43 protein-coding genes and 1 tRNA gene (1 of these 44 running past the window's edge) are annotated in these 57,671 nt (G+C 68.5%); 19 read left to right on the forward strand and 25 right to left on the reverse strand.

Going from position 1 to position 57,671, the window contains the following annotated elements; translation table 11 throughout:
- Positions 1–42: 42 nt before the first annotated feature.
- The 4 genes from rsmA to GPA22_RS13990 are packed head-to-tail and all read right to left on the reverse strand — an operon-like array spanning position 43 to position 5,641.
- Positions 43–831 carry a 16S rRNA (adenine(1518)-N(6)/adenine(1519)-N(6))-dimethyltransferase RsmA gene (gene rsmA / locus GPA22_RS13975; protein ID WP_169256679.1) on the reverse strand — a complete coding sequence of 263 codons (789 nt, stop codon included), beginning with the start codon at positions 829–831 and terminating at the stop codon, positions 43–45.
- 14 nt (positions 832–845) lie between these two features.
- Complete coding sequence (gene pdxA / locus GPA22_RS13980; RefSeq protein WP_343036054.1) at positions 846–1,829, reverse strand: 4-hydroxythreonine-4-phosphate dehydrogenase PdxA; 984 nt, start codon at positions 1,827–1,829, stop codon at positions 846–848.
- A 6-nt stretch (positions 1,830–1,835) separates the two neighbouring features.
- Positions 1,836–3,155: a peptidylprolyl isomerase gene (locus GPA22_RS13985; protein ID WP_169256680.1), complete on the reverse strand. Its 1,320-nt coding sequence runs from the start codon at positions 3,153–3,155 to the stop codon at positions 1,836–1,838.
- 35 nt (positions 3,156–3,190) lie between these two features.
- Positions 3,191–5,641 carry an LPS-assembly protein LptD gene (locus GPA22_RS13990; RefSeq protein WP_211169126.1) on the reverse strand — a complete coding sequence of 817 codons (2,451 nt, stop codon included), beginning with the start codon at positions 5,639–5,641 and terminating at the stop codon, positions 3,191–3,193.
- A gap of 114 nt (positions 5,642–5,755) precedes the next feature.
- Here GPA22_RS13990 and GPA22_RS13995 point away from each other — a divergent pair, with 114 nt between their 5' ends.
- From GPA22_RS13995 to hemF, 9 genes are all read left to right on the forward strand, one after another.
- Positions 5,756–6,760, forward strand: coding sequence for a phosphotransferase (locus tag GPA22_RS13995; RefSeq protein ID WP_169256681.1), 1,005 nt, complete (start codon positions 5,756–5,758; stop codon positions 6,758–6,760).
- A gap of 8 nt (positions 6,761–6,768) precedes the next feature.
- Entirely contained in the window at positions 6,769–7,449 is a 681-nt protein-coding gene (gene murU, locus GPA22_RS14000) for an N-acetylmuramate alpha-1-phosphate uridylyltransferase MurU (RefSeq protein WP_169256735.1), read from the forward strand.
- A 57-nt stretch (positions 7,450–7,506) separates the two neighbouring features.
- On the forward strand, positions 7,507–8,859 hold the full coding sequence (locus GPA22_RS14005) for an aminopeptidase P N-terminal domain-containing protein (protein WP_169256682.1): 1,353 nt from the start codon (positions 7,507–7,509) through the stop codon (positions 8,857–8,859).
- A complete protein-coding gene (locus tag GPA22_RS14010; protein ID WP_169256683.1) occupies positions 8,846–10,003 on the forward strand; it encodes an FAD-dependent monooxygenase in 1,158 nt (385 codons plus the stop codon). Before GPA22_RS14005 ends, GPA22_RS14010 begins: the two co-directional genes overlap by 14 nt.
- A gap of 202 nt (positions 10,004–10,205) precedes the next feature.
- Entirely contained in the window at positions 10,206–11,228 is a 1,023-nt protein-coding gene (gene dusB, locus GPA22_RS14015) for a tRNA dihydrouridine synthase DusB (protein WP_169256684.1), read from the forward strand.
- Positions 11,225–11,461 (forward strand): helix-turn-helix domain-containing protein, encoded by a 237-nt coding sequence (locus GPA22_RS14020; RefSeq protein ID WP_169256685.1) that lies wholly within the window; start codon positions 11,225–11,227, stop codon positions 11,459–11,461. Before dusB ends, GPA22_RS14020 begins: the two co-directional genes overlap by 4 nt.
- A 73-nt stretch (positions 11,462–11,534) precedes the next feature.
- Positions 11,535–13,124: a bifunctional phosphoribosylaminoimidazolecarboxamide formyltransferase/IMP cyclohydrolase gene (gene purH / locus GPA22_RS14025; protein WP_169256686.1), complete on the forward strand. Its 1,590-nt coding sequence runs from the start codon at positions 11,535–11,537 to the stop codon at positions 13,122–13,124.
- A 20-nt stretch (positions 13,125–13,144) separates the two neighbouring features.
- Entirely contained in the window at positions 13,145–14,437 is a 1,293-nt protein-coding gene (gene purD, locus GPA22_RS14030; RefSeq protein ID WP_169256687.1) for a phosphoribosylamine--glycine ligase, read from the forward strand.
- 10 nt (positions 14,438–14,447) lie between these two features.
- Entirely contained in the window at positions 14,448–15,377 is a 930-nt protein-coding gene (gene hemF / locus GPA22_RS14035) for an oxygen-dependent coproporphyrinogen oxidase (protein ID WP_169256688.1), read from the forward strand.
- Between the two features lie 156 nt (positions 15,378–15,533).
- Here hemF and GPA22_RS14040 read toward each other — a convergent pair whose 3' ends face one another.
- Genes GPA22_RS14040 through hemC form a run of 4 tightly spaced genes read right to left on the reverse strand, consistent with a single transcriptional unit; the run spans position 15,534 to position 19,731 of the window.
- Positions 15,534–16,712, reverse strand: a complete 1,179-nt coding sequence (locus tag GPA22_RS14040; RefSeq protein ID WP_169256689.1) for a heme biosynthesis HemY N-terminal domain-containing protein — start codon at positions 16,710–16,712, stop codon at positions 15,534–15,536.
- Positions 16,713–16,722: 10 nt separating this feature from the next.
- Positions 16,723–17,967 carry a uroporphyrinogen-III C-methyltransferase gene (locus tag GPA22_RS14045; RefSeq protein WP_169256690.1) on the reverse strand — a complete coding sequence of 415 codons (1,245 nt, stop codon included), beginning with the start codon at positions 17,965–17,967 and terminating at the stop codon, positions 16,723–16,725.
- Positions 17,964–18,761: a uroporphyrinogen-III synthase gene (locus GPA22_RS14050; protein ID WP_169256691.1), complete on the reverse strand. Its 798-nt coding sequence runs from the start codon at positions 18,759–18,761 to the stop codon at positions 17,964–17,966. The genes GPA22_RS14045 and GPA22_RS14050 overlap by 4 nt, the downstream gene beginning before the upstream one ends.
- 22 nt (positions 18,762–18,783) lie before the next feature.
- Complete coding sequence (gene hemC / locus GPA22_RS14055) at positions 18,784–19,731, reverse strand: hydroxymethylbilane synthase (protein ID WP_169256692.1); 948 nt, start codon at positions 19,729–19,731, stop codon at positions 18,784–18,786.
- A gap of 183 nt (positions 19,732–19,914) precedes the next feature.
- On the opposite strand from hemC, the gene ppc reads away from it, so the two are divergent.
- Positions 19,915–22,662 carry a phosphoenolpyruvate carboxylase gene (ppc, locus tag GPA22_RS14060; protein WP_169256693.1) on the forward strand — a complete coding sequence of 916 codons (2,748 nt, stop codon included), beginning with the start codon at positions 19,915–19,917 and terminating at the stop codon, positions 22,660–22,662.
- A 13-nt stretch (positions 22,663–22,675) separates the two neighbouring features.
- Here ppc and GPA22_RS14065 read toward each other — a convergent pair whose 3' ends face one another.
- Entirely contained in the window at positions 22,676–23,437 is a 762-nt protein-coding gene (locus tag GPA22_RS14065; RefSeq protein WP_169256694.1) for a LytR/AlgR family response regulator transcription factor, read from the reverse strand.
- Positions 23,438–23,610: 173 nt separating this feature from the next.
- Between GPA22_RS14065 and argH the strand changes: the two genes are divergently transcribed.
- Positions 23,611–25,029, forward strand: coding sequence for an argininosuccinate lyase (argH, locus tag GPA22_RS14070; RefSeq protein WP_169256695.1), 1,419 nt, complete (start codon positions 23,611–23,613; stop codon positions 25,027–25,029).
- A gap of 13 nt (positions 25,030–25,042) precedes the next feature.
- Positions 25,043–26,323: a serine/threonine protein kinase gene (locus tag GPA22_RS14075; RefSeq protein WP_169256696.1), complete on the forward strand. Its 1,281-nt coding sequence runs from the start codon at positions 25,043–25,045 to the stop codon at positions 26,321–26,323.
- Positions 26,324–26,450: 127 nt separating this feature from the next.
- On the opposite strand, the gene grxD is transcribed toward GPA22_RS14075, so the two are convergent.
- The 5 genes from grxD to GPA22_RS14100 form a co-directional block, all read right to left on the reverse strand.
- Positions 26,451–26,771, reverse strand: a complete 321-nt coding sequence (gene grxD / locus GPA22_RS14080; RefSeq protein WP_169256697.1) for a Grx4 family monothiol glutaredoxin — start codon at positions 26,769–26,771, stop codon at positions 26,451–26,453.
- A gap of 88 nt (positions 26,772–26,859) precedes the next feature.
- Positions 26,860–27,717: a peptide chain release factor N(5)-glutamine methyltransferase gene (gene prmC, locus GPA22_RS14085; protein WP_169256698.1), complete on the reverse strand. Its 858-nt coding sequence runs from the start codon at positions 27,715–27,717 to the stop codon at positions 26,860–26,862.
- Between the two features lie 81 nt (positions 27,718–27,798).
- Entirely contained in the window at positions 27,799–28,878 is a 1,080-nt protein-coding gene (prfA, locus tag GPA22_RS14090; protein WP_169256699.1) for a peptide chain release factor 1, read from the reverse strand.
- A gap of 59 nt (positions 28,879–28,937) precedes the next feature.
- Positions 28,938–30,191, reverse strand: coding sequence for a glutamyl-tRNA reductase (gene hemA / locus GPA22_RS14095; RefSeq protein WP_169256700.1), 1,254 nt, complete (start codon positions 30,189–30,191; stop codon positions 28,938–28,940).
- Positions 30,192–30,351: 160 nt separating this feature from the next.
- Positions 30,352–31,131: a sulfite exporter TauE/SafE family protein gene (locus GPA22_RS14100; RefSeq protein WP_169256701.1), complete on the reverse strand. Its 780-nt coding sequence runs from the start codon at positions 31,129–31,131 to the stop codon at positions 30,352–30,354.
- Positions 31,132–31,773: 642 nt separating this feature from the next.
- On the opposite strand from GPA22_RS14100, the gene cysD reads away from it, so the two are divergent.
- Both cysD and cysN read left to right on the forward strand, forming a co-directional pair.
- Positions 31,774–32,766, forward strand: a complete 993-nt coding sequence (gene cysD, locus GPA22_RS14105) for a sulfate adenylyltransferase subunit CysD (protein ID WP_211169131.1) — start codon at positions 31,774–31,776, stop codon at positions 32,764–32,766.
- Positions 32,766–34,679, forward strand: coding sequence for a sulfate adenylyltransferase subunit CysN (cysN, locus tag GPA22_RS14110; RefSeq protein WP_169256702.1), 1,914 nt, complete (start codon positions 32,766–32,768; stop codon positions 34,677–34,679). Before cysD ends, cysN begins: the two co-directional genes overlap by 1 nt.
- Positions 34,680–34,879: 200 nt before the next feature.
- On the opposite strand, the gene GPA22_RS14115 is transcribed toward cysN, so the two are convergent.
- The 8 genes from GPA22_RS14115 to GPA22_RS14150 all read right to left on the reverse strand — a co-directional run bounded on the left by GPA22_RS14115 (position 34,880) and on the right by GPA22_RS14150 (position 43,184).
- A tRNA-Phe gene (locus GPA22_RS14115) sits at positions 34,880–34,955 on the reverse strand.
- Between the two features lie 161 nt (positions 34,956–35,116).
- A complete protein-coding gene (locus GPA22_RS14120; protein WP_169256703.1) occupies positions 35,117–36,835 on the reverse strand; it encodes a cation acetate symporter in 1,719 nt (572 codons plus the stop codon).
- Entirely contained in the window at positions 36,832–37,140 is a 309-nt protein-coding gene (locus GPA22_RS14125) for a DUF485 domain-containing protein (RefSeq protein WP_169256704.1), read from the reverse strand. Before GPA22_RS14125 ends, GPA22_RS14120 begins: the two co-directional genes overlap by 4 nt.
- 135 nt (positions 37,141–37,275) lie before the next feature.
- Complete coding sequence (locus GPA22_RS14130; RefSeq protein WP_169256705.1) at positions 37,276–38,760, reverse strand: sensor histidine kinase; 1,485 nt, start codon at positions 38,758–38,760, stop codon at positions 37,276–37,278.
- Complete coding sequence (locus tag GPA22_RS14135; RefSeq protein WP_169256706.1) at positions 38,735–39,421, reverse strand: response regulator transcription factor; 687 nt, start codon at positions 39,419–39,421, stop codon at positions 38,735–38,737. Before GPA22_RS14135 ends, GPA22_RS14130 begins: the two co-directional genes overlap by 26 nt.
- Positions 39,422–39,730: 309 nt before the next feature.
- Entirely contained in the window at positions 39,731–41,383 is a 1,653-nt protein-coding gene (gene groL, locus GPA22_RS14140; protein WP_169256707.1) for a chaperonin GroEL, read from the reverse strand.
- A 45-nt stretch (positions 41,384–41,428) separates the two neighbouring features.
- Positions 41,429–41,719 carry a co-chaperone GroES gene (gene groES / locus GPA22_RS14145; protein ID WP_004311482.1) on the reverse strand — a complete coding sequence of 97 codons (291 nt, stop codon included), beginning with the start codon at positions 41,717–41,719 and terminating at the stop codon, positions 41,429–41,431.
- Positions 41,720–41,987: 268 nt separating this feature from the next.
- On the reverse strand, positions 41,988–43,184 hold the full coding sequence (locus tag GPA22_RS14150) for an amino acid aminotransferase (protein ID WP_169256708.1): 1,197 nt from the start codon (positions 43,182–43,184) through the stop codon (positions 41,988–41,990).
- A gap of 274 nt (positions 43,185–43,458) precedes the next feature.
- On the opposite strand from GPA22_RS14150, the gene GPA22_RS14155 reads away from it, so the two are divergent.
- The 4 genes from GPA22_RS14155 (at position 43,459) to GPA22_RS14170 (ending at position 50,644) form a co-directional block, all read left to right on the forward strand.
- A complete protein-coding gene (locus GPA22_RS14155; RefSeq protein WP_169256709.1) occupies positions 43,459–44,919 on the forward strand; it encodes an ABC transporter substrate-binding protein in 1,461 nt (486 codons plus the stop codon).
- Positions 44,916–47,492, forward strand: a complete 2,577-nt coding sequence (locus GPA22_RS14160; protein WP_169256710.1) for an EAL domain-containing protein — start codon at positions 44,916–44,918, stop codon at positions 47,490–47,492. The genes GPA22_RS14155 and GPA22_RS14160 overlap by 4 nt, the downstream gene beginning before the upstream one ends.
- 6 nt (positions 47,493–47,498) lie before the next feature.
- Positions 47,499–48,896, forward strand: coding sequence for a cyclic di-GMP phosphodiesterase (locus GPA22_RS14165; protein ID WP_246264379.1), 1,398 nt, complete (start codon positions 47,499–47,501; stop codon positions 48,894–48,896).
- An 80-nt stretch (positions 48,897–48,976) separates the two neighbouring features.
- Positions 48,977–50,644, forward strand: coding sequence for a putative bifunctional diguanylate cyclase/phosphodiesterase (locus GPA22_RS14170; RefSeq protein WP_246264381.1), 1,668 nt, complete (start codon positions 48,977–48,979; stop codon positions 50,642–50,644).
- A 7-nt stretch (positions 50,645–50,651) separates the two neighbouring features.
- Here the strand turns inward: GPA22_RS14170 and GPA22_RS14175 are convergent, their stop codons facing one another.
- Positions 50,652–52,421: an autotransporter assembly complex protein TamA gene (locus GPA22_RS14175; RefSeq protein ID WP_169256711.1), complete on the reverse strand. Its 1,770-nt coding sequence runs from the start codon at positions 52,419–52,421 to the stop codon at positions 50,652–50,654.
- 77 nt (positions 52,422–52,498) lie between these two features.
- Complete coding sequence (putA, locus tag GPA22_RS14180) at positions 52,499–56,158, reverse strand: trifunctional transcriptional regulator/proline dehydrogenase/L-glutamate gamma-semialdehyde dehydrogenase (RefSeq protein WP_211169127.1); 3,660 nt, start codon at positions 56,156–56,158, stop codon at positions 52,499–52,501.
- Between the two features lie 186 nt (positions 56,159–56,344).
- On the opposite strand from putA, the gene GPA22_RS14185 reads away from it, so the two are divergent.
- On the forward strand, positions 56,345–56,824 hold the full coding sequence (locus GPA22_RS14185) for a winged helix-turn-helix transcriptional regulator (RefSeq protein WP_169256712.1): 480 nt from the start codon (positions 56,345–56,347) through the stop codon (positions 56,822–56,824).
- 121 nt (positions 56,825–56,945) lie between these two features.
- Here GPA22_RS14185 and GPA22_RS14190 read toward each other — a convergent pair whose 3' ends face one another.
- Positions 56,946–57,671 carry the 3' portion of a class 1 fructose-bisphosphatase gene (locus GPA22_RS14190; RefSeq protein WP_169256713.1) on the reverse strand. It continues 276 nt past the right edge of the window, so only the last 726 of its 1,002 coding nucleotides appear in the window; the start codon falls outside the window, past its right edge; its stop codon occupies positions 56,946–56,948.

The following is a 57,671-nucleotide window of genomic DNA, read 5'->3' on the forward strand; positions in this document are numbered from 1 at the left end:
CCCCAACCCTCCCCTTGAAGGGGAGGGAGTGACTGCGCCAGTTCAGACGGGCGACGCACCCTTCCTCGCGACGTGGTTCGCGATAGCGACGTAGTCCGCGACCCCCAGCCGTTCGCCGCGCAGGCCTGGATCGAGCTCCAGCGCCGCGAAATCCGGCTCGTCGAGGAAGTCGCGCAGCGTGTTGCGCAGCGTCTTGCGCCGCTGGCCGAACGCGGCCGCGACGATGCGCCCGAGCAGCGCCTCGTCCTGCGCGCCCAGCTTGTCGGGCGGCAGCGGCAGCATGCGCACGATGCTGGACGTCACCTTCGGCGCCGGCCGGAAGGCCCCCGGCGGCACGTCGAAGAGCCGCGCCATGCGGAAGCGGTACTGCAGCATCACCGACAGCCGGCCGTACTCCTCGGTGCCCGGCTCCGCCACCATGCGCATCACGACCTCCTTCTGCAGCATGAAGGTCATGTCCGTGACGCTGTCGGCGAAGGACGCGAGGTGGAACAGCAGCGGCGTCGAGATGTTGTACGGCAGGTTGCCCACCACGCGCAGCGGCGCCCCGAGACGGCCGAAGTCGAACTTCAGCGCATCGCCCTCGTGGATCGTCAGCCGTTCCGGCGCGTAGCGCTCCTTCAGCCGCGCGATCAGATCGCGGTCGATCTCGACCACGTGCATGTGGCCGAGGCGCTCCACCAGCGGATCGGTCATCGCCGCCAGGCCCGGCCCGATCTCGACGATCGTGTCGCCTGCGGCCGGGCGGATCGCGTCGACGATCTTGCGGATGATGTTGGGGTCAGACAGGAAGTTCTGCCCGAAGCGCTTGCGCGCGTGATGCTCGGTCATCGGAATCTCTCGAATCAGGCGCGCGCGGCCGCCATCGCAATCGCCAGTTCCACTGCGGCAAACAGGCTCCCGGGATCGGCCCTGCCCGTCCCCGCGAGATCCAGCGCCGTGCCGTGATCCACCGAGGTACGGATGATCGGCAGCCCCAGCGTCACATTCACGCCGCCGCCGAAGCTCGCATGCTTCAACACCGGCAAGCCCTGGTCGTGGTACATCGCCAGCACCGCGTCGCCCTGTTCCAGCGTGTGCGGCACGAACAGCGTGTCGGCCGGCAGCGGACCGGCGAGCCGCATGCCTTCGGCACGCAGCCTCTCCAGCACCGGCGTGATCACCTCGATCTCCTCGCGCCCCATGTGGCCGCCCTCGCCCGCATGCGGATTCAGCCCGGCGACGAGGATGCGCGGCGCCGCCAGACCGAAGTGCCGCACGAGATCGCCGTGCAGGATGCGCAGCGTCGCCTCCAGCAGCTCGCGTGTGATCGCTCCCGGCACCGCGGCGAGCGGCAGGTGCGTCGTCGCGAGCGCAACGCGCATGCCACCGCCGACCAGCATCATCACCACCAGCGGCGTGCCGGTGTGCTCGGCGAGATATTCGGTATGGCCGCTGAACGGCACGCCCGCGTCGTTGATCACGCCCTTGTGCACGGGGGCCGTCACCATGCCGGCGAATTCCCCCCTACGGCAGCCCGCCAGCGCGCGATCGAGCAGCGCCAGCACGTAGGGCGCATTTGCCTTGTCGAGCACGCCTGCCTGCGCCGGCACGGCCAGGGGCAGATGCAGCACTTCCAGCGCGCCGTCTGGCGCCGTATCGCGCGCGGGATCGAAGGGCACGACTGCGACGTCGCCGGCGCGCGCGCGGATCAGCCCGATGTCGCTCAGAATGACCGTGCGCGCGGGCCAGTTGCGCCCCGCCAGGTGCGCGCACAGCTCAGGCCCCACGCCGGCCGGCTCGCCGCTCGTGACGGCGAGGACAGGCAAGCTCGCAGGCAACCCCGGCACGCGGGCTTACTCCTTCTCCAGACGGTATTCGACGTAGGTCCGGTCGCGCAGCTGGCGCAGCCATTCCTCGAAGGCCTCGTCGGCCTTGCGCTCGCGCAGGGCGTTGCGCGCCGCGGCGCGCTTGCGCTCGTCGGTGACGTCCTGCATGCGGCGCTCCTCGACCTTGATCAGGTGCCAGCCGAACGGCGACTTGACCGGCGCGCTCACCTCGCCGGGCTTCAGCGCGTCCATCGCGTGCTCGAACTCGGGCACCGTGTCGCCCGGATTGACCCAGCCGAGGTCGCCGCCCTTGGCGGCCGACAGGTCGGCGGAGTTCACCTTAGCCAGCTCGGCGAAGTTGCCACCGTTGACGATGCGCTCGCGCAGGCCGTTCAGGCGGCTCTCGGCGTCGGCGTCCGACACGATCTCGGAGGTGCGGATCAGGATGTGGCGCGCATGGGTCTGCTGCATCTGCTGCGCGCCCGCGGCTGCGCCGCCGCGCTTCTCGACGAGCTTGACGATGTGCAGGCCGGCGGGGCTGCGCATGATCTTCGACACTTCGCCCGGCTGCATCTGGCGCACCGTATCGGCGAACAGCGTGGGTAGCCGGTCACGGCCGCGCCAGCCGAGGTCGCCGCCGCTCAGCCCGTCGGGCGCATCGGAATAGGACGCCGCGAGACGCCCGAAATCCTCGCCCGCGCGCAGGCGCTCGACGACGCTTTCGGCCCGCGCGAGCCGCTCCGACTGCTGCTGCATCGATGCCCCGTCGGGCACGCGCACGAGGATGTGCGCGACGTGGAATTCCTCGCCGGACAGCGCGTCGGCGTTGTTCGCGAGGAAGTTCTCGATCTCCGCGTCGGTCACGACGATACGGCTGTCCACTTCACGCTCGCGCAGGCGCGTGAGCAGGATCTCGGAACGGATCTGGTCGCGGAAGCGGTTCCACGTGATGCCGTCCTTCTCCAGCGCGAGGCGCAGGTCGGTCATGCTCAGGCGGTTGTTCTCGGCGATGCGGCCGATCGCCCGATCCAGCGTCGCATCGTCGACCTTGAGCGAGGTTTCCGCCGCCAGCTGCGTCTGTGCGCGTTCGAGCACCAGCCGCTCGAGCACCTGACGCTCGAACACGTCGGCTGGCGGCAGCGCCGTGCCCTGGCGGGCCAGCTGGCGCTGCGCCTGCTGGACACGCTCGCGCAGTTCCAGGGTCGTGATGACCTCGTTATTGACGACCGCGACGATGCGGTCGACCTCGACCGCACGCGACGGTGCCGCATGCGCGGGAAACAGCGCGGGAGCGCCGGCAAGACCGAGAATCAGGGCAAGGCACGGACGCGAGGGAATTCGGATCATGGTCAGTAATGATGTGGAAGGGGGCTGCGTGAGACTCATTCGGCGCCGAACACGCGGTTGGCAATGGGGTCGTTGATCTTCCCATAACCGGCGACGCTGCGCTTGAGCAGATTGAGCGGGCTGGTGCCGATGCTGGCGAGGTCGTTGAGTTCGAGCTGCACGAACATCGCCTCGGTCACGCGCTCCGGATTGGTGGCGAAGCGGTGCATCACGGTGCGCACCACCCAGCAGCCGCCATCGTACTCGATGCCCGCGATCGCCTCGGTGATGCGGTTTTCCTTCAGCGAGCGCGTCACGCGGCCCACGCCGTACCATCCGCCACCCAGCGGCCATTGGCCGGACAGGGCGAGATCCTGGATCCTGTCGCTCTCGTCCGCGAGCCGGCCGCGCGAATAGCGGTAGGACAGGTTCAGCGCCTTCGCGAAGTCCGGCTGGTAGCGCACGCCGAGGTTGAAGCGCTCGGTCTGGCTGTCGCGCGGGTTGTACTGCACGACCGAATCGAGCCAGGTCTTCTGCATCACGTAGCCGCTGAAGAGGCCCAGCACGTCGGCACGTCGCCCGGTGCGCGGCACCTCGCCGGGCAGGGTCACACGCTGGTCCTCGAAGAAGAAACGCTGGCCCACGGTCGCGCGCATGCGCTCGGCACCGGTCTCGGGGTCGATCAGGCGCGAGGTCACCGCTGCCGTGATCTGGTTCGCATCGGCGATGCGGTCGCCACCGGAATACTGGTTCTCGGAGAAGATCTGCGCGAGGCCGAAATCGTAGCGCGACGTATCGAACACCGGGATCTCGGACTGGTCGCGGAACGGCGTGTTGACGTAGAACAGGCGCGGCTCGAGCGTCTGCAGCAGGTTGCGCCCGAAGAGATCCGTGTCGCGCTCGAACAGCAGGCCGCTGTCGACGGAGAAGATCGGCATCGAACGGGTGAGCGAACGGCTGTTGCCGGCGAGGTCGCGGTCGAGGTCGTAGCGCGTGTAGTGCAGCCCGAGCTTGGGCGTGACGTAGTAACCGGCACGTTCGAAAGGCAGCGAGACCTGGGGGTAAAGCGTGAAGCGGCTGCCCTCGGGCACGTTCTCGTCGGGGTGCACGAACTGCACGTACTCGCCACGGAACGCGAAGGCCGAGCCACCGACCAGTTCCCCCCGATTGGCGTTCAGCAGCAGCTGCGGCAGGCGGCGATAGAGTTCGCTGCCGGTCAGGGTCTGGTAGCTCTGCACGATCGCAGAGGCGTTCCACCAGTCGCTGGCGGCATAACTCAAGGTCCCCTGGCGCAGCAGGTTTGAGCGCGAGGAGAGGGAGATACGCGAGCTCAGATCCTCGAAATACTGCTTGTCCGACACGCCGTTCCAGTCGACCGACGCGAACAGGCTGGGCGTGATCACCTGCTGGTGCTGGAAGGACCCCAGCGCCCGGGACCCGCCCGTGACGTTGTCGGTCGGCATGTATTCGACGCGGGCCTGGCCGTGCTGCGTCGGCGTCAGGTAGCGGAATTCGGTCGCGAGCTGTGCGCCGCGGCGGCCCATGATGCGCGGGGCGATCGTCGCATCGTAGTTCGGCGCGATGTTCCAGTAGTACGGCACCGAGATATCGAGGCCGACCTTGTTCGACACGCCGAACGTCGGCGCCAGGAAGCCCGACTGGCGCTGACCGACGAGCGGGAACTCGGCCCAGGGCCACCACAGCATCGGGGCGTCCTTGAACACCAGCGTGGCGTTCTGAGCCGTGCCGAGCCCGCGGTCGTAGTCGAGCTGCAGGTCGTTCGCCTTCAGGTACCAGTCCGGATCGCTCGCCTCGCAGGTCGACCAGGTCGCGTTCTTCAGGCGGTACTGGTTTTCGCCTTCGAAGTACAGCACGTCGGCCGAACCGCCCCCCGAAACCTCGCGCGGCGTCTCGCCGGGTTGCGCCGGTTCGGTCGACAGGCGCTTGATGCGGTAGGTCGGCGAATCGAACGCACCGACCTGCTCCTCGAGCTTGAGCCGCGCCTCCGGTCCGCTCATGCTGTCCTCTCCGCGCAGGAGCCGCACATTGCCCTCGGCATGGGCCTCGTCGTCCAGCTCGCGGTAGGTCAGCTTGTCCGCGGAAAGCAGCAGATCGTCGCGCTGCAGCTCGGCCTCGCCCTCGGCAAGCAGCTCCACCGAGCGCGTGCCGCGGATGCGCTGGGCACGCACTTCGGTCGCGCCCGCAGGCAGCGCGGCCGCCGCCTGTTCGGGCGTCGCGGCAGCGGGTGCCTGCGCCCCAGCCGGCGCGGGAGGCGCGGCAGGCGCCTTCGCCGGTGCGGCAGGCCGCGCTCCCGCGGCAGGCCGGGCGGGCTCGGCCGACGGTTCCTGACGTACGCCGGCCGGAGCCGGTTTGGCCGGTGCACGCGGCGTGCCACCGCCCATCAGATCCGGCGACACGATCAGCGGCGGCAGTCCCGCCGCCAGGGCGGAGCCCGAGAAACAGCACAACAGCAGCGGGATCACCCGCAGCTGGGTCCTCAATCGCATATCGCGCAAAGCGCTTTCCCCAATCCTGGATTCATCGCCGACGGCCCGTGCCCGGCACGGTCCCGGCCTTTTGATAAACTCGCGGATTTTACACGAAGCGTCGCGGAGAACCCGGTGCAAAGACTCGCCCAACTGAATGACTGGCTGACCACGCAACTGCCCGGCAAGGCCTTCGAACTGACTCCGGCGTCGGCAGATGCCAGCTTCCGCCGCTACTTCCGCGTGAACTTCGCCGACGGCAGCCCCAGCCGCATCGTCATGGACGCCCCGCCCGAGCGCGAGGACTGCCGCCCCTGGCTGAAGGTCGAGGAGCTGTTCCGCGCCGCCGGCGCGCACGTCCCGGAAGTGCTCGCACAGGACCTCGACCAGGGCTTCCTGCTGCTCTCCGACCTCGGCAGCACGACCTACCTCGCGGCACTGACCAAGGACAACGCCCCCCACCTCTACGCCGACGCCCTCGGCGCGCTGATCGCGATCCAGCGTGCGAGCCGGCCCGACGTACTACCCGAATACTCGCGCGAACTGCTGCTGCGCGAGCTGATGCTGTTTCCCGAGTGGTACATCGGGCGCCACAAGGGCGTCACGCTCGACGACCGCCAGCGCGTCACGCTGATGGACACGTTCGACCGCATCCTCGAAGTGAACCTCGCCGAGCCGCAGGTGTTCGTGCATCGCGACTACCATTCGCGCAACCTGATGTACCTGCCCGACCAGGCCAACCCCGGCATCATCGACTTCCAGGACGCCGTGTACGGCCCGCTCACCTACGACCTCGCCTCCCTCTTCAAGGACGCCTACATCCACTGGGACGAGGAGTTCACCCTCGACATGCTCGCGCGCTACTGGGAAGCCGCGCGCCAACTGGGCCTGCCGGTGCGCGCCGACTTCTCCGACTTCCACCGCGACTACGAGTGGATGGGCGTGCAACGCCACATCAAGGTGCTGGGCATCTTCGCGCGCCTCTATCACCGCGACGGCAAGGACGGCTACCTGCGCGACATGCCGCTGGTGATGGACTACCTGCGCCGCGCCTGCAAGCGCTACCGCGACCTCGGGCCGCTGCTGAAGCTGCTGGACCGCCTCGATCCCGAACCGGTCGAAGTCGGCTACACCTTCTGATGCGCGCGATGATCCTCGCCGCCGGGCGTGGCGAACGCATGCGCCCGCTGACGGACAGCTGCCCCAAGCCGCTGCTGCAGGCGGGCGGCAAGCCGCTGATCGTGTGGCACATCGAGCGCCTGCGCGACGCCGGCTTCAGCGACATCGCGATCAACCACGCCCACCTCGGCACGATGATCGAGGCCGCGCTGGGCGACGGCGGCGCCTTCGGCGTGCGCATCCGCTACTCGCCCGAAGCCGAGGCGCTGGAGACCGCCGGCGGCATCCGCCAGGCGTTGCCGCTGCTGGGCGACGTTCCCTTCCTGGTCGTGAACGGCGACGTCTTCTGCGACGCCGCGCTCGCCCCCCTGCGCGACCGGGCCGCCACACTTTCGGCCGACGGCGACCTCGCCCACCTGCTGATGGTGCCCAATCCCGAGCACCACCCGGCCGGCGACTTCCATCTCGCCGATGGCCGCCTCCACCGCGACGGCGAACCGCGCCTCACCTTCTCCGGGATCGGCGTCTACCACCCCGCCCTCTTCGCCGCCATCACCCCGGGCAACCGCGCCGCCCTCGGCCCGCTGCTGCGCGACGCGATGGACGCCGGACGCGTGAGCGGCGCCCTGCACACCGGCTACTGGCTCGACGTCGGCACCCCGGCGCGGCTCGCCGAGCTCGATGTCCGGCTGCGTGGGATCCCCACCTGAACGCGCTCCGGCCGGTCCGGTCGAATCCGACACCAGCCCACATGCCATAATCTGCCGATGAATACGTCCCTCGACCGCCTCACGTTCGACATCGCCCCCTTCCGCGCCCGCCGCGAGCGCCTGATTGCCCGCATGAACGCGTTCGGCGGCGGCATCGCGGTGGTGCCGACCGCCCCGGAATACGCGCGCAACCGCGACACCCACTATCCGTTCCGCTACGACAGCTACTTCCACTACCTCACGGGCTTCGGCGAACCCGAAGCGGTCGTCGTGCTGATCGGCGGCGACACGCCGAAGTCGATCCTCTTCTGCCGCGAAAAGAACGAGGAGCGGGAAATCTGGGAGGGCTACCGCCACGGCCCCGACGCGGCGCACGCGCGCTTCGGCTTCGACGAGGCGTGGACCATCGGCGACCTCGACCAGCGCCTGCCCGACCTCATGGCCGGCCAGCCCGCGCTGTGGTGCAGCCTCGGCCACAACAACGACTGGGATGCCCGCGTGCTGCGCGCCCTCAACGCCGTGCGCGCCAATGCCCGCGCGGGCGCGATCCCGCCCCATGCGATCCGTGACGTGCGCGCCGAGCTCGACGAGATGCGCATCCTCAAGGACGCATCGGAACTCGCGCTCATGCGCCGCGCCGGCGAAATCTCCGGCGAAGCCCACCGCCGCGCGATGGCGGCGACGCGCCCCGGCCGCTTCGAATACGAGATCGAGGCGGAACTGATCCATCACTTCCGCCGCGCCGGCAGCCAGGCCCCGGCCTACCCGTCGATCGTCGCGAGCGGCGCCAACGCCTGCGTGCTGCACTACATCGAGAACGAGCGCCGCATGGAAGACGGCGAGCTGCTGCTGATCGACGCCGGCTGCGAACTCGACGGCTACGCCTCGGACATCACGCGCACCTTCCCGGTGAACGGGCGCTTCAGCGGCCCGCAGCGCGACATCTACGAACTCGTGCTCGCCGCCCAGGCCGCCGCGAAGGCCACGATCCGTCCCGGCGCCCACTGGAACATGCCTCACGACGCCGCCGTCGAGGTGCTCGCGCAGGGCATGCTCGACCTCAAGCTCCTCTCCGGCAGCCTCGCCGAAGTCCTCGAACTGGGCCACTACCGCCGCTTCTACATGCACCGCACCGGCCACTGGCTCGGCCGCGACGTGCACGACGCCGGCGAATACAAGCTCGACGGCGACTGGCGGCCGCTCGTGCCGGGCATGGTGCTCACGGTGGAACCCGGCTGCTACATCCGCCCCGCCGAAGGCGTGCCGGAAGCGTTCTGGAACATCGGCGTGCGCATCGAGGACGACGCGCTGGTCACCGACACCGGCTGCGAGTACCTCACCGAGTCGGCACCGCGCTCGGTCGCCGACATCGAGGACGTCATGCGCGAGGCGATCGATGGCGCAGCATGACCTGCTGATCGTCGGCGCCGGCCCGGTCGGCCTGTCGCTCGCCCTCGCGCTCAAGGACAGCGGCCTCGCGGTCGCGCTCGCCGACACCCGTCCGCGCGACGCCGTCGCCGCCGACCCGCGCGTGCTCGCACTCGCGCACGGCTCGCGCCTGACCCTGGAGCGCCTGGGCGTGTGGCACGACCTGCCCGCCACCCCGATCCGCCACATCCGCATCTCGCAGCGGGGCGGCCTCGGCCGCACCCGGCTCGACGCGGACGACTACGGCCTGCCCGCGCTCGGCTACGTCCTGCAGGCGGGGGCGCTGGCCGCCGCCCTGCGCGACGCGGTCGATCGCGCCGGCATCGCGGTCATGGACGAAACCGAGATCGCCGCGCTGCATCCGGCCGGCGACGCGGTCACGGCGACCCTCGCCGGGCCGGGCGTCGCCCTCCACGGCAACACCGCGACCGCCCGCCTCGTCGCCTGTGCCGAAGGCGGGCTACAGGCCGGCGCGCCGGACGTCGTCGAACGCGACTACGACCAGCACGCGCTCATCGCCCGGGTCGGCATCGCCGGCGGCCACCGCGACACCGCCTTCGAACGCTTCACGAGCGAAGGCCCGATCGCGCTGCTGCCCCACGGCGGCGACTACGCGCTGGTCCACGTCGCCTCCCCGGCGCGCGCGACGGAACTCCTCGCCCTGCCCGAAGCCGCCTACCTCGAACGCCTGCAGGCGCATTTCGGCAGCCGGGTCCGGCTCACGCATGTCGCCGGACGCCTGCGCTACCCGCTCGGCCTGCGCTATCGGCGCGACCCGGTCGGCCAGCGCACCGTGTGGCTCGGCAATGCCGCCCAGACCCTGCACCCGGTCGCCGGCCAGGGCTTCAACCTCGCGCTGCGCGACGTGTGGGCGCTCGCGCGCACGCTGCTCGACCACGGCGGCGACCCCGGCCTCGCCGGCACGCTCGCGGCCTACCGTGACGCCCGCCGCGTCGACCGCTTCGGCGCGATCAACTTCACCGACAGCCTCGTGCGCCTCTTCAGCAACGACTTCGCCCCGCTGCACCACGCCCGCGGCGCCGCCCTGTTCGCGCTCGACATGCTGCCGCCGCTGCGCCACTTCATCGCCCGCCGCATGATGTTCGGCGCCCGCGCCTGGCCCTGAAAAGCACACGACGTCGGGCAGCAGATGCCGGCCATGGCATCGGACGACCGGCCTCCCGCTCGACCGCGAGGCGCAAGCCCAGCACGGGCGCGGATACCACACCGGCGTGACGCAGTCGGCGCCCGAGGCGAGCATTCCGCTGCTCGCCCGGCGCGGCATGGGGTAAAATCCCGGACTTTCCCCCGCTTCGCACCCCCCGCCCATGCAGTACGCCGGCTTTACCCTGCGCAACAATCTCTTCGTCGCCCCGATGGCCGGCGTCACCGACCGCCCCTTCCGCCAGCTGTGCAAGAAGCTCGGCGCGGGCGTCGCGGTGAGCGAGATGGTCACGTCGAACTCGCTGCTCTACGGCAGCGCGAAGACGCGCCGGCGGGCGAACCACGAGGGCGAGGTCGATCCGATCTCGGTGCAGATCGCCGGCGCCGACCCGCAGATGATGGCCGACGCCGCGCGCTACAACGCCGACAACGGCGCGCAGATCATCGATATCAACATGGGCTGCCCGGCGAAGAAGGTGTGCAACGTGATGGCCGGCTCCGCGCTGATGCAGGACGAGCCCCTGGTCGCGCGCATCCTCGAGGCCGTCGTCGCGGCCGTGCCCGATACCCCGGTCACGCTGAAGTTCCGCACCGGCTGGAACCGCCAGCACCGCAATGCCCCCGCCGTCGCGCGCATCGCCGAGGAATCCGGCATCCGTGCGATCGCGATCCATGGCCGCACGCGTGCCGACCAGTACATGGGCGAGGCGGAATACGACACGATCGCGCACGTGAAGACCCTGGTGAAGATCCCGGTCATCGCCAACGGCGACATCACCTCGCCCGAGAAGGCGAAGTACGTGCTCGACTACACCGGCGCCGACGGCGTCATGATCGGCCGCGCCGCGCAGGGCCGGCCGTGGATCTTCCGCGAGACCGAACACTACCTCGCGACCGGCGAGCTGATGCCGCCGCCCCTCGTCAGCGAGATCCTCCAGGTGTGCCGCGACCACCTGGCCGACCTGTACGCCTTCTACGGCGAAGACACCGGCGTCAAGGTCGCCCGCAAGCACATCTCCTGGTACACGAAGGGCCTGGTCGGATCGGCCGCCTTCCGTCGCGCGATGAACCAGCTCCCCGACGTCCCCTCGCAGCTGGCGGCCGTCGAGGACTTTTTCGGCCAACTGGCCCAGCAGGACGCCCGCCTGCGCTACGAAGAAGAACTCCCGCAGGAACTTGCCGCATGAGCCGCCCCAACGAGATTGCCGATTCGGTGCAGCGCACCCTCGACCAGTACTTTCGCGACCTCGACGGCGAAAAACCGTCCGCGATCTACGAAATGGTGATCCGCAACGTCGAACGCCCGATGCTCGAGTTCGTCCTCCGCCAGGCCAACGGCAACCAGACCGTCGCCGCGGAGATGCTCGGCATCAACCGCAACACGCTGCGGCGCAAGCTCACCGAATACGAACTGCTGTAACCCGAACTCTCCCCGGCGCGACGCATTGCGGCGGCGCGCCGAGCCTTTCCGACACCTTCCTGCGACACGAACGATGAAAGTCTCCCAAGCCCTGATCAGCGTCTCCGACAAGCGCGGCGTCCTCGAATTCGCCCAGTCCCTGCACGGCCTCGGCGTGAAGATCCTGTCGACCGGCGGCACCGCCTCGATGCTGCGCGACGCCGGCCTGCCGGTCACCGACGTATCCGAGCACACCGGCTTCCCCGAGATGCTCGACGGCCGCGTCAAGACGCTGCACCCGACCGTGCACGGCGGCATCCTCGCCCGCCGCGACCTGCCCGAGCACATGGAGACCATCGCCGCCCACGGCATCACGCGCATCGACCTCGTCGTCGTGAACCTCTACCCCTTCGCGCAGACCGTCGCCAAGCCCGACTGCACGCTCGAGGACGCGATCGAGAACATCGACATCGGCGGCCCGACCATGGTGCGCGCCGCGGCGAAGAATCACGGTGATGCGAACGGCGGCGTCGGCATCGTCACCGATCCCGAAGACTACACCACGATCGTCGACGAACTGAAAGCCAACGCCGGCGAACTGAGCTACAAGACGCGCTTCGCCCTCGCGGTGAAAGCCTTCACCCACACCGCCCGCTACGACAGCGCGATCTCCAACCACCTCACCGCGCTGACCTTTGGCGACCAGGGCGAAGTGGCCAAGCAGGCCTACCCCGAGCGCTACCAGGTCGCTTTCGACAAGGTGCAGGACCTGCGCTACGGCGAGAACCCGCACCAGAGCGCCGCCTTCTACCGCGAGCCGAACGCGCCCGAAGGCGCGATCGCGTCGTACACGCAGCTGCAGGGCAAGGAACTCTCCTACAACAATATCGCCGACGCCGACGCCGCATGGGAATGCGTCAAGGCCTTCGAGGCCGTGACGCCCGCCTGCGTGATCGTCAAGCACGCCAATCCCTGCGGCGTCGCGATCGCCGAATCGCCGGTCGCCGCCTACCGCAAGGCCTTCTCGACCGACCCGACCTCGGCCTTCGGCGGCATCATCGCCTTCAACTGCGAAGTCGACCGCGCCGCGGCCGAAGCCGTCTCGGCGCAGTTCCTCGAACTCGTGATCGCCCCGTCCTACACCGCCGATGCGCTGGCGCTGCTCGCCGCGAAGCAGAATGTGCGCGTCCTCACCTGCCCGCTCGGCAAGCCTGCCGGCGCGCTGGACTACAAGCGCGTCGGCGGCGGCCTGCTGGTGCAGAGCGCCGACGAAGCCCGCATCGCCGTGGCCGACCTCAAGGTCGTCACCAAGCGCGCCCCGACCGAACAGGAACTGGGCGACCTCCTCTTCGCGTGGCGCGTCGCCAAGTACGTCAAGTCGAACGCCATCGTGTATTGCCGTGACGGCATGACCGTCGGCGTCGGCGCCGGCCAGATGAGCCGCGTCGACTCCGCGCGCATCGCCGCGATCAAGGCCGAGAATGCCGGCCTCACGGTCAAAGGCACTGTCGTCGCTTCCGACGCCTTCTTCCCGTTCCGCGACGGCCTCGACGTCCTCGCCCAGGCCGGCGCCACCGCGGTGATCCAGCCCGGCGGCTCGATGCGCGACGCCGAAGTGATCGCTGCGGCCGACGAACAGGGCGTCGCGATGGTCTTCACCGGCTTCCGCCACTTCCGCCACTGATCCGCAGCGCAGGAAACAGCATGAAAGTTCTCGTCATCGGCTCAGGCGGCCGCGAACACGCGCTGGCCTGGAAACTCGCCCAGTCGCCCAAGGTCACGCGCGTCCTCGTCGCCCCCGGCAACCCGGGCACGGCACGCGAGCCGCTGCTCGAGAACGTTGCCATCACGGCGATCCCCGAGCTCGTCGAGCTGGCTAAGCGCGAGCAGGTGCAGTTCACCGTCGTTGGCCCGGAAGCGCCGCTCGCGGCCGGCGTCGTCGACGCCTTCCGCGCCGCCGGCCTGCCGATCTTCGGCCCGACCAAGGCCGCCGCGCAGCTCGAAAGCTCCAAGGACTTCGCCAAGCGCTTCCTGATCCGTCACAACATCCCGACCGCGAAGTACCAGACCTTCTCGGACGCGGCCGCTGCGCACGACTACGTGAAGGCGCAGGGCGCCCCGATCGTGATCAAGGCCGATGGCCTCGCCGCGGGCAAGGGTGTGGTCGTCGCGATGACGGCCGACGAGGCGCACGCCGCGATCGACATGATGCTCACCGACAACCGCATGGGCGTGAGCTACGGTGAGGCCGGCGCGCGCGTCGTGATCGAGGAGTTCATGGCCGGCGAGGAAGCGAGCTTCATCGTACTCGCCGACGGCAGGCACGCGCTGGCGCTCGCAACCAGCCAGGACCACAAGCGCCTCAACGACAACGACGAAGGCCCCAACACGGGCGGCATGGGGGCCTACTCGCCGGCACCGGTCGTCACGCCCGAAGTACACGCGCGCGTGATGCGCGAGATCATCGACCCGACGCTCGCCGGCATGGCCGCCGACGGCCTGCCCTACACCGGCTTCCTGTATGCCGGCCTGATGATCGACGACGCCGGCCAGCCGCGCGTGGTCGAATTCAACTGCCGCATGGGCGACCCCGAGACCCAGCCGATCATGATGCGGCTGAAGACCGACCTCTCCGACCTGATCGAAGCCGCGATCGCCGGCAAGCTCGACACGACCGAAGCCGAATGGGACCGCCGCGTCGCCCTTGGCGTCGTGCTCGCGGCCGCGGGCTACCCCGAATCGCCGCGCAAGGGCGACGCCATCACCGGGCTGCCGACGACCGAAGACGAGGATGTGCACGTCTTCCACGCCGGCACCGCCGAGCAGGAAGGTCAGATCGTCACCGCCGGCGGCCGCGTGCTGTGCGTGACGGCGCTGGGCGACAACGTGCGCAGCGCGCAGAAGCGCGCCTACGATGTCGCCGACGCGATCGTCTTCGACGGCCGCCAGTTCCGCCGCGACATCGGCCACCGCGCCGTCGCCCGCAACAAGGGCTGAGGACGCCACGATGAGCGCGCCCGACCGTTCCGCCGTCAAGGACTACCTCCTCGGCCTGCAGCAGGGCATCGTCGCGGCGCTCGAAGCCTTCGACGGCGAAGCCTTCCGCACCGACGCGTGGGACCGCCCGGGCGGCGGCGGGGGCATCACCCGCGTCATCGAGGACGGCCGTTTCTTCGAGCGCGGCGGCGTGAACTTCTCGCACGTGATGGGCGCCGGCATGCCGGCGTCCGCAACGGCGCACCGCCCCGAACTTGCCGGCCGCTCCTTCGAGGCGATGGGCGTTTCGCTGGTACTGCACCCGCGCAATCCCTACTGCCCCACCGCGCACATGAACGTGCGCTTCTTCATCGCGCTGCCGCCGGAGAACGAACCCGGCGCCACGCCGATCTGGTGGTTCGGCGGCGGCATGGACCTCACGCCCTACTACCCCTTCGAGGAAGACGTCCGCCACTTCCATCGCACCTGCAAGGCAGCCGTGCTGCCATTCGGCGGCGAGGCCGAATACCGGCGCCTGAAGGAATGGTGCGACACCTATTTCTTCCTCACGCACCGCAACGAGCCGCGCGGTGTCGGCGGCCTGTTCTTCGACGACCTCGGCGCCGACGGCAAGGTCGATTTCGAGGCCGGCTTCGGGCTGGTGAAGAGCGTCGGCGACGCTTTCGTGCCGGCCTACCTGCCGATCCTCGAACGCAGGAAGGACGTCGCCTACGGCGAGCGTGAGCGCGACTTCCAGGCCTACCGGCGCGGCCGCTACGTCGAGTTCAACCTGGTGTTCGACCGCGGCACCCTGTTCGGCCTGCAGTCGGGCGGACGCACGGAATCCATCCTGATGTCGCTGCCGCCGATCGTGAAATGGCGTTACGACTGGCAGCCCGAGGCGGGCAGCCCCGAAGCGAAACTCTACGACGAGTTCCTCAAGCCGCGCGACTGGGCCTGAGTCCTGCCATCGTCACCCGGGCGGCGTAGACCGTTCGGGCTGAGCCGGTCGAGGCCGTGCGCCGGGTTCAAGACGAACGGAAGTCCTTGATCACCCGGTCCGGATGACCGATCAGGGCAAACACCGGCCGCCTCTCGCGGGGCGGCCGTCGCGTTTTCAGGCGGTGGATCGCTCCGCCGCAGCGCGGTAGTGCGCCTGCGCTTCGTCCGGGCGGTCCAGACGACTCTCGAACAGCCGCGCAAGCGCAAGGTGGGTCTCGACGGATGGGGCGAGGTTCAGGGACGCCTCGAGGTAGCTCTGTGCCTTGCCCCACAGCTGCGCGTTCGCACACAGGCGGCCCAATGCGTACAGCAGGCCGGCATCCTTGGGATACATGCGCAGCCATTTCTCGCCGCGGGCGAGGCAATCGACGGCGTCGCCTTCGCAGCAGCTGCCATACAGCCGGGCCAGCCCGCTGTCCCATTCCGCTTCGAGCAGGCGCTCGAGCGTCTTGCGCGCGAGCGCCCCCTGCCCGGTCGCGGCAAGATAAGGCACGGCCCGTTCGACCATGCGCCGGTCGCTCAACTCATCGGCGGGGATCCCCTTCCAGTACGCGGCCAACCCTTCCGCGTCGCCGGCGAGCTCCCGCATCCGCTCCAGATGCGCGCGCCGCAGCACGGAACGCATCTGCTCTTCGGACATGGCCTTGTGCTTGTACAGCTGGCGCGCCGTGCGCAGCACCTCGTCCCAGCGCGCGAGCGCGGAGGCCACGCGCAGCGACAGGCGCAGGAGCGCAATATGGCGGTGCCCCGCCATGCGGAGATGCTCCAACCGTTCGGCCGCCTCCTCGAAGCGACGCCCCTCGACCGCCAGCTCCGCCTCGGTCATCAGCCGTGCGACGCGCGACTCGCCTTCCTGCTCGGCGGCCCTGCCCAGCCAGATGCGATAGCGCGTGTCGTCGCGCATCGCATGCGCGGCCCGCGCGGCGACCAGCGCGGCCATCGAGCGGTTGTCGGCATCCGAAAAGGCCGCTCCGGCCAGCTTCAGCGACTGCGCGAAACGCCCTTCGAACAGCGCCCGTATCCCGTCGCGCAGGGCACGGCCGGCCTTCTCCTTGCGCCGCCGCTCGCGGTACTGGACCACCCGTCCGGGCAGCGCCATCGTCCGCCGGATCATCCGCAGCACGACGTAAGCACTTAAGAAGGCCACGATCAGCCCGACGATCAGCAGGTTGAGCGAAAGCTGGATACGCCAGGGCGGCAGCACCACGAGCACGTAACCGTCGTTGACGTTCGCGAGCATGGCCACGCCGGCCGCGAGCGCGAAGATTCCGATGAGCCAGATCAATGCACGCATGACCTGCTCCTCAGCGCGCGCCGTTGGCAGGCTGGCGAATCGTGGCGCCCCCCTTCCCCGGCGCAGGGGCAGGCGCCGGCGCCGGCGCCGCTGCGGGCGCTGCCGGCACGGCAACGGCCGGCGCGCCCTTGCCCGCCTCACCCGCGCGTGCCTGGAGCATCCGGAGCGCCGCGATGCTCTCCGTCGGCGCCGGCTGCGCGACCTTCACCGGGGTCGCCGCAAGCGCGGCCAGTTCGGACAGGACTTCCTGCACCCTGGTGTTGCGCTTGTCGAAATAGCGCTCGACCCATCCCTGCGCCTGCGCGAGGTCGGCGGCGAAGGTGCGCCCGTCGCGCGCGAGGAGCGCCAGGCGCGCCGTCAGCAGGCGGATTTTCAGGTTCTCGCGCAGGTAGGTGCTCTGTGCCGGCGCGAGCAGTACGGGCTCGGGCTGGTCGAGACGCTCGATGCGCACCAGCGCAAGGATCTCGTGCCACACTTCGTGCGCCACGCGCTTGACGAAATCCATCGGCGACGGCGCGGCCGCGGCCGGCGCAGCGCCATCCCCAGCCTCAGTGGCCGGCTTTTCGGCAAGCTCACCGGCGAAGGCCAGGGGCAGCGCATCGGCACGCTCGAGCAGGCCTTCAAGGCGCAGCGCGATTCCCGGCACATCCACCTGCGGCGCCGCCTTCAATTGTTCGATGTCGCGCGCCAGGGCCCGGCGCAGCGGCAGCAGCTGGCCCGCATCCTGGGCGGCGAGGCGCGCCTCGGCGCCCTGCAGCGCAATCAACGCGGCCTCGGCATTGCCCGCGAGCTGCAACTGCTGCGTCGCCATCGCGACGGCGTTCTCGGTCTCGGCGATCACGCGATCCTCGCGCGTGCGCGAAAACTGCTGGTACAGGGTTTCGAGCGCGGCAGCCTGGCCCTCGGTGGCCGCCACCTGGGCTTCGAGCGCGCCGAGCTTGCCCTGCAGCGCGGCGATCGCTTCCTGCTGCTGGCGGCCCAGCGCACGGTACTCGGTCGCAGCCGCTTCGCCGGCAGAGAGCCGCTGGGCGACTTCCTCGCGCACGGTCGCGACGCTGCCGCGCATGTCATGGACGTACCAGCCGAGCACGCCGGTCGCGACGAGGGCGATCACGGAGACGGCCGCGGCAAGACCGCCGCGCGAGCCGGAGCGCGAGGTGGCGGGAACGGACGAACGCCCCGCCGCCTCACGGTTCGGCGCGGCGGCAGCTTCGGACGTGCTGGAAGGGGTAAGCGCTGGTTGTTCTTGGTTCATGACCTGAGTGTAACCGAGGCGTGCCGAAAATGAGACTCGAGAGCGCCGATCAGGCCGTCGTCACCCGGCGGCGTCTCGAGGACGAGCTCGAAGCCTGCCGCGCGCGCATGCGCGACGATGCGCGGATGCGGAGCAAAGACGGCGACCTTCCGCAGCACCGGCCAGCCGGCGTCGCCGACCATGACACGCAGGTTGCCGACGCCTTCGCTGCTCGTCAGCGTGATCGCATCGAGGCGCCCCGCCGCCGCCAGCGCCAGCAGGGGCGCGGGGTCGATCACGGGACAATAGCGGCGGTAACAGGTGACGTATTCGACCGCGGCCCCCCGTTCGCGCAGGGTTTCGCCGAGCAGGTCGCGCCCGCCGTCGCCGCGGAAGATCACGACCCGTCTGCCGGCGACGACATCCGCCTGGAACTCGGGCAGAGCGAGCACTGCCTCGCTGTCGAACCCGCTCTGCGGCGCGATCACATCCTTGAAGCCGTAGGCCGCCAGTGCCCGCTCGCTGCCCTTGCCGACCGTGGCGACACGCAGGCCGGCCGGCCAGGTGCGCTGTGCGAGGATGGGATCCAGGGCGTGGCTGACCGCGTTCGGGCTGACGAAGAAGGCGAGGTCGAATCCGGCCAGCCGCGTGGCGATCCCGTCGATGGCCCGCTTGTCGGCGGGCTCGCCGATCGCCAGCACCGGGTAGCGCAGGGCGTTCCCGCCGCGCGCCTCGATCGCCTCGCACAGGCTGTCCGCCTGCCCGGCGGGACGGGTCACCACGATGTGGCGCCCGGACAGCGTGGCCGCGCTCATCGCCGACACCGTCGCGGGAAACTCAGCCGATCTGGGCGAGGATTTCCTCGGCCCCCTGCCCGCGCAGGTCCGCCGCCAGTGCCAGACCCAGCGTTTCGCAGTCCGCGGGATCGCCTTCGCGCTCGGCACGCACGATGCGGCTGCCGTCGGGCAGCGCGACGAAACCGCGCAGCCACAGCTTGCCGGCACGGATTTCGGCGTAGGCGCCCAGCGGCACTTCACAGCTGCCCGCCAGCGCGCGCGACACGGCGCGTTCGGCGCGCACGCAGGCCGAGGTGTCGGCATCGTTGAGCGGCGCGAGCCAGGCGGCGACGTCCTTGCGGCTCGCGAGGCATTCGATGCCCAGCGCGCCCTGTCCGGCGGCCGGCAGCGACACCGCCGACGGCAGTTCGCAGCGGATGCGGTCCGCCAGACCGAGGCGCTTCAGGCCGGCCGCGGCGAGGATGATCGCGTCGTACTGGCCCTCGTCGAGCTTGCGCAGGCGCGTGTCGAGGTTGCCGCGCAGGCTGGTCACCGCGAGCATCGGATACATCGCGTGCAGCTGCGATTCGCGGCGCAGCGAGGACGTGCCGACGACGGCACCGGGCGGCAGTTCGTCGAGGCTCGCGTAACGCGGCGACACGAAGGCGTCGAGCGGCACTTCGCGCTCGGAAATGCACGGCAGCGCAAAGGGTTCCGCGAGCTGCATCGGCACGTCCTTCATCGAATGCACGGCGATGTCGGCACGCCCTTCGAGCAGCGCGGCCTCGAGTTCCTTGACGAACAGACCCTTGCCGCCGACCTTCGCGAGCGGGCGGTCGAGGATCTGGTCGCCCCGGGTGGTCATGCCCAGCAGTTCGACGCGGCAGCCCGGGTACAGCGCCTCGAGGCGAGCCTTGACGTGTTCGGCCTGCCACAGCGCGAGCCGGCTTTCGCGGGTGGCGATAACGATGCGTTCGGGCGGGGTGAAATCGGCGGAAGTTGCGCTCACGGTAAACAGACTCGTCGGCAGATGGATTAGGATCCTGAACGGGGCGGCACATTTCCGCGCCGCAGCATCAGGGTTCGCGCCAATGGCGCCGCAGCAAAACGGCATTCTAGCATGGGCGTCTGCATGCACCCCGTTACCCCCACGCCCACACCACCCCCTAGCCTCGAACCGCCCGGAAGGACCATGAATCAGGACAAGGACGCACCGCTGCGAGAAGACATCCGACTGCTGGGCCGCGTGCTCGGCGACACCGTGCGCGACCAGCAGGGCGACGCCGTGTTCGGCCTCATCGAACGCATCCGCCAGACTTCCGTGCGCTTCCGCCGCGACGACGACCGTGCCGCGCGCCAGGAACTCGAAGGCATCCTCGACGCCCTGTCGCGCGAACAGACGATCCAGGTCGCCCGCGCGTTCAGCTATTTCTCCCACCTCGCCAACATCGCCGAGGACCAGCACCACATCCGCCGCAGCCGCGCCCACCTGATCGCGGGCTCGGCACCGCGCGAAGGCAGCCTCGCCCACGCGCTCGCCCGCGCCTTCGCCAGCGGCCACGAGGCGTCCGAACTGGCCGCGTTCTTCGATACCGCGTCGATCTCGCCGGTGCTCACGGCCCACCCGACCGAAGTGCAGCGCAAGAGCATCCTGAATTGCGAGACCGACATCGCGCGCCTGCTCGACCGGCGCGACCGCATGATGCTCACGCCCGAGGAGCGCGAGCACAGCGACGAAGCCCTGCGCCGCGCGGTGCTGATCCTGTGGCAGACGCGCATGCTGCGTCCCGCCAAGCTGTCGGTGGTCGATGAGGTGGCCAACGGCCTCTCCTACTTCGACGCGACCTTCCTGCGCGAAGTGCCGCGCCTCTACGCCAGCCTCGAGGACCAGCTCGCCAGGCGCGACCCGGCGCTGGGTGCGCTGGAGCTGCCCGCTTTCCTGCGCGTCGGCAGCTGGATCGGTGGCGACCGCGACGGCAACCCCTTCGTCACCGCCGAGGTGCTGGAGCGCGCGCTGACGATGCAGGCGAACGCGGCGCTCGGCTTCTATCTGACCGAGCTGCATACGCTCGGCGCACGCCTGTCGCTCGCGACCGGGCTCGTGAGCGCCTCCGACGCCCTGCTCGCGCTCACCGAGCAATCCCCCGACAAATCGCCGCACCGCAAGGACGAGCCCTACCGCCGCGCCATCTCCGGCATCTACGCACGCCTCGCGGCCACCCACCGCACGCTGCTCGGCAGCGAACCGGCACGCGCCCCGGTCGGCCCGGCGGCGCCCTACGCGAGCGCGCACGAACTCTCGGAAGATCTCGACATCCTCCACCGCTCGCTCGTCGCCAACGGCTCGGCCGCCCTCGCGCGCGGACGCCTGCGCCTGCTGCGGCGCGCGGTGCGCGTGTTCGGCTTCCACCTCGCGCCGATCGACCTGCGCCAGAACTCGGACGTGCACGAGCGCGTCGTCGCCGAACTCCTCGCGACCGCCCAGCCCGGCAGCGACTACCGCGCACTGGACGAGGCCGGACGCTGCGAAGTGCTGATCGCCGAACTGGCCACGCCGCGGCTGCTCGCCTCGCCGCACGTGCGCTACTCGGACGAGACGGAAGGCGAGCTGGCGATCTTCCGCGCCGCGCGCACCGCGCACCTGCGCTTCGGCAAGGATGCGATCACCAACTGCATCATCTCGAAGACCGACGACGTCTCCGACCTGCTCGAACTCGCGCTGCTGCTCAAGGAAGCGGGCCTCCTGCGGCCGCACGAGCAGGCGCTCGACGTGAACATCATTCCGCTGTTCGAGACCATCGAGGACCTCGCCAACGCGCCGGCGGTGATGGACCGCCTGTTCGCGCTGCCGGCCTACATGAGCCTGCTGGAATCGCGCGGCCGCATGCAGGAGATCATGCTGGGCTACTCCGACAGCAACAAGGACGGCGGCTTCCTGACCTCCGGCTGGGCGCTGTACAAGGCCGAGATCGGACTCGTCGACGTGTTCGCCCGGCACGGCGTGCACCTGCGCCTCTTCCACGGCCGCGGCGGCTCGGTCGGCCGCGGCGGCGGCCCCAGCTACCAGGCCATCCTCGCCCAGCCCGGCGGCGCCGTGCAGGGCCGCATCCGCCTCACCGAACAGGGCGAAGTCATCGCCGCGAAGTACAACAACCCCGAAGTCGGCCGCCGCAACCTCGAAGTGCTGGTCGCCGCGACCCTCGAAGCGAGCCTGCTCGCCGACCGCGCCCCCGCGCCACGCGCCGAGTTCCTCGACACCATGCAGGCGCTCTCGGACACGGCCTTCTCCGCCTATCGCGGCCTCGTGTATGAGACCGAAGGCTTCGAGCGCTATTTCTGGGAATCGACGGTGATCTCGGAGATCGCCGAACTCAACATCGGCTCGCGCCCCGCCTCGCGCAAGAAGGGCACGCGCATCGAAGACCTGCGCGCGATTCCCTGGGTGTTCAGCTGGTCGCAGTGCCGCCTGATGCTGCCGGGCTGGTTCGGCTTCGGCGCGGCGGTGAAGGCGTGGCGCGCGGCCCATCCGGACGACGGCCTCGCGCGGCTGCAGGCGATGTACCAGGAGTGGTCCTTCTTTGCGACGCTGCTGTCGAACATGGACATGGTGATGGCGAAATCCGACCTCGCGATCGCCTCGCGCTACGCCGGCCTGGTCAAGGATCCGGCGCTGCGCGACGCAATCTTCGGTCGCATCCGCGCCGAGTGGCAGGACACCGTCGACGCGCTGCTCGCGATCACCGGCCAGGCGGAACTGCTGGATGGCAACCCGCTGCTCAAGCGCTCGATCCGCAACCGCTTCCCCTACCTCGACCCGCTCAACCACGTCCAGGTCGAACTGCTGCGCCGCCACCGCGAGGGCCACGACGACGCGCGCGTGCGGCTCGGGATCCACATCTCGATCAACGGCGTCGCCGCGGGGCTGCGCAACAGCGGCTGACAGGAAGCGCCGCTCAGAGTCCGAGTATCTGCTTCACCGCCGGCCACTGCCGGCGGCTCACCGGCAGGCCTTCGGGCAACCCGGCGAGCAGGATGTCCCAGTGCGGCTCGCCCTCCTGCTCGCCCGCGCGCTCGACGCCGACGACCGCGGCCCGCGCCACCAGGCAGTTGCGGTGGATGCGCAGGAAGCGGGCCGCGAACTCCTGCTCAAGCTGCACCAGCGACTCGTCGAGCAGGTATTCACGCTCGGCCGTGCGTGCCGTCACGTATTTCAGTTCGGCGCGCAGGCACAGCACGTCCGCCACCGGCACGAGCAGGATGCGGCCGCGCTCGTTGACGCTGAAGTGCTGGCGCGCACCGGGGGCGATCGCCGCCAGCGCAGCGTCCGGCGGCGGCAGGCGGCGCCGCGCCTTGGCCAGTGCGTCGGCCAGGCGTTGCGGCCTGACGGGCTTGAGCAGGTAATCGACCGCGGAAAGCTCGAAGGCCTGCACGGCATAGCCGTCGTAGGCCGTGGTGAAGATCACCGCCGGCGGATTCTCCAGACGACCGAGGTGGCGCGCCAGCTCGACCCCATCCATCACCGGCATGCGGATATCCGCAAGCACGACGTCCGCCGGCTCCTGCTCGATCAGGCGCAGCGCCTCGACGCCGTTCGCGGCCACGCCCACCAGCAGGGTCGGCTGATCCGGCGCAACGTCGGCCAGCAGGTCGCGCAGGCGCGCGCGGGCCGGCGCCTCGTCATCGACGATCAACACCCGCAGAGCCTGTGCCGACATCTTCGTTCGCCCTCCCTGCCCCTGGACGCCCTGCCTGCACCCCGCGATCCGGCGGGAAAGGCGAGCAGGGCTTTTGCTTTATACTTTTGGCCTGTTTGCGCGGGGGATCCCGTCGCCGGGCACCTCGCCACCCAAGGGCCGCATCCGGCCGCGCCACACCACTGACGGACATTATGACAGACACCACCTCCTCGCAGCCGGCCAAGGCCTGGTCGGGCCGCTTCACCGAGCCGGTCTCGGACCTCGTGAAACGCTACACCGCCTCGGTGTTCTTCGACCAGCGCATGGCGCGCCAGGACATCCGCGGTTCGCTCGCGCACGCGAAGATGCTCGCGCGCCAGGGGATCATCGGCGCGCAGGACCTCGCCGACATCGAGCGCGGCATGGCGCAGATCGCGGGCGAGATCGAGCGCGGCGAGTTCGCGTGGAACCTCGACGACGAGGACGTGCACCTCAACATCGAAAAGCGCCTCACCACGCTCGTCGGCGACGCGGGCAAGCGCCTGCACACCGGCCGCAGCCGCAACGACCAGGTCGCGACCGACATCCGCCTGTGGCTGCGCGACGCGATCGACCAGATCCTCGCGCTGATCGGCGATTTCCAGACGAACCTGCTCGACGTCGCCGAGGCCAACGCCGCGACGCCGATGCCCGGCTTCACGCACCTGCAGGTCGCCCAGCCGGTGACCTTCGGCCACCACCTGATGGCCTACTTCGAGATGAGCCGCCGCGACGCCGAACGCTTCGCCGACTGCCGCAAGCGCGTGAACCGCCTGCCGCTCGGCAGTGCCGCGCTCGCCGGCACGAGCTACCCGATCGACCGCGAGTTCGTCGCGCAGGAACTCGGCTTCGACGAGGTCTGCTACAACTCGCTCGACGCCGTCAGCGATCGCGATTTCGCGATCGAATTCTGCGCCGCGTCGTCCTTGCTGATGACCCACCTGTCGCGCTTCTCCGAGGAGCTGATCCTGTGGATGAGCCCGCGCGTGGGCTTCATCGACCTCGCCGACCGCTTCTGCACCGGCAGCTCGATCATGCCGCAGAAGAAGAACCCGGACGTCCCCGAGCTCGTGCGCGGCAAGACCGGCCGCGTGAACGGCAGCCTGATCGCGCTGCTGACGCTGATGAAGGGCCAGCCGCTGGCATACAACAAGGACAACCAGGAAGACAAGGAACCGCTCTTCGACACCGCCGACACCGTGATCGACACGCTGCGCATCTACGCGGACATGATCACCGGCATCCGCGTGAAGGCCGACGCGATGCGCGACGCGCTCAAACAGGGTTACGCCACCGCGACCGACCTCGCCGACTACCTGGTCAAGAACGGCTTGCCCTTCCGCGACGCGCACGAAGCGGTCGCGCTCGCCGTGCGCGCCGCCGACGTGAAGGGCTGCGACCTGCCGCAGTTCTCGCTCGACGAGCTGCGCGCCGCGATGGCGCACGTACCGGGCGCCGCCGAACGCGTGAAGGACGACGTCTTCGGCGTGCTCACGGTCGAAGGCTCGCTCGCCTCGCGCAAGCATATCGGCGGGACGGCCCCCGAGCAGGTCCGCGCGGCGATCGCGCGGGCGCGCAGCACGCTGGCCTGACGCCCGGCCGCCGATGGAACGGATCGGCAAATACGAAATCAGGCGCCCGCTCGGTGCGGGCGCCACCAGTTCCGTTCATCTCGCGTGGGACCCCTTCGCCGGGCGCGAGGTCGCGATCAAGCGCATCCACCCGGAGATCCTGCGCGATCCGCAGCGCGGGCATGTTTATCGCCACCTCCTGATGAACGAGGCGGCGCTCGCCGGCAAGCTGATCCACCCGCACATCGTCCGCACCTTCGATGCGCATGTCGACGACGAGGATGCCTGGATCGTCATGGAGCACGTCGGCGGCGGCACGCTCGCGGATTTCTGCACGCCCGGCGCGCTGCTCCCCTTCGATCGCCTGATCGAAATCATCTTCAAATGCACCCGGGCGCTCGACTACGCCTTCCGCCGCGGGATCACCCATCGCGACATCAAGCCGGCCAACATCCTGCTGACCGACCGCGACGGCCAGGACATCAAGGTTTCCGACTTCGGCTCCGCCTTCGACGCCGGCAGCGACTCGACGCAGATCGCCTCGGTCGGTTCGCCTTCGTACATGTCACCGCAGCAGGTGCGCCAGATGCCGCTCGATCAGCAGACGGACATCTATTCGCTCGGCGTCGTCATGTACCAGCTGCTCACCGGCCGCCTGCCCTTCGAAGCCGACAACCAGTTCAGTCTGCTGTACAGCATCGCGCACGACGAGGCGCCCGCCCCCGCGTCGATCCGGCCCGACATCCCCGACGCGCTGGAAGCCATCGTCCGGCGCGCGATCGACCGCGATCTCGACCGTCGCTATCGCAGCTGGCCGGACTTCGCGCACGATCTCGCGTGCGCCTTCCGTAATCGCGCCGCCGCTTCGATCCACTCCCCCATCCCCGACGCGGAAAAGTTCCAGACCCTGCGGCGCCTCACCTTCTTCCGCAGCTTCAGCGACGTGGAGCTGTGGGAAGTGATCGGCCTGTCGCGCTGGAGCCGGGTGCAACCGGGCACGGTCGTCATCCGGGAAGGGGAACCGGGCGACCACTTCTGTTTCCTCGCCGCCGGCGAGGCACGCGTCAGGAAACGCGGCCGGCTGCTCAACCTCCTCAGCGAAGGGGAATGCTTCGGCGAAATGTCCCTGTTCGCCGCCGGCGGGTCGGTGCGCTCGGCCTCGGTCGAGGCGGTCACGGCACTCGAAACGATCCGCATCGACGCACAGGCCCTGAACCGGGCGTCGGATGCGACGCGCATGCATTTCTATCAGGGATTCCTCGAGGTCCTGGCGACCCGCCTGTCGCTCGCGAATTCGCGCATCGCAGGGATCTGAGAGCTGCCCGGCGGCGGGCAGGAAGGCCGCGCACGCACGTCGCACGGCCCAAAAAGACAAGCCCGCCATCGACGGGCGGGCCTGATACCGGTTCCTGCGCGGCCAGGCGCCGCGCGGACGACGGGGCTTACTTGACGCCGGCTTCGGCGAGCATCGTCTTCAGCTCGCCGTTCTCGTACATCTCGCGCATGATGTCACAGCCGCCGACGAACTCGCCCTTGATGTAGAGCTGCGGAATCGTCGGCCAGTTGGCGAATTCCTTGATGCCGCTGCGGATCTCCTCGTTCTCCAGCACGTTCACCGAGTACAGGTTGGTGACGCCCAGGTTCTTCAGGATCTGCACCGCGGTGGCGGAAAAGCCGCACATCGGGAACTGGGGCGTGCCCTTCATGTACAGCACGACCGGGTTGCCGGTGACCTGTTCGCGGATGACGTTCTGGATATCCATGTTGCGCATTCCAAAAGTTGAGTAATTAACTCGGAAAATTCTAGGGACTGCCACCCCTCGCGTCAATAGCCCTGCCGCCGACACGCATTCAGCGCGACTCGCCGCGCCCCTGCCACTGGCCGCCCGACACCCGTTCGATACCGCCGAGATCCTTCCACGACGCGATCGACGAGAACCCCGCATCCGTCAGCAGGCCGCGCACCGCCGCCGCCTGGTCGTAACCGTGCTCCATGAAAAGCCAGCCGCCCGCTTCGAGATGGCGCGGCGCCTCGGCAGCGATCGCCGCGAGGTCGTCCAGCCCCTGCGGCCCCGCGGCCAGCGCGGTACCCGGCTCGAAGCGCACGTCGCCCTCGCTCAGGTGCGGGTCGTCCGCCGCGACGTACGGGGGATTCGCGACGATCAGCTGGTAGCGGTCGCCGCCGAGGTGCGAGAACCAGTCGCCGAGCACGAAGGACACGCTCGCCTTGAGACGTGCGGCGTTGGCCATCGCGACCAGCAGGGCCTCGCGCGAACGGTCCACCGCGGTCACGTCCGCATCGGCCAGCTCGAGCGCCAGCGTCACCGCCAGTGCGCCGCTGCCGGTGCCCAGGTCGAGCACCCGCGTCCTCGGCTTGTCGCCGAAATGCGCGAGCGCCAGTTCGATCAGGAGCTCGGTGTCCGGGCGCGGAATCAGCACCGCGGGCCCGACCATGAACGAGCGGCCGTAGAACTCGCGCTCGCCGATCAGGTAGGCCACCGGCTCCCCGACCTCGCGGCGCTCGACGAGGCTACGGAATTCGCTCCACTCGCGCTCCTCGAGCCGTGCTTCGGGGTAGGCCGCGAGGCGGGCCGCCGAACATTGCAGCACGTGGCGCAGCAGGATGCGCGCATCGACAATCGCGATGCGCGCGCGCGCCCAGTTCAGGGCTCCGGCAATGTCCGGCGCAAATTCCGGGGTCTCGATCATGACCACACCCTGCTCGACACCCTCGCCATCCCTGCGCAACGGGACCGGGTCGAGCACAGGCTTCGCGCCGGCGCGCTCACGTCACTCACCCGCGAGCGCCGCCAACTGCCCGGCCTGGTGTTCGGCCGTGAGCGCGGCGATCAGGTCGTCGAGCTCGCCGTCCATCACCGCGTCCAGCTTGTACAGGGTGAGATTGATGCGATGGTCGGTGATGCGCCCCTGCGGGAAATTGTAGGTGCGGATGCGCTCCGAGCGGTCGCCGCTGCCGACGAGGCTCTTGCGCGTGGCGGCCTCGCGCGCCTGCTGCTCGCGCAGCTGGATGTCGTGGATGCGCGCGACCAGCACCGACATCGCCTGCGCCTTGTTGCGATGCTGCGAGCGATCGTCCTGGCACTCCACGACGATGCCGGTGGGCAGGTGCGTGATGCGCACGGCCGAGTCGGTCTTGTTGATGTGCTGTCCGCCCGCCCCGCTCGCACGGAAGGTGTCGATGCGCAGGTCGGCCGGATTGATGTTCACCGCCTCCAGCTCGTCCGCCTCGGGCATCACGGCGACCGTGCAGGCCGAAGTATGGATGCGACCCTGCGTCTCGGTCGCCGGCACCCGCTGCACGCGGTGCCCGCCGGATTCGAACTTGAGCCTGGCATACGCGCCGCTGCCGACGACGCGTGCGATCACTTCCTTGTAGCCGCCGAGATCGGATTCGCTGGCCGACACGATCTCGACCTTCCAGCGCTGCCGTTCGGCGTAGCGCGTGTACATGCGCAGCAGGTCGCCCGCGAACAGCGCCGCCTCGTCGCCGCCGGTGCCGGCGCGCACCTCGAGGAACAGGTTGCGCTCGTCGTCGGGGTCGCGCGGCAGCAGCGCGCGCTGCAGTTCGTCCTCCAGCGTGCCGATACGCTCCGCGCACGACGCCAGCTCCAGCTCGGCCAGTTCGCGCATCTCCGCATCCGCGAGCATCTCGCGCGCGCTGGCGGCATCGCTCTCCGTCTGACGCCACGCATCGTACAGGGCCACCACGGGCTCGATCTCGGCACGCTCGCGTCCCAGCGCGCGGAAGGCATCCATGTCGCGCGCCGCCTCCTCGGACGCGAGTTCGCGATCCAGTTCGGCGAGTCGACTGCTCAGGAAATCGAGCTTTTCGCGGATGCTCTGCTTCATCGGGAAATGACCGGAGAACGCAAGGACGGGCGTCGCGCCGACAGCCGGCGCCGACGCGCCTAGTCGTGCGCGTTGAGATTGAAGAGCTGCTGCACCAGCCGCGCCACGTCGACGTGCTGCTCGCCGTCGGACTGGTTCAGGAATCGGGTCGGCCCGTGCATCAGCTTGTTGATCAGGCCGTGGCTCAGCGCGTCGAGCACCTTCTGCGGATCCTCGCCCTTCGCGAGCAGCTTGCTGGCGCGCTCGACTTCCACGGTCCGCAGCATCTCCGCGTGCTGGCGCAGCGCCTTGATCGTCGGCACGGCATCGCGCGCCTGCATCCAGTGCAGGAAACCGTCCACGCGCGTATTGATGATCTCCTCGGCCTCGAGCACGGCCTGCTGGCGCGACTCTAGCCCCGCATCCACGACCTGCGCGAGGTCATCGACGGTGTACAGGAAGACGTCGTCGAGCGCGGCGACCTCGGGCTCGATGTCCCGCGGCACGGCGAGGTCCACCATCACCATCGGCTTGTGCCGGCGTGCCTTGATCGCGCGCTCGACCATACCGAGGCCCACGATGGGCAACGGTGCGGCCGTACAGGACACCACGATGTCGAACTGCGACAACACGTCGCCGATCCCGTCGAGACGCATCACGCCGGCGCCGAAGCGGCTTGCCACGACCTGGGCGCGCTCCTCGGTGCGGTTCGCGACGACCATCTCCTTCGGGCCCGCCCCCGCGAAGTGCGCTGCGCACAGCTCGATCATCTCGCCGGCGCCGATGAACAGCACGCGCTGGTCCGAAATGCGCTCGAAGATGCGTTCCGACAGGTGCACGGCGGCGGCGGCCATCGACACGATATTGGCGCCGATTGCCGTCGTCGAACGCACTTCCTTGGCCACTGCGAAGGTGTTCTGGAACAGCTTGTGCAGCAGGGTCCCCATCGTCCCCGCCTCTTCCGCCCGCCGCGCCGCGTCCTTGACCTGGCCGAGGATCTGCGGCTCGCCGATCACCATCGAGTCGAGCCCGCTGGCGACGCGGAACACATGCCGGATCGCGTCGCGCTGCGGGTAGGTGTAGAGGTAGGGCGACACATCCTTCAAGGAAACCTGATGGAAGCGCGCCAGCCAGTCGGCGGCGTGTTGCGGCTGCTCGGTGGCGAAATACAGCTCGGTGCGGTTGCAGGTCGACAGGATCGCGGCCTCGCGCACCGTGTGCGCATTCGTCAGATCGTGCAGGGCATCATCCAGCCGTTCGGGCTGAAACGCCACACGCTCCCGGATATTGAGCGGTGCGGTGTGATGATTCAGACCAAGAGCATAAAGTTGCATGCGCGATCGCAGATAAGGTGCTTGATCTGGCGGATTATAGCACCGCAGGAATCGTCCCTATATTGCGCAGAATCAGTCAATTCTGTTGCCGATATCGCAACGCAGGCGGGAACGGGGCGGCAAGCGGACGGCCCGCTGGCCGACTCGCCTTTCCCCTTCGTCACACCAGAACCTTCACCCCCGCGGCCATCAGCACCGTCGCCAGCGCGATCTGAATCCCGCGCCCCGCCACCTTGCCGGCAAGCGTACTGCCCACGATGACAGCGGGGATCGAACCCGTCAGCAGGCTGGCGAGCATCCACCAATCCACCATGCCTGCAAACAGATACCCGATGCCCGCGACGACCGCCAGCGGAATGGCATGCACGATGTCCGTCGCGACCAGGCGGTGCGGCGTCATGCGCAGCGGGTAGAGGTAGAGCAGCATCACGCTGCCCAAGGCGCCGGCCCCCACGGATGTCAGGGCGACGCAAAGCCCCAGGATCGCGCCCGACGTCACGGTCAGCGCGGGCTGCAAGGCCTTGAAGCGTTCCGGCCGACTGATTCGCCGGCCTCTGGCCGACGCAAGCAGTTTCGGGGCGGCCAGCAGCCCGACGGCCGTAACCAGGACCACCACGCCGATCGCACTGGAGAGCAGGCCCACCTTGGCGACCGGCGCCCCGAGGCTCACCAGCACGACGATCAGCAAGGCCATCGGCAGGCTGCCCAACCAAAGGCGCCTGACGACCTGCCAGTCCACATGGCCATTGGCGTGATGAACGCGTGCGCCGACGATCTTGGTCACGGCTGCGAACCACAGATCGGTCGCAATCGCCGTGGTCGGCGACACCCCGAAGACCAGCAGCAGGATCGGCGTCATCAAGGCGCCCCCGCCCACGCCGGTCAGGCCGATGACGAAACCGGTCAGCGCACCGGCCAACGCGTAGTCGCCGGCTATCATGCCGCGATCAACGCGGCGTGACGCGTCGCATTGAAACAGGGGCGCACGGCATCCGCGCGAGAAGTCGGCATCAGTTCAGCAGCCAAGGGGGCCAAATCAAGATGTCGCATTTTGTGAAGCGTTCGCCATAACAACATTTTTTGCATGGTAGCATTAGCCGCATTGAAATCAAATTCGCAAATCATGCAGACTGCGACAACCTCCGATCACTCCCTCCTGGGGCTCGATGCAGAACAGGTCTGGGACACCGAACTGGCCTACGAGCACCTCAAGCACACCGGCCAGGCTGACACCAAGCGCACCGCAGAACGTCGCTTGCAGTCACTCGGCGTGCTCCCTCAAGAGCTCACCGAAAGTCAACTACTGGACGAGCTCGACCGCCCTCCCAATCGCCTGGTGCTCGACTGGGCGATAGAGCAAGCGCGCAAGCGGCGCGACCGCGTGCTGTTCGTCCAGCTGCACCCGTTGCCGGACGGCAAGCCCTGCCTGCACGCCAACGACGCCCGCGGCGCCCGCTTCTGGATACCGTTGGCCGCGGCGGATGCCGCTCACGTCCGGCAGGCCCTCGGCGAACTGCAACGACACATCGGGAAACCCATCGCGGTGTTTCCCCATGGCACCCTGGTCGGTCAGCTGCGGGACATGCCCGACATCGAGCTGATCGGCACCTGTCCGCAGGCGTACCGCCCCATCCTCAAGACGCAAGCGAATCAGGATGCTGACAGGGGCCGCACGGGCGTTTCGCTCCACCTGAAGCGCCTCGAGGCCGAAAGCATCCACATCATCCGCGAAGCCGTCGCCGAAGCCCGGAATCCGGTGATGCTGTACTCCATCGGCAAGGACAGCGGCGTCATGCTGCATCTGGCGCGCAAGGCCTTCTACCCGGCACCCCCGCCGTTTCCGCTGCTGCACGTGGACACGCGCTGGAAGTTCCAGGAGATGTACCTGTTCCGTGACTTCATGGCGCGCGAAAGCGGCATGGACCTGCTGGTGCACACCAATCCGGAAGCCATCGAGAAGGACATCAACCCCTTCGACCACGGCTCCGCCCTGCACACCGACATCACGAAGACCGAGGGGCTGAAGCAGGCGCTGGACCACTACCAGTTCGACGTGGTCTTCGGCGGGGCCCGCCGCGACGAAGAGAAATCGCGCGCCAAGGAGCGGGTATTCTCGTTTCGCACCGCAACCCACCGCTGGGAGCCGAAGAACCAGCGCCCCGAGCCCTGGAACCTCTACAACACGCGCAAGAACCCGGGCGAAAGCATCCGCGTGTTTCCGCTGTCGAACTGGACCGAACTCGACATCTGGCAGTACATCTACGAGGAGAACATCCCGGTCGTGCCCCTGTACTTCGCCAAGCCGCGGCCCGTGGTGCAGCGGCCCGGGATGATCATGATGGTCGATGACGAGCGCTGCCGGCTGCTGCCCGGCGAAGAGATCCAGATCCGCAAGGTGCGCTTCCGCACCCTCGGCTGCTACCCGCTGACCGGGGCCGTCGAGTCCGAAGCCGAAACGCTGGAAGACATCCTGCTGGAAGTCATCAACGCCCGCCAGTCGGAACGCGAGGGCCGCAGGATCGACACCGACAGCGCCGGCTCCATGGAAAAGAAGAAGCAGGAGGGCTATTTCTGATGGCACGCGTCAAGAAATCGGAGCAAACCGCGCAAGCCAAACCGGAAGCACTGACCGTTGCCGAGTGGCTGGCCCGGCAAGCCCATCAGGACATGCTGCGCTTCATCACCTGCGGCAGCGTGGATGACGGCAAGAGCACGCTGATCGGCCGCCTGCTGTGGGAATCGCAACAGATCTTCGATGACCAGCTGGCGGCACTGACGGCGGACTCGAAGCGCCACGGCACCCAAGGTGACCAGATCGACCTCGCCCTGCTGGTCGACGGCCTTGCCGCCGAACGCGAGCAAGGCATCACGATCGACGTCGCCTACCGCTTCTTTTCCACGCCGCGGCGCAAGTTCATCGTCGCCGACACGCCGGGCCACGAACAGTACACGCGCAACATGGTCACCGGCGCCTCCACCGCCGACGTCGCCGTGCTCCTTGTGGACGCGCGACAGGGCGTGCTGACCCAGACCCGCCGGCACGCCTACCTCGTCTCGCTGGTCGGCATCCGGCACGTCATCCTCGCCATCAACAAGATGGATCTGGTGGCGTACGATCGGCAGGTTTTCGACGCGATCCAGGCCTCGTTCAAGGACATGGCCGCGACGCTGGGGTTCGACAGCGTCACCGCCATCCCGGTGTCGGCGCTCAAGGGCGACAACATCACCGCGCGGTCGGCGCAGACGCCCTGGTACCAGGGACCGACCCTCATGGCGTGCCTCGAGACGATCGAGATCGAACCTCCCGCGCATGCCAAGGCCGCCTTCCCCGTTCAGTGGGTCAACCGGCCGCATGCCGACTTCCGCGGCTTCAGCGGCACCCTGGCCTCGGGCGAGCTCGCCGTGGGCGACGAAGTGCGGGTCACGGCATCCGGCCAGGTCGCCCGCGTGGCGCGCATCGTGACTGCGGACGGCGACCTGGGCGCCGCCAACGCCGGCGACGCCGTCACCCTGGTGCTGGATCGCGAAGTCGATAGCTCCAGGGGGGACGTGCTGGCGCGCGCCGACCAGCCGCTGGAGATGACCGACCAGTTCGAGGCAACCCTGGTCTGGATGCAGGACGACGCCGGCCTCGTCGGCCGCGCCTACGAGCTGAAGCTCGCCAACCAATGGGCGACCGCCAGCATCACGGCGCTGAAATATCGCGTGGACGTCAACACCCAGGCGCACGAGTCCTGCCGGAAGCTGGGGCTGAACGACATTGCCGTGGTCAACCTCGCCCTGAGCAGGCCGCTGGTGTTCGACACCTACGAGCAGTCGCACACGCTCGGCGGCTTCATCCTCGTGGACAAGTTCACCCACGCGACGGTGGCGACCGGCATGATCCGCCACAACCTGCGCCGCGCGCAGAACGTGCACCGTCAGGCACTGAGCATCAGTCGCGAGGACCGCGAACGGCTCAACGGCCATCAGGGCAAGGTCATCTGGTTCACGGGCCTGTCCGGCTCGGGCAAGTCCACCATTGCCAACGCGCTGGAAAAGGAGCTCCACGCCCAGGGCAGGCGCACCTACATCCTGGACGGCGACAATGTCCGGCAGGGGCTCAACAAGGACCTCGGCTTTACCGATGCCGACCGCGTGGAGAACATCCGCCGCGTCGCGGAGGTCGCCAGGCTGATGATGGATGCAGGCCTGATCGTGATGACCGCCTTCATCAGCCCCTTCCGCGCCGAGCGCGAAATGGCGCGCGAACTCATCGGGCAGGACCACTTCATCGAGGTGTTTGTCGATACGCCGCTGGAACTGTGCGAACAGCGCGATCCGAAAGGGCTCTACAAGAAGGCGCGCAGCGGGCAGCTACCGAACATGACCGGCATCAACAGCCCGTACGAGCCCCCGGAACATCCGAACCTGGTCGTCGATACCAGGCAAGCGTCCCTGCAGGACACGGTATCTCATCTGGTTCAGCGGCTCACCGATTCGCGGTGAGGCGATCAGTCGAGGGAGCAAGGCGTAGCGCTCCCTTGTCTGCGCTGCATTCAGCTGGATCAGAACGTCTCGGATCGCCGCGCGCCACGGGAGTCACGTCATCCGCATGACGTGACGACATGCCCGGCGCGTCAATAAATGCCGGACGCCCAAAAGCACTTAGCCCAGCGCGATGGCTGGGCTAAGTGCTTGGTATTTCTTGGTGGCCAGGGACGGAATCGAACCGCCGACACGCGGATTTTCAATCCGCTGCTCTACCAACTGAGCTACCTGGCCGGTGAAGACGCGCATTATAGCGGGTATCGGCGACGAGTCAAACATATTTTCGTCACGACGCTGAAATATCGCGCCTACGCAAAAAACATGGGGCAGCCGTCGGCTGCCCCATGTTCGTTTCCTGCAACCGCCGGCCCGCAGGCCGGCGGAGGTGGCGCATCTTAGTGACCGGAAGCGGCTTCCGCGCCGATGCCGGTTTCCGAACGCACCTTCTGCGCGAGGTAACCTGCACGGTCTTCCTGGGCACGGGCGCTGTTGTCGAGGATCGAGAACAGCCAGATGCCGATGAAGCCTGCGGCCATCGAGAAGAGCGCCGGCGAGGTGTAGGGGAACAGCGCCGAGCCCTTCGGGTTGCCGAGCGTGGCTTCCCACACCGACGGCGACACGATCGTCAGCACCACGGCGGTGATCAGGCCGAGGAAACCGCCCCAGCATGCGCCGCGCGTCGTGCAGTCCTTCCACAGCACCGACATGAACAGCACCGGGAAGTTGGCCGAAGCGGCGATCGCGAAGGCCAGCGAGACCATGAACGCGATGTTCTGCTTCTCGAACGCGATGCCGAGGATGACCGCGACGACACCGAGAACCACCGTGGTGATGCGCGACACACGCAGCTCGGAGGCCGAATCGGCGTTGCCGTGCTTGAACACCGTGGCGTACAGGTCGTGCGACACCGCCGAAGCACCCGACAGCGTCAGACCGGCAACCACCGCGAGGATGGTGGCGAACGCGACCGCGGAGATGAAGCCGAGGAACACGTTGCCGCCGACCGCGTTGGCGAGGTGGATAGCGGCCATGTTGCCGCCGCCGATCAGGCCGCCCTTGGCGTCGAGGAACTGCGGGTTGGTCGAGACCAGAACGATCGCGCCGAAGCCGATGATGAAGGTCAGGATGTAGAAGTAGCCGATCCAGGTGGTCGCCCAGAACACCGACTTGCGGGCTTCCTTGGCATCCGGCACGGTGAAGAAGCGCATCAGGATGTGCGGCAGGCCGGCGGTACCGAACATCAGCGCCATGCCGAACGAGATCGCGGAGATCGGATCCTTGATGAAGGAACCCGGACCCATGATCGCCTGGCCGATGATGCCGGCTTCTTCCGCGGTCTTGCCACCGGCCAGCGCCACGCCCGCCTTGACCTTGACCGACGCCGCGAACAGCGCTTCCGGCGAGAAGCCGTAGTTCAGCATGACCATGAAGGCCATGAAGGACGCGCCGGCGAGCAGCAGGCAGGCCTTGATGATCTGCACCCAGGTCGTCGCGGTCATGCCGCCGAACAGCACATACACCATCATCAGCGCGCCGACGATGACGACCGCCATCCAGTACTCCAGACCGAACAGCAGCTTGATCAGCTGGCCCGCACCGACCATCTGCGCGATCAGGTAGAACGCGACGACGACCAGCGTGCCGGAGGCCGCAAAGGTGCGGATCGGCGTCTGCTTGAAGCGGTACGCGGCGACGTCGGCAAAGGTGAATTTGCCGAGATTGCGCAGCTTTTCCGCCATCAGGAAGGTGATCACCGGCCAGCCGACGAGGAAGCCGATCGAGTAGATCAGGCCATCGTAGCCGTTGGCCATCACCGCGGCGGAAATGCCGAGGAAGGACGCGGCCGACATGTAGTCGCCGGCGATCGCCAGGCCGTTCTGGAAGCCGGTGATGCCGCCGCCGGCGGTGTAGAAGTCCGCCGCCGACTTGGTCTTGGCCGCCGCCCACTTGGTGATGAACAGGGTGGCAACGACGAAGACGGCGAACATGATGATCGCGGTCCAGTTGGTCGCCTGCTTCTCGGCCTGACCGAGGTCAGCGCCGGCCGCCAGTACGGCGCCCGCGCCCAGGGCGAGCGCGAGGCCGCCGCCGAGTTTCATGAAGCGGCCGCTCATTTGCTGCTCTCCTTGACGATGTCCTGGGTCAGCGCATCGAACTCGGAGTTCGCGCGGCGCACGTAGATGCCGGTGATGATGATCGTGAACACGATCACCCCGAAACCGACGGGAATGCCGACCGTCATGACGCCAGCACCGAGCTTCTGGGCGAACAGTCCCTTGTCGAACGCGATCACCGCAATGTAGCCGTAGTACACGACCATCATGATGGCCGTCAGAATCCAGCCATACGACGAGCGCGTGCTCACCAGCTGCTGGTATTTCGGGTTGGCGACGATTTTTGTCACCATATCGTTTTGCATGTCTCCCTCCTCAAACGATGGTCGGGCCGGGCTCTTTTTTTGCCCGGTTAGCGCAACCTTAAACGGGGAGACTTACGACGCCCTTACGAGCGCTTACAGAGATTCGCCGGCGCGCAAGGCCGTCGGCGCACCCGGCTAACCGAGCGGAAAGTCGCCGTACACCTGGATCGGCGGCGGGGGGACGTGGCCGCGCGGGAAGACGATCTGGACGAGCGTGCCGCGACCACCGGGATTCGCATTGAGGCTGACTGTCGCGCGGTGCAGCTCGGCGATCTCGCGCACGATGGGCAGACCCAGGCCGGAGCCGTCCTCGCCGCTGCCGAGCACACGGTAGAAGCGTTCGAACACGCGCTCGCGGTCGGCCTCGGGGATGCCGACGCCGGTGTCCTCGACCTCGAGGATGGGCGCCCCGGCGAAGCGCGTGCGCGCCGTGACGCTGCCGCCGGCCGGCGTGTACTTGATCGCGTTGTCGACGAGGTTCTTGATCAGCTCGCGCAGCAGCACGGGGTTGCCCTCGACCGTCAGCGGATCGGAGCCGCCCTCGACGCCGAGGTCGATGCCTTTCGCCTGGGCGCGCGGAAAGAGGTCGAGCGCGACGTCGCGCACGAGCGCGCGCAGGTCCATCGTTTCGACTGCGTAGAGCTTCTCGAAGCTTGCCTCGGCGCGGGCGAGCGACAGCAGCTGGTTGATGAGGTGGCTCGCGCGTTCCGTGCTCTGCGCGATGCGCGACAACGATTCGCGCAGCGCAACCGGATCCGCTTCCTGCAGCGCGAGTTCGGTCTGCATGCGCAGCCCCGTGAGCGGCGTGCGCATCTGGTGCGCGGCGTCCGCGATGAAGCGCTGCTGGGCCTGCAGGTTTTCCTCGAGGCGCGCCATCATGTCGTTGAAGGCGACGATCAGCGGGCGCACTTCCTCGGGCACGCTCGCGGCCGCGATCGGCGAGAGATCCGTGGGGCGACGACGGCGGATCAGGCTCTGCAGGCGGTTGAGCGGCGCGATGCCGCGCGACAGCCCCACCCATACCAGCACCACCGCGAGCGGAATGATCGCGAACTGCGGCAGCAGCACGCCGGTGACGACGCGCGACGCGAGGTCGCTGCGCTTGTTGCGCGTTTCGGCGACCTGCACGAGCACGAGCGGACTGGCGGGTTCCGGCCACGGGCGCAGGAACTGGTAGGCGATGCGCACCTCTTCGCCATGGATGACGTCGTCGCGGTAGAGCACGTCTTCGGGGATGAGGATCGGCGGCGCCGGCGTCCAGCCGATCTCGCGGTCGCCGGTGACGAGGTCGCCGCTCTCGTGCGCGACCTGATAGTAGACGACGTCGTCCTGGTCGGCGCGGAACAGCGCCCGCGGCGGCGCCGGGAAATGCACCGCGACCTTGCCCTCCTCCACCGACACCAGGCGCGCCAGCGCCCGCACGCTGTCGGCGAGCGCGCGGTCGTAGGGCTGGTTGGCGATGTTGTCCGCGACGTTGTGCGTGACGATGATCGAGATCGGCCACAGGAACAGCAGCGGCGCGAGCATCCAGTCGAGGATCTCGCCGAACAGCGAGTTCGGCTGCGTCGACGAGCGCCCGCCCGCAGCGGACTTGTCAGGCTTTCGCCGCCTGGCCAGCATCCACCGTTTCCAGGCAGTACCCCAGGCCGCGCACCGTCACGATGCGCACGCCGCTGTCTTCGAGCTTCTTGCGCAGGCGATGGACATAGACCTCGATCGCGTTGCTGGAGACTTCCTCGCCCCAGCCGCACAGGTGATCGACGAGCTGGTCCTTGCTGACGAGGCGTCCCACGCGCAGGATGAACACTTCCAGCAGGCCGATCTCGCGCGCCGAGAACTCGACCACCTGGCCGTTGATCTTGACGACGCGGTCGGCCTGGTCGTACGACAGGCTGCCGACCTCGATGCAGCGCGGCTGCCCCGTACCGCGGCGGGTGAGCGCACGCACGCGCGCTTCGAGTTCCGGCAGTGCGAAGGGCTTCGTGAGATAGTCGTCGGCGCCCGCATCCAGGCCGCGCACGCGGTCCTCGACGCCGTCCTGGGCCGTCAGGATCAGCACGGGGAGCGTCGACTTGCGTGCCCTCAGGCGCTTGAGGACTTCGATCCCGGGAAGCCGCGGCAGGCCCAGATCGAGGATCACGAGATCGTAGGGCTGCGATGCCAATGCGGTATCGGCCTCGCTGCCGGAAGCCACGTGGTCGACCGCAAAGCCACTGCGCCGAAGCGCACGGCACAAGCCATCCGCGATGACGGCATCATCTTCTGCAAGCAGAATCCGCATGGAATCAGGATGTAAGTTATATGTAAGCGGGCACGCCTAGATTTACACCCGCTGTTCTCCTTTACCCGGTCAGAGGAACGGCCGCGCCGCCAGCGCGCCCGCTCCCGGGAGCTTCCGGCAGACCTCTCCGGAAACTCCCGACCGCCTTTTTGTCCGTCTCCCCGATTATCACACGCTTCGGGCGCAACTGCGCGCCGGGGCCCGTACCCATGCCGACCGCGTGCGCCAGAAACAAAACGGCCCCGCCGAAGCGGGGCCGTTGTGCCGGGCACGCGTGCCCGGGAGCGTGAAGCTGCGCTCAGACGGGCATTACATGCCCATGTCCATGCCGCCCATGCCGCCCATGCCACCCATGCCGCCCATGCCACCGGCAGCGGGCTTGTCTTCGACCAGCTCGCCGACCATGCAGTCGGTGGTGAGCATCAGGCCGGCCACCGAAGCGGCGTTCTGCAGCGCGGTGCGCTCGACCTTGGTCGGGTCCAGCACGCCCATCTCGACCATGTCGCCGTACTCGCCGGTCGCGGCGTTGTAGCCGAAGTTACCCGAACCTTCGTTGACCTTGTTGACCACCACCGAGGGCTCGTCGCCGGCGTTGGCGACGATCTCGCGCAGCGGCTGCTCCATCGCGCGCAGCACGATCTTGATGCCGGCGTCCTGGTCGTGGTTGTCGCCCTTCAGGCTGCCCAGGTTGGCGCGGGCACGCAGCAGCGCGACGCCGCCGCCCGGGACGATGCCTTCTTCAACGGCAGCGCGGGTGGCGTGCAGCGCGTCTTCGACGCGGGCCTTCTTTTCCTTCATTTCGACTTCGGTGGCGGCACCGACCTTGATCACGGCAACGCCGCCGGCGAGCTTGGCGACGCGCTCCTGCAGCTTCTCGCGGTCGTAGTCGGAGGTGGCTTCCTCGATCTGCACGCGGATCTGCTTGACGCGCGCTTCGATGCGCTCGGCTTCGCCGGCGCCGTCGATGAGGATCGTGTTTTCCTTGCCGATCTCGATGCGCTTGGCCTGGCCGAGGTCAGCCAGCGTGGCCTTCTCGAGGGTCAGGCCGACTTCTTCGGCGATGACCTGGCCGCCCGTGAGGATGGCGATGTCTTCGAGCATGGCCTTGCGACGGTCGCCGAAGCCCGGGGCCTTGACGGCGCAGGTCTTCAGGATGCCGCGGATGTTGTTCACGACCAGGGTCGCCAGCGCCTCGCCTTCGACGTCTTCGGCGATGATCAGCAGCGGACGGCCGGCCTTGGCGACCTGCTCGAGCACCGGCAGGAGGTCACGGATGTTGGAGATCTTCTTGTCGAACAGCAGGACGAACGGGTTCTCGAGGATCGCGACCTGCTTGTCCGGGTTGTTGATGAAGTAGGGGCTGAGGTAGCCGCGGTCGAACTGCATGCCCTCGACGACGTCGAGTTCGTTGTTCAGCGACTTGCCGTCTTCGACGGTGATGACGCCTTCCTTGCCGACCTTGTCCATCGCACGGGCGATGATGTCGCCGATGTCCTGGTCCGAGTTCGCCGAGATCGAGCCGACCTGGGCGATTTCCTTGTTGGTCGAGCAGGGCTTCGACAGCTTCTTCAGCTCTTCGATGGTGGCGACGACGGCCTTGTCGATGCCGCGCTTGAGGTCCATCGGGTTCATGCCGGCGGCGACGTACTTCATGCCTTCGCGCACGATCGACTGGGCCAGCACGGTCGCGGTGGTGGTGCCGTCACCGGCGATGTCGGAGGTCTTGGAAGCGACTTCCTTGACCATCTGCGCGCCCATGTTGGCGAACTTGTCCTTCAGTTCGATTTCCTTGGCGACCGACACGCCGTCCTTGGTCACCGTCGGGGCGCCGAACGAGCGCTCGAGCACGACGTTGCGGCCCTTCGGGCCGAGGGTCACCTTGACCGCGTCGGCCAGGATGTTGACGCCTTCGACCATGCGGGCACGGGCGGAATCACCGAACTTGACTTCTTTAGCTGCCATTGTTGATTGCTCCTAGGATTCGTTTGACGAGGCGGAACGGGAGGCTCAGGCCTCGACCACGCCCATGATGTCTTCTTCACGCATGACGAGCAGCTCGTCGCCTTCGACCTTGACGGTCTGGCCGGCGTACTTGCCGAACAGGACCTTGTCGCCGACCTTGACGGCCATCGGGCGGACCTTGCCGTCGTCGAGGATCTTGCCGTTGCCCACGGCCAGCACTTCGCCCTGGTCGGGCTTCTCGCCGGCCGAGTCGGGGATCACGATGCCGCTGGCGGTCTTGCGTTCGGCTTCGAGGCGCTTGACGATCACACGATCATGCAAGGGACGGATTTTCATTGAGTCACTCCTTGTTATCACATCGAGCACGGGACACGGCCCGTCAGGAAAATTCGCTGTGGCCACGGGCCTGGCCCGGGCCGTTAGCACTCACTGCCAACGAGTGCTAATAATAGGGACGCACTTTTGGGATTTCAAGTGCGGTTCGGTGAGAAATTTTTGTCGGGCCCGGAAAGCCTCCGGCGCGCCACCACCGCAGCGGGTGGACGAGGAAGAAAAGGCAGTGCGCCTCTCCCGGGATCGGCGGGAGAGGAGAGGCGCCGCGGCGTCAGTCCTTGAGGACGGCCGCCATCGCTTCGGCAACGTAGTCGACGTTGCGGGTGTTGAGGCCGGCGACGCACATGCGGCCGGAGCGCACCAGATACACGGCGAATTCCTCGCGCAGGCGGTCGACCTGCTCGGGGCTGAGGCCGGTGTAGCTGAACATGCCGCGCTGCTTGACGAAGTAGCTGAAGTCGCGCCCCGGCACGCGGGCGGTGATCACGTCGTGGAGCTTCTGGCGCATCGCGCGGATGCGGGAGCGCATCGCCTCGACCTCGCCGGTCCATTCGCCGTACAGCGCGGGGTCGTCCATCACCATCGCGGTGACGCGCCCGCCGTGGAAGGGGGGGCTGGAGTAGTTGCGGCGCACGGTGAACTTCATCTGGCCGAGCACGCGTGCGGCTTCCTCGGCGTCCTGGCACACGATGGACAGGCCGCCGCAGCGTTCGCCGTAGAACGAGAGGTTCTTGGAGAAGGAGTTGCTGACGAGAAAGCTCACGCCGGCGTCGGCGAGCGCGCGGATCGCGAAGGCGTCGTCGTCGAGGCTGTCGCCAAAGCCCTGGTAGGCGATGTCGAGGAAGGGGATGAGCTTGCGTTCCTTCGCGACGGCGATGACGGCGCGCCACTGATCCTGCGACAGGTCGACGCCGGTCGGGTTATGGCAGCAGGGGTGCAGCAGCACGATGCTGCGGGCCGGCAGGGTGTTTAGCGTCGCGAGCATGGCGTCGAAGCGCACGCCGCCGGTCGCCGCATCGTAGTAGGGGTAGTCATGCACGGCGATGCCGGCGCCCTCGAAGATCGAGCGGTGGTTGTCCCAGGTCGGATCGCTGACCCACACCTCGCTGGCGGGGAAGTAGCGCTTCAGCAGATCGGCGCCGACCTTGAGCGCGCCCGAGCCGCCGATGGTCTGGATCGTGGCGATGCGGCCGGCCTTGAGCGCGGCGTGTTCCGGACCGAAGAGCAGGCGCTGCACGGCGGCACGGTAGTCGGCGGCACCTTCCATCGGCAGGTAGGAGCGCGGCAGCGGCGTCGCGGCAAGCGCCACTTCGGCCTTGCGCACCGAGCCGAGCAGCGGGATGCGGCCTTCCTCGTCGTAGTACAGGCCGATGCCGAGATTGACTTTCTGCGCACGCGGATCCTGCATGAAGGTTTCGACGAGGGTGAGGATGGGGTCGCCGGGGTAGGCGTCGACGTGTTCGAACATGGGCAAGCGGCTCCGCGGTGATCGGTCGGGTTGAACGGTCGCTGCAGCGCGGACGAAATGACACGGCGCACGCGGACAGCAGTTACGGGAGTGTATCCGATCGGATCGTCGCGGCACGTCGACGCACGCAGCGGCGTATCTCCGTGCCGAAATTTCCCGGCCGGCGGCAGCCCTTGCCTCGGCTTGCCCGCCCGATCATCCCGGCGACATGAGGAAGGTAACTTTATGTGACAATGGCGCCTTAGTCCTAAGGTTATATCCGATCCGCCCGCCGATGCCGTCACGCAGACATCTCGCCCCGCTGCTCGCCGCAACCCTGTGCGCCGCTGCCGCCCTGCTGCCTGCGGGTGCATCGGCCGGCGAGCAGGCCTACCGGGCGGTCGCGGCGGCACGCAAGCTGGTCGCCTCGGGGCAGGTCCCGACGGGCACGCGCATCGTCCTCGGCTTCAAGCAGGGCAACATCAACGCCTTCCTGGGAGCGGATCTCGCGCTGCAGAAGGAATGGGAGAACCTGACCGGCATCGTCCTGGACGCCCACATCGTCCCGCAGCAGCCGATTCGCGAGACCCTGCGCAGCACACCTGGCTTCGACCTCGCCGTGGCGCGCAACCACGAGTACCCCGACCTGCTGGCAGACGGCCTGATCACCGAGATCGGACCGCTGATGGCGGAATACGGCTACAGGTTCGACGACAACGGCACCGACGGGTACATGCGGCCGGATCTGCAGTCCAGGGTCGGCGACCATACCGTCGCGATTCCGGCCGACGGGGACATCGTGCTGATGTACCTGCGCCGCGACCTCATGGAAGACGGGCAGGAGCAGGCGGCTTTCCACAAGGCTTACGGGCGTCCGCTCGCACCGCCGAGGACCTGGACCGAGTACGAGGATCTGGTGCGCTTCTTCCACCGGCCGTCGCAGGGCCTGTACGGCGCGGCCGAGGAGCGCGACGAGGAAGGCGCGTGGATGTACTGGATGCCGCGCTTCCTGTCTTCGGCGGCACCGCTCGCGGAGCTGTTCGACGACCAGATGCGGCCGCGGCTGAACACGCCGGGCGCACTCGCGGCGACCGAGAACTATGTCGCAATGGTGAAGTATGCGCCCCAGGGCATCACCGATCCGGGGCGCAACTACAATTTCACGCTGCCGCTGTTCGCGCAGGGAAAGGCCTTCACGACGATGAACACGATCGCGGGCGCGCGCATGTTCAATGGCGAAGGCTCCGCGGTGCGCGGCAAGTTCGTCGCGGTTCCCCTGCCCGGCTGGCGCGTGGACAACCGCCTCGTGCGGCAGAGCACGCTCATCTACGGCAACAACCTGGTGATCCCGAAAACAGCCCGGAATCCCCGCCTTGCTTTCCTGTACGCGATGTGGGCAACGGATCCGGACGTGTCGACGCGTTTGATCGGCATCACGGGCGCATTCACCGACCCCTATCGCTGGAATCACGTGCGCGATGCGCGGATTCGCAAGATCTACACGCCCGAGGCGCTCGAGACCTTCAGCGGGGAATGGGCGGCGGCGCAACCCGCCGGCACCGGCCTGCAGGGGGACGCGCAGTATCTCGCGGCGCTCGATCGCAACCTGACCGCAGCGGCACGCGGCGAGATCGGCGCCCAAGAGGCGATGAGCCGCACGAGCGCCGAATGGGAGCAGATCACCGACCGGCTCGGCCGCGCCAGGCAGATCCTGCAGTGGCAGGCGTTCCGCCGCCAGTTCGGTGGCCGCCCATGAATCCGATGCGCTCCCCCCTGCTCGGACGGGGCCTGTTCCGCCAGTCGCTGCTGGTGCGGCTGTCGACCATGTTCGCGCTGGGCGGCGTGCTGGTGGCGACGATCCTCCTGATCGGCAACCGCGTCCTCGACGACGCAAAGCTGCGGCTCGAGGACACGGTCATCCGGCAGGTGCAGCCCCTGGCGGCGACGCACCGCCTGCAGGCGCTCAGCAACGAGCTGCGCGCGCTGGAACTGGAGCTGCCCTCGGTGCACGACGTGTTCGCGCTGCCGCAATACGCGGAACGGATGCGCTCCGGGGTCGAGGGGATGACGCAGGAGCTGACCCCGTTCCTCGCCGCGCTCGCGGCCACCCGGCCGGACGACGCCCGGCGCCTGGAAAAGCACTGGCTTCATTACCGCGAGGATGTGGAGGAAATCATCCGCCTCGCGGCCGCCATGGACATCGCGGCGGTGGAGTCGGTCACCAGCACCCGCACGCGCAGCGCCCACGCGGCGATTTCGACGACCCTGCGCGAGCTGGTGAGCACAACCGAACACGCCGCCACCGACGCCTACCGGCAGGCGCGCGACGAGCAGCAGCAGCAGCAGCGCTTCTTCCTGACGCTGTCGCTGGGCGGCTTCCTGTTCCTCGCGGCCGTCCTGGTCGTGTTTGCGCGCTCGCTGTCGCGCCGGCTGCGCGCCTTGCGCGATGCGGCGTCCCGGCTGGCCGCCGGGGAAGACCGCGAGCCGATCGCGATCTCGGGCGACGACGAGATCAGCGACCTCGGCCGGGCGTTCAACACCATGCAGGACATGGTCGTGTCGCGCGAGCGCAGCCTGCGGACCGCGCAGGAAGAGCTCGAGGACCGCGTCACGCAGCGCACGCGCGCCCTGGCCATGGCCAACGCACGCCTGTGGATGCTGTCGCAAGCCGTCGAACAGAATCCCATCGGGGTGCTGATCGCGAATGCCGACCGTCGCGTGGAGTACGCGAACGCTGCCTATGTGCGCGTCACCGGCCGCCCGGCGGACACGCTCCTCGCGAGTTCGCTGCCGAAGCCGGCCGACACGGACCAGAGCCGGGCCGTCGATGCGGAATTCCGTGCCGCCCTGCTGGCGGGAGGAGACTGGGACGGCGAGCGCCGCAGCCGCCGCCCCGATGGCAGCGAATACTGGGAACACCTGCGCCTGGTCACGATGCGCAACGAGCACGGGGCGCCGGCGCACGTGCTGCTGATGCGCGAGGACATCTCGGAACGCCGCTCCCAGGAAGAAAAGGTCGCGTACCAGGCCTACTACGACAGCCTCACGGCGCTGCCGAACCGCACGCTCGCGCTCGACCGCCTGCAGCAGGCGACGGGCCGCGCGAGCCGCGACGGCACGATGTGCGCGGTGATGTTCGTCGACCTGGACAACTTCAAGCAGATCAACGATACCCTCGGCCACGTCGCCGGCGACGAGCTGCTGTGCCAGGCGGCGACGCGGCTGCGCTCGGTGATCCGCGCGGAAGATACGGTCGCACGGCTGGGCGGCGACGAATTTCTCATCATCCTCGGCATCACGCAGGCGAGCGCCGCCGACGCGGCGGCGAGCAAGGTCATCCAGGCCTTCACACCGCCCTTCCAGATCGAAGGCCGCGAGTTCATCGCCTCGCCGAGCATCGGTGTCTCGCTCTACCCCAACGACGGCGACGAACCGGCCGTGCTGCTGCGCAACGCCGACCTCGCGATGTACGAAGCGAAGGACGCCGGCCGCAACACCTTCCGCTTCTTCAACCAGCAGATCCACGACGACTCCGTCGCCCGCATGGAGATGGAGCGCGAATTGCGCGGTGCGCTCGAACGCGGCGAGCTGGAGGTGCATTTCCAGCCCCTGGTCGCGGCCCGGGACGGCCGCCTCGTGGGCGCCGAGGCGCTGCTGCGCTGGACGCACCCGGAGCTCGGACGCGTCCCGCCGGACCGTTTCATCCCTATCGCGGAGCAGAGCGGACTGATCGTCAGCATCGGCAACTGGGTGCTGGACCAGGCCTGTTCGCACGCGGCGCAGTGGCGCGAGGCCTGCGGCGGCGAATTCGTGATGGCGGTCAACGTGTCGCCACGCCAGTTCGCCCATGCCGGGCTGGTCGACACGATCAGGGCTTGCGTGGAGCGCTACGCGATCCCGCGCAACCAGCTCGAGATCGAGGTCACCGAAGGGCTGCTGATCCGCAACCCGGGCGAAGTGCGCGAGGCCATGCTCGCCCTCGAAGCCGCCGGCGTGACGGTCGCGCTCGACGACTTCGGCACCGGCTACTCGTCGCTGAGCTACCTGCGCGCCTTCCCTTTCCACACGATCAAGATCGACCGCAGCTTCATCCGCGACCTTTCGGAGGACGCCGAAGACTGCGCGCTGGTCGTCGCGGCCATCCGCATGGCGCGGGCATTGGGGCTGCGCGTGGTCGCCGAAGGGGTCGAAACCGAGGTCCAGTCGCGCTTCCTCGCGCGCCAGGAATCGGATGTCCTGCAAGGCTATCTTTTCGGTCCGCCGATTCCTGCACAGGATTTCGCGGCCGATTGGGTGCAGAATCCTGCTCGTCGGGCATTTTCGTCATGACAGGACATGCACACGGGCGACGACAAGCGGACGGGTTCTCCACCCACTGAGGGCGGACAGGACGGACGGCGGGAGCTGATTGCAGCGACCGACGCGAGCATCGGCATGTTCGTCGTGGAGCTCGATCGCCCGTGGATCGGCACGCCTTTCCTGCTTCAGGGCTTCCTGATCGAGGACGACGAGACGCTCGACCGGTTGCGCGACTCCTGCCGCTTCCTCTACATCGACCGCAGCCGCTCGGTCGGCGAACACTATGCGGCGCCCGGCAGCACCAACCCGGCCTCGACCGTCGGCCATTCGGTGCCGCGCCGGGCCGTGCTGGAGGCCGTCGCGCCTTCCGGAGCCGGCCAGCTGAGCTTTCTCGAGGCGCTCGCGCTCGTACGCAAGGGCAGCCTCGACGCGGCAGCGGCACGCCGGCTTGCGGGCGACGCCATCGCGGACCGGCCCGAAACCCGCTCCGTCGAGCGCGAGATCATCCGCGTCTCCCCGGTGGTGGCGCAGACCGAAGCGGTCTTCGATCAGGTCATCGCCGACGTGCGCGAGAACCGCAACCCGGACATCGGCCAGGTGACGGGATGCGTCGACGACATGCTCCAGAGCGTGAAGCGCAACCCGGATGCGCTGCTGTGGCTGATCCGGCTCAAGAAGTACGACCGCTACAGCTACCAGCACGCGCTGGATGTCACCGTGCACCTGATGGTGTTCGCGCACAGCCTGGGTTTTTCCGAGGACGGCGCGACCGTGATGGGGGTCGCCGGCATGATGCAGGACGTCGGCAAGATCCGCCTGCCCGAGCGCGTGCTGCAGAAGGCCGGGCGGCTGAGCCAGCTCGAGATGGAGATCGCGAAGTCGCACGTCGAGTTCTCGACGCGCATCGTCCTGCAGGACCCGAAGCCGATGCCGGGGCTCGTCGAGATCGTCAGCCGCCACCATGAACGCATCGACGGCACGGGCTATCCCGTCGGGCTGCGCAACGGCGCGATCGGCCTGCGCGCGGAGATGTCCGGACTGGTTGACACCTTCTGTGCGATGACCAGCAAGCGCGCCTACGAGGAACCGCTGAGCACGCAGCGCGCGCTGGAAGCGCTGGTGCGGATGCGCGACGTCAAGTTCTCGGCCAACGTCGTGGATGGGTTCATCCAGTGCATCGGCCTGTACCCGGCCGGCACGCTGGTCGAACTCAATACCGGCGAAGTCGCCGTCGTCATCGCGCAGAACCGCGTGCGGCGGATGCTGCCGCGCGTGCTGGTGCTGCTGTGCTCGGACAAGTCGCCGAACCGCCACCCCCCCACCCTGGACCTGCTCTATTCGCCCCAGACCCCCGCCGGCGAACCGTACCGGATACTGCGCGCGCTCCCCGTGGGCGCCTACGGCATCGATCCCTCGGAGTTCTACCTATCCTGAACACGAGCCTGAACATTTCTCCGGGCTGCGCGGACGAGGTACTCGCGGCGGTCGGCTACTCCACGACCGACGCGGCGGCCTTGCGGGCGTTTGCGCTCGCCATTCCTGCGGAAACCTTCGACGCCGCCTTTGCCGACGGCGTGGAGCGAAACTTCACGCAGCCGATCGCGGCCAGCCAGACGGTGCTCTGCGCCCAGCTGCTGGAGCGGCCCCTGTGGGGCACGCCGGAGTGGCTCGAATCGCTCGCCACGACATGGCTGGACTGCCAGCAGCAGGGCGCCCCGCGCACGCTGCCGACCACCGCGTGCGCCTGTCTCATCGAAGCCGTGCATGCCGCGCTGCATGCCGCAGGCCCGGCGCCCGGACGCGCGGAATGCGACATCCTGGTGGCGACCGCGAAGCTCGCCCAGGCCGTGCAGGCCACGCTCGCGAGGGCCTCGCTCGACTGCCTGGACCTGCGCGTGGCAGCGGGGGAAGGGGTGGACCCGGTCACCGGCCTGCCGACACGCACGCGCTTCCTGCATGCGATCGAACGCCTGATGAGCCCCCCGCTGCAGCAGCCGCTCGGCCTGCTGCTCCTGCATGTCGCCTGGGGTCCGAGCGCGCCGGAGCAGCTCAGTGCCCAGCGCGACCGCCTGCGGCGGGCGCTCAGCGATGCGATGGGCCGCGTGCTGCGACCGGGCGATGTGCTGTACTCGATCGCCGACCAGGAATGGGCGCTGATCATGCCGGAACTGCGCAGCGTCGGCCAGGTACAGCTGGCCGCACGGCGCCTGATCGAGATCTGCGAGCGCTCGCCCGAGCACGGCGTGCCGCAGCTGCGCGGCTCGATCCACGCGGGCACGGCCTGCGCCCCCGACGATGGCGTCTCCGCCCACGACCTGGAGCACGCCGCCCGCGCCGCGCTGCATCGCGCGATCCGCGCCGACGTGCCGGTGGTGTGCTTCCACGCCGACATGATCGCGCGCATGGAACACGAGATCGACATCGAACGCGAAATCGCCCGCACGATCACACATCCGCCGTTCCAGCTCTGGCTGCAACCGCAGATCCGGCTCGGCAGCGGCCGCTGCGCGGGCGCCGAAGCCCTGTTGCGCTGGCAGCGCGACGACGGCGAATGGGTGCCTCCGCCGCAGATCATCGAGACCGCCAGCCGCCTCGGCCTGATGCCCGGCCTGTCGCGCTGGCTGCTCGGCCAGACGGCGCGCATGATCGGCGAACTCGGCGCCGAAGGCGTCGAAGTGCCGATATCGCTCAACCTCGTCGCGCAGGATCTGCATGACGAGGATCTCCCCGAACTGGTTGCCCAGGCACTCTCGACCTGGAAGGTGCCGCCCTCGCGCCTGGTGCTGGAAGTCACGGAAAGCGCGCTGATCGGCGACCGCGACCGCGCTGGGCGGGTGATCCAGGGCTTGCGCGCGCTCGGCTGCGGCGTGTCGCTGGACGACTTCGGCACGGGCTTCTCGTCGTTCGCCTACATGCGCGACCTGCCCGTGAGCGAGCTGAAGATCGACCAGCTCTTCGTGCGCGACATGCTGCGTTCGGGCCGCGACCACGCCATCGTCACAACGGTGCAGGCGCTCGCCCACGGCTTCGGCATGCGCGTCGTCGCCGAAGGGGTCGAGGATCAGTCCACGGCCGACGAGCTCCAGCGCATCGGCTGCGATCTCGCGCAGGGCTTCCTGTATGCGCGGGCGATGCCGCAGCGCGACTTCGTGCCCTGGGTGAAGGCGCGCAACGCGGACTAGCCGCCGCTCAGAACGCGACCGCGATGCCGAAGTGCAGGCGCAGGCGCTGGTCGGCCTGTCCCCAGGCCACGTCCAGCGCGATCGGCCCGGCCGGACTCTTCCAGCGCGCGCCGACGCCGTAGCCCTGCTTGAGCTCGAAGGTGTCGCGATCGTCGGCCGCGTTGCCCATGTCGACGAAGGCCGCGGCTCCCCATTGCGGGCGGAACCAATGCACATATTCCGCGCTCGCGGTCGCGAGATAGCGCCCGCCCACGGTCGCATCGGCCTCCCGCACCCCCAGGCTCTGGTACGCGTAGCCGCGCACCGTCTGCGTGCCGCCGGTGCGGAAGAGGAAATCCTGCGGCACGCCGTCGCGGCTCTTCGCCAGCGTCGCCCCGCCCTCGGCGCGCAGGATCAGCACGTCGCGCGTCGCCATCGGCACATAGCGCACGTAACGCCCATACAGGCGCACGAAGTTCTGGTCCGACAGCAGCGCCCGCGCGCCGCCGCCGATCTCCAGCTGCAGCACGTCACCGCGCCGCGGATCGAGTGCGTCATCGACCGCGCGCCGCGTCCACGACCAGTTCAGCGTCAGCGCCTTGCGCCGGGTCGTCTCGCCGCCGTCGGGCTTGCGCTCCTCCTGCTGCAGGCGCAGCGCCAGGCGTGTATCGATCGAGCCGCCGGTGACGCTGCGCTTGTTCGTGCGCGCGACGCCCACCGCCTGGGTCGAGAGCGTGAGCCCTTCGACCGTGCTGCGCTCGGCCGCGGCGCCGACACTGTCGCGATGGGTCCCGCCCGTCGGCGGCAGGAACACGTCGGCGAACACGGTCTGGCGCAGCTGCTCGATGCGCAGGGCGCTGGCGAGCTCCCAGCCGCGGCCGAACAGATTCACGTCGCGCCAGCTGATCTCGCCGCGAAACCCGGTGTTGCTCGAATAGCCGGCGCCGAAACCGAGCTGGCGCGAACGCGCCTCGGTCACCTGCACGCGCACCGGCACCGCCGCGGCGAGCGCCGGGTCGCGCTCGACGTCGACGACCACGGAGGCCAGCTGCGGCACATTCTGCAGCGTGCTCTGCAAGGCCAGCAGCTCGTCCTGGTTGAAGGGGCGCCCCGGCTGCAGCGTGCTGAAGCGCTGCACCAGGTCGGGGGGCAGGTGCTTCAGCCCTGACACCTCGATCGGACCGAGGAAGAAGGGCGGACCGGAGTCAACGGTCACCGAGAGCCGCACGGTCGCCGATTCGGGGTCGACCTCGGCGCGGCTGTCGGCGATGCGCGCCGCCGCGTAATCGCGCGCCGCGACCTCGTCGAGGAGGCGCCGCTTGGCGTCGTCCCACGCCGACTGGCGAAACACCTGCCCGGCCACCAGCGCCCAGGCCTTCCTCAGCTCCGCGCGCCGCGCCGCGAGTGCCTCTCCCTCACCGCCGAGCGCGCCGTCGAACTGCACGTCGACGGCGGCGACCTTCGCCGGCGTGCCGGGCACGACGGTGAGCTTCCAGTCATCGGCATCCTCGCGATCGAGGCGCACCTCCGGCGAGAAATAGCCTTCGGTCGCCAGCAGGTCCGCCACCTCGCGGCGCGTGCGGCGCGCGAGTGCGAGGCGATCCGCACGCGCTTCGGGCAGGATCTGGTCGGAACGGTGGAGGATGCGCAGATGACGTTCGAGCAGCGGGCGCACGCTGTCGGGGGCGTCCAGCGCCACGCGCAGCGGCTGCTGCGCCCCGGCCACGGGAGCCAGCAGCGCAAGGCACAGCGCGAGGAGCAGGCCCTCGCCGAAGGCTCGGGCGCGGTAGGCGGTCATGACCGGATTGTACCGGCCTGCGACCGCCTGCCGGGGGCAGACGGCGCCGGTGTTGCGCGCCGTTACCGTCCCTTGCCTCAGTTGCCCATGGCCATCAGGCTGGCATTGCCGCCCGCGGCCGCGGTGTTGATGCTCACGGTGCGCTCGGCCACGAGGCGGCCGAGGTCGTACTCGGGCTGCGGGCGCGCGAGCGGCAGGATGGGGCCGTCGCGGCGCGCGAGACGCACGCGCCACGCGTCGGCCTGCTCGTCGCTGCCGTCGAAGAGCAGCGCACCGAAGTCGCCGTCGAACCACTTCGCGTCGATGCTCACACGCTGCGCCACTTCTGCGGGAAGCGCCGCAACGAGCTTGCGGGCGAGCGCATCGTCGCCGAGCACCACGCGGTTGCCCGTCGCCAGCGCCGCCATCAGCTGATGGAAGTACCCCGCCATCGCGCCGGCGACCGCCGCGACGACGCCGCGCGGCTTGAAGCTCAGGCTGTTGTCCTCGCCGGTCGGCCCGGGCAGCGCGAGGCGCAGGTCGGCGAGGTGATGGCTGCGATAGGCTTCGGCGCGCACGCGCAGCGCCATCGTGTCGTCGCCCTCGACCAGCGCGCGGCCCGCTTCATCGACCCAGCCGGCGAAGCGTTCGAAGAGGTTCGGCACCGCGACCGCTGTCGCAAACTCCGCCCCCGGACTGCGGCGCAGCAGGCGGTGCAGGTACAGGGGGCCGCCCGCCTTCGGCCCGGTGCCGGAACGCCCCTCGCCGCCGAAGGGCTGCACGCCGACGACTGCGCCGATCATGTTGCGGTTCACGTAGATGTTGCCGACGTGGGCACGCGCGACGATGTCGTTGATCGTCTCGTCGATGCGCGAGTGGATGCCCAGCGTGAGGCCGTAACCGCTCGCATTGATCTCGTCGACCACTCGCGGCAGATCACTCGCGGCAAAGCGCAGCACGTGCAGCACCGGGCCGAACACTTCGCGCTGCAGCTGCGCGAGCGAATCGATCTCGATCATCGTCGGCGGGATGAAAGTGCCCTTCGCGCAGGCTTCCGGCACCGGCAGCTGGGTCAGCTTCGCGCCGCCGCTGCGCATCGCCTCGATGTGGCGCGCCAGCCCCGCCTGCGCCTCGGCATCGATCACCGGACCGATGTCCGCGCGCACGTCCGCGGTGTTGCCGACCTTCAGTTCGCGCGTCGCGCCTTCGATCATCTCGACCACGCGATCGGCGATATCCTCCTGCAGGCACAGCACGCGCAGCGCGGAGCAGCGCTGGCCGGCCGAATCGAAGCTCGACGCGAGCACGTCGCCGACGACCTGCTCGGGCAGCGCCGTCGAATCGACGATCATCGCGTTCTGGCCGCCGGTCTCGGCGATCAGCGGTACGTCGCCGCCGCGCTCCGCGAGCGTGCGGTTGATGATCATCGCGACCTCGGTCGAACCGGTGAACATCACGCCGCGCACGCGCGCATCGCGCACCAGCGCCGCACCGACGATCTCGCCGCGGCCCGGCAGCAGCTGCACCGCCGCTTCCGGCACGCCCGCCTCGCGGAACAGGCGCACCGCCCACGCGGCGATCAGAGGCGTCTGCTCGGCCGGCTTCGCCAGCACCGGGTTGCCCGCGACGAGCGCCGCAGCCACCTGGCCGGTGAAGATCGCGAGCGGGAAGTTCCACGGGCTGATGCACAGCACCGGCCCCAGCGGCTGATGCAGCCCGTTGTCCAGTTCGCGCGCCTGCTGCGCGTAGTAGCGGCAGAAATCCACGGCTTCGCGCAACTCGGCGATCGCGTTCGACCACGACTTGCCCGCCTCGCGCACGGCCAGCGCGATCAGCGCGGGGCCGTCGCGCTCGAGGAGGTCGGCCGTGCGCTCCAGGCACTCGGCGCGCTGCACGGGCGAACGCACCGCCCAGTCGTGCGCCCCCGCCTCGGCGGCACGCAATGCGGCCTCGACTTCCGCCAGATCGGCTTCGATGACTTCACCGACGATGTCCTCGAGATCGGCCGGATTGCGCACCGGCTGTGGCGACCCGGCGACGACGACGCCGGCCACGAGCGGTCCGGCCGCATGGCGCAGCTTGCGGCTTGCCGCCAGCGCCGCGGCGATGGCCGAGCGTACCGGCTCGCTCGACAGGTCGAAGCCCTGCGAATTGCGCCGCCCCTGGCCGTACAGGTCCTTCGGCAGCGCGATGCGCGGATGCGGCGAGCCGGCGAGTGGCTCGGCCAGCGCCACCGGATCGCGCACAAGTTCCTCGACCGGCACGTTCTCATCCACGATCAGGTTCACGAAGCTGGTGTTCGCGCCGTTCTCCAGCAGGCGGCGCACGAGGTACGCGAGCAGGGTCTCGTGGCTGCCCACCGGCGCGTAGATGCGCACCAGGCGGCTCAGCGCCGGGTCGGCGACGATCTGGTCGTACAGCGGCTCGCCCATGCCGTGCAGGCACTGGAACTCGTAGTCACCCTTGCGATAATCGCCCTCGGCCATGTGCATGATCGAGGCCATCGAGTGCGCGTTGTGCGTCGCGAACTGCGGATAGATCACGTCGCGCGCGGCCAGAAGCTTCTTCGCGCAGGCGAGGTAGGACACGTCCGTGTACACCTTGCGCGTATAGACCGGATAGCCCTCCAGCCCGTCGATCTGCGCACGCTTGATCTCGGCGTCCCAGTACGCGCCCTTCACCAGGCGCACCATCAGGCGGCGCTCCTTGCGGCGGGCGAGATCGGCGATCCAGTCGATCACAAAAGGTGCGCGCTTCTGGTAGGCCTGCACGACGAAACCGATGCCGTCCCAGCCCGCGAGATCGGGGTCCTCGACCAGCGCCTCGAGGAGATCCAGCGAGATATCCAGCCGGTCGGCCTCCTCGGCGTCGATGTTGAGGCCGATGTCGTAGCCGCGCGCGAGTTCGCACAGCTGCCTGAGCCGGGGCAGCAGCTCACCCATCACGCGCTCGCGCTGCGCCCAGTGGTAGCGCGGATGCAGCGCCGAGAGCTTCACCGAGATGCCGTTGCCGTCGACCACGCCACGCTTCGCCGAGCCGTTGCCGATCGCATGGATCGCGTGCTCGTAATCCTGGTAGTAGCGCTCGGCGTCCGCCGCGGTCATCGCGGCTTCGCCCAGCATGTCGAAGGAATAGCGGTAGCCGCGTCCTTCGCGCTCGCGGCCGCGCTCCAGCGCCTCCTCGATCGTCCGCCCGGTCACGAACTGCTCGCCCAGCAGGCGCATCGCCAGATCCATGCCCTTGCGGATCAGCGGCTCGCCGCCGCGCGTCAGCAGCTTCGACAACGCGCTCGCCAGCCCTTCCTCGCTGCGCGTCGCGACCAGCCGCCCGGTGATCAGCAGCCCCCAGGTCGCCGCATTCACGAACAGCGACGGGCTTTGGCCGAGGTGCGCGCGCCAGTCGCCGCGCGCGAGCTTGTCACGGATCAGGCGATCCGCCGTCGCCTTGTCCGGCACGCGCAGCAGCGCCTCGGCGAGGCACATCAGCGCGACGCCCTCCTGGCTCGACAGCGAAAACTCCTTCATCAGTGCATCGACGCCACTCGAACGGGCGCGCTTGGAGCGCAGGCCGACGACGAGCTGGCGCGCGAGATCGTGGATGCGCCGCTGCAACGTCGCGTCGACGCGCGCGGCGTCGACGAGCGGCGGAACGCATTCGGGCTCGGGGCTGCGATAGGCGTCGAAGATGCGCTGACGCAGCGCCGGGCGCGGTTCGACAGGCAGTGCGGCAAGAACGGTGGGATTATTCTGGGTGCTCATGGACGCAAGACTCCGCTAAGGATTGCCGGCGGATCTCCCGCCGCCGGCCCGGACAGGCGACCTCGCCCGTCGAAGACCCGATTCTTCACCCGACATCGTAGTTTATGGCTCCGAAATTCGCCTCCAATAAGCCATAATTCCTGTCACAACTATCATTTTCAGACGATTCGACGACACGCGAACGGAATGGACCGCATAGATCTCAAGATTCTCGCCGAACTCCAGAAGGACGCCCGTCTGTCATTCGTCGAACTCGCACGCCGCGTCGGCCTGAGCAAGACGCCGTGCGCCGAGCGCGTGCGCAAGCTGGAGGAAAGCGGTGTCATCCGCGGCTACCACGCGGACCTCGACCCCGTCGCGATGGACCGCTCGCACGTCGTGATCGTGCAGGTGCTCCTGAGCGGCACGACCGCGCACGAGCTGAAGCTCTTCAACGAGGCAGTGCAGCGCATCCCCGAGATCCAGACCTGCCAGATGATCGCGGGCGACTTCGACTACCTGTTGACGGTGCGCACGCGGGACATCCAGACCTACCGCAGCGTGCTCGGCGAGAAGATCTCCGAGTTGCCGTGCGTCAAGCAGACGCACACCTATGTGGTGATGGAAGTGGTGAAGGACGAGAAAACGATCGAGGTCCGGACCGGCGAGGGGCGACGGTCGGGGTGAGGATTTTGGAGGGAGCACCGAGGAGAGCTTGGTTCGTGCCTGCGTGAACCACCCCGCGATCCGGCGCCCTCTGCCGGGCAGGCGCTCGGGCGGGCGCCCCGCCGGGGCGCCTTCGCCCAACTCAGGCTTCCAGGTGGTACTTCGTCACCCGCTCCACTTCCGCCGCCGAGCCGAGAACCACCGGCACGCGCTGGTGCAGCTTGCTGGGCTGAACATCGAGGATCCGTTCGCGCCCCGTTGTCGCCGCGCCGCCGGCCTGCTCGACGATCATCGCCATCGGGTTCGCCTCGTACATCAGGCGCAGCTTTCCGCCCTTGTCGCGGCACTTCTCGTCGAGCGGATACATGAAGACGCCGCCGCGGGTCAGGATGCGATGTACGTCCGCGACCATCGACGCCACCCAGCGCATGTTGAAATCCTTGCCGCGCGGCCCGGTCTTGCCCGCCTGCAGCTCGGCGACGTAACGTTGCACCGGCGGCTCCCAGAAGCGCGCGTTCGACGCGTTGATCGCAAACTCCTGCGTCTCGCTCGGCACCGTCATGAACGGATGCGTGTAGATGAAGCTGCCCATCTCGCGGTCCAGCGTGAAGCCATGCACGCCGTTGCCCACGGTCAGGATCAGCAGCGTCGACGGCCCGTACAGCGCATACCCCGCGGCGACCTGCTCGCGGCCCGGCTGCAGGAAGTTCTGCTCCGTCGGCTCGCCCTCCCCCTCGGGATTGCGCAGCACCGAAAAGATCGTGCCGACCGAGATGTTCACGTCGATGTTCGACGAACCGTCGAGCGGATCGAACAGCAGCAGGTAGCCGCCCTTCGGATAGTCGAAGGGGATCTGGTGCACCTCCTC

Source organism: Aromatoleum toluvorans, from assembly GCF_012910905.1.
Taxonomy (GTDB): Bacteria; Pseudomonadota; Gammaproteobacteria; order Burkholderiales; family Rhodocyclaceae; genus Aromatoleum; species Aromatoleum toluvorans.

What these genes read in the sequence shown, in the direction of transcription:
- rsmA (WP_169256679.1), bottom strand. Translation starts at nt 831, where the DNA reads ATGACCGAGCATCACGCGCGCAAGCGCTTCGGGCAGAACTTCCTGTCT.
- GPA22_RS13985 (WP_169256680.1), bottom strand. Translation starts at nt 3,155, where the DNA reads ATGATCCGAATTCCCTCGCGTCCGTGCCTTGCCCTGATTCTCGGTCTT.
- GPA22_RS13990 (WP_211169126.1), bottom strand. Translation starts at nt 5,641, where the DNA reads ATGCGATTGAGGACCCAGCTGCGGGTGATCCCGCTGCTGTTGTGCTGT.
- murU (WP_169256735.1), top strand. Translation starts at nt 6,769, where the DNA reads ATGATCCTCGCCGCCGGGCGTGGCGAACGCATGCGCCCGCTGACGGAC.
- GPA22_RS14005 (WP_169256682.1), top strand. Translation starts at nt 7,507, where the DNA reads ATGAATACGTCCCTCGACCGCCTCACGTTCGACATCGCCCCCTTCCGC.
- GPA22_RS14010 (WP_169256683.1), top strand. Translation starts at nt 8,846, where the DNA reads ATGGCGCAGCATGACCTGCTGATCGTCGGCGCCGGCCCGGTCGGCCTG.
- dusB (WP_169256684.1), top strand. Translation starts at nt 10,206, where the DNA reads ATGCAGTACGCCGGCTTTACCCTGCGCAACAATCTCTTCGTCGCCCCG.
- GPA22_RS14020 (WP_169256685.1), top strand. Translation starts at nt 11,225, where the DNA reads ATGAGCCGCCCCAACGAGATTGCCGATTCGGTGCAGCGCACCCTCGAC.
- purH (WP_169256686.1), top strand. Translation starts at nt 11,535, where the DNA reads ATGAAAGTCTCCCAAGCCCTGATCAGCGTCTCCGACAAGCGCGGCGTC.
- purD (WP_169256687.1), top strand. Translation starts at nt 13,145, where the DNA reads ATGAAAGTTCTCGTCATCGGCTCAGGCGGCCGCGAACACGCGCTGGCC.
- hemF (WP_169256688.1), top strand. Translation starts at nt 14,448, where the DNA reads ATGAGCGCGCCCGACCGTTCCGCCGTCAAGGACTACCTCCTCGGCCTG.
- GPA22_RS14040 (WP_169256689.1), bottom strand. Translation starts at nt 16,712, where the DNA reads ATGCGTGCATTGATCTGGCTCATCGGAATCTTCGCGCTCGCGGCCGGC.
- GPA22_RS14045 (WP_169256690.1), bottom strand. Translation starts at nt 17,967, where the DNA reads ATGAACCAAGAACAACCAGCGCTTACCCCTTCCAGCACGTCCGAAGCT.
- GPA22_RS14050 (WP_169256691.1), bottom strand. Translation starts at nt 18,761, where the DNA reads ATGAGCGCGGCCACGCTGTCCGGGCGCCACATCGTGGTGACCCGTCCC.
- ppc (WP_169256693.1), top strand. Translation starts at nt 19,915, where the DNA reads ATGAATCAGGACAAGGACGCACCGCTGCGAGAAGACATCCGACTGCTG.
- GPA22_RS14065 (WP_169256694.1), bottom strand. Translation starts at nt 23,437, where the DNA reads ATGTCGGCACAGGCTCTGCGGGTGTTGATCGTCGATGACGAGGCGCCG.
- argH (WP_169256695.1), top strand. Translation starts at nt 23,611, where the DNA reads ATGACAGACACCACCTCCTCGCAGCCGGCCAAGGCCTGGTCGGGCCGC.
- GPA22_RS14075 (WP_169256696.1), top strand. Translation starts at nt 25,043, where the DNA reads ATGGAACGGATCGGCAAATACGAAATCAGGCGCCCGCTCGGTGCGGGC.
- grxD (WP_169256697.1), bottom strand. Translation starts at nt 26,771, where the DNA reads ATGGATATCCAGAACGTCATCCGCGAACAGGTCACCGGCAACCCGGTC.
- prmC (WP_169256698.1), bottom strand. Translation starts at nt 27,717, where the DNA reads ATGATCGAGACCCCGGAATTTGCGCCGGACATTGCCGGAGCCCTGAAC.
- prfA (WP_169256699.1), bottom strand. Translation starts at nt 28,878, where the DNA reads ATGAAGCAGAGCATCCGCGAAAAGCTCGATTTCCTGAGCAGTCGACTC.
- hemA (WP_169256700.1), bottom strand. Translation starts at nt 30,191, where the DNA reads ATGCAACTTTATGCTCTTGGTCTGAATCATCACACCGCACCGCTCAAT.
- GPA22_RS14100 (WP_169256701.1), bottom strand. Translation starts at nt 31,131, where the DNA reads ATGATAGCCGGCGACTACGCGTTGGCCGGTGCGCTGACCGGTTTCGTC.
- cysD (WP_211169131.1), top strand. Translation starts at nt 31,774, where the DNA reads ATGCCCGACATCGAGCTGATCGGCACCTGTCCGCAGGCGTACCGCCCC.
- cysN (WP_169256702.1), top strand. Translation starts at nt 32,766, where the DNA reads ATGGCACGCGTCAAGAAATCGGAGCAAACCGCGCAAGCCAAACCGGAA.
- GPA22_RS14120 (WP_169256703.1), bottom strand. Translation starts at nt 36,835, where the DNA reads ATGAGCGGCCGCTTCATGAAACTCGGCGGCGGCCTCGCGCTCGCCCTG.
- GPA22_RS14125 (WP_169256704.1), bottom strand. Translation starts at nt 37,140, where the DNA reads ATGCAAAACGATATGGTGACAAAAATCGTCGCCAACCCGAAATACCAG.
- GPA22_RS14130 (WP_169256705.1), bottom strand. Translation starts at nt 38,760, where the DNA reads ATGCTGGCCAGGCGGCGAAAGCCTGACAAGTCCGCTGCGGGCGGGCGC.
- GPA22_RS14135 (WP_169256706.1), bottom strand. Translation starts at nt 39,421, where the DNA reads ATGCGGATTCTGCTTGCAGAAGATGATGCCGTCATCGCGGATGGCTTG.
- groL (WP_169256707.1), bottom strand. Translation starts at nt 41,383, where the DNA reads ATGGCAGCTAAAGAAGTCAAGTTCGGTGATTCCGCCCGTGCCCGCATG.
- groES (WP_004311482.1), bottom strand. Translation starts at nt 41,719, where the DNA reads ATGAAAATCCGTCCCTTGCATGATCGTGTGATCGTCAAGCGCCTCGAA.
- GPA22_RS14150 (WP_169256708.1), bottom strand. Translation starts at nt 43,184, where the DNA reads ATGTTCGAACACGTCGACGCCTACCCCGGCGACCCCATCCTCACCCTC.
- GPA22_RS14155 (WP_169256709.1), top strand. Translation starts at nt 43,459, where the DNA reads ATGCCGTCACGCAGACATCTCGCCCCGCTGCTCGCCGCAACCCTGTGC.
- GPA22_RS14160 (WP_169256710.1), top strand. Translation starts at nt 44,916, where the DNA reads ATGAATCCGATGCGCTCCCCCCTGCTCGGACGGGGCCTGTTCCGCCAG.
- GPA22_RS14165 (WP_246264379.1), top strand. Translation starts at nt 47,499, where the DNA reads ATGCACACGGGCGACGACAAGCGGACGGGTTCTCCACCCACTGAGGGC.
- GPA22_RS14175 (WP_169256711.1), bottom strand. Translation starts at nt 52,421, where the DNA reads ATGACCGCCTACCGCGCCCGAGCCTTCGGCGAGGGCCTGCTCCTCGCG.
- putA (WP_211169127.1), bottom strand. Translation starts at nt 56,158, where the DNA reads ATGAGCACCCAGAATAATCCCACCGTTCTTGCCGCACTGCCTGTCGAA.
- GPA22_RS14185 (WP_169256712.1), top strand. Translation starts at nt 56,345, where the DNA reads ATGGACCGCATAGATCTCAAGATTCTCGCCGAACTCCAGAAGGACGCC.